Below are 57,671 nucleotides of genomic sequence, written 5' to 3'. Positions count from 1 at the left end.
CTGATCGAGAAGTCCTCCAGCCTGGGCGCCGGCCTGGACTGGAAGACGAGCCTCCAGGAACTCACCGCGACCGAAGGTCTCGGCGTCCCGGAATACCTGGTCACCGAGACCGGCCCGGACCACGAGAAGACCTTTACTGCTGCTGCCCGCGTCGGTGGTGTCTCGTACGGCACCGGCACCGGCCGCAGCAAGAAGGAAGCCGAGCAGCAGGCGGCGGAGTCCGCGTGGCGTGCGATCCGCGCCGCGGCGGACGAGGCGGCCAAGGCGGCGGCTTCCGGCGACGAGGAGTCGCCCGCACCCGGTGACCGCACCGATTCCACCGGAGCGGCCACCGCCGCGCAGCCCGACTCGGCTCCGGCCGCCGGCGACAGCCCGTCGTCGGCACACTGAAACCCCGCTTCTGACCCCTTCCGGGCGGCCCCGCGCCGCTCCGGACGGGGTCAGAGGTCTTTGTCGCCGCCACCGTTCCCGAGGAGCCCTCCGTGCCCGAGCTGCCCGAGGTCGAGGTCGTACGCCGCGGACTGGAGCGCTGGGTCAGCGGACGCACGATCGACACCGTCGAGGTACGCCATCCGCGAGCGATCCGCCGGCACACCGCCGGTGCGGCCGACTTCGCGGCCCGGCTGACGGGGCTGCGCGTCGGCGCCGCCCGCCGTCGCGGCAAGTACCTCTGGCTCCCGGTGACCGGCGGCGGCCCGGCCGCCCAGACCGCCGCCGAGGGCCTCACCCCGAGGGTCACCCCGTCCGTCACCCACGGGCTGGCGATCCTCGCCCACCTCGGCATGAGCGGTCAGCTGCTGGTCCAGCCGGCAGGCGCCCCCGACGAGAAGCATCTGCGGATCCGGCTGGGCTTCGCCGACGCCCTGGGCACCGAACTCCGCTTCGTCGACCAGCGCACCTTCGGCGGCCTCTCGCTGCATGACACCGTCCCCGGCGACCCCGACCTGCTTCCCGACGTGATCGCGCACATCGCCCGCGACCCGCTGGACCCCGCCTTCGACGACGCGGCCTTCCACGCCGCGCTGCGCCGCCGCCGGACCACCATCAAGCGGGCGCTGCTCGACCAGACGCTGATCAGCGGCGTCGGCAACATCTACGCCGACGAGGCGCTGTGGCGCAGCAGGCTCCACTACGAGCGGCCGACCGCCACCTTCACCCGTCCGCGCACCGCCGAACTGCTCGGCCACGTCCGGGACGTGATGAACGCCGCGCTCGCCGTCGGCGGCACCAGCTTCGACAGCCTCTACGTCAACGTCAACGGCGACTCCGGCTACTTCGACCGCTCCCTGGACGCCTACGGCCGGGAGGACGAACCCTGCGGCCGCTGCGGCACGCCCATCCGCCGCCGTCCCTGGATGAACCGCTCCAGCTACTTCTGCCCCCGCTGCCAGCGGCCGCCCCGGGCCTGAGCGCGGGGCGCGGGCCGGCGGGTCAGCCCGCGGTGTGCCGGGCGTCGTAGCGCTCCCGGGCCTGGAGCACCTGCGGCATCCGGTCCTCCACCAGGTCGATCAGCAGCCGTAGTTGACGGGCGACCTGGTTCCCCAGGGGCGTCAGCGCGTAATCCACCCTGGGCGGATTGGACTGCTGCGCCTCGCGGTGCACCAACCCGTCCCGCTCCAGCGCGTGCAGGGTCTGCGCCAGCATCTTCTCGCTGACCCCTTCGACCCGGCGCCGCAGCTCGTTGAAGCGGAAGGTCCCGTCGAGCAGCGCGCCCAGCGTCAGGCTGCCCCACCGGTCGGTGATGTGCTTGAGCGCCTCACGCGAGGGGCACTCGCGCGCGAACACGTCATAGGCCAGGTCGTCCGCACAGCCGGGGGCGGGCTCCCCGGCCGTTGCGGCACTGCTCTCGATCGCCATGGGGACACCCTACTCCCGCGCAGCGCTAACTAATGGGTTGCGCTTTCTAAAAGTTAGTGCTTCTCTTTTCCTCGTTGCAGCCGACGCTCCCGGGCACCGACCGCCCCGGGATGCCGTGATCTGGAGGAGAACACCGTGACCACCCCTGCCCTGCCCGCCCCCGTTGTCTCCATCGCCCACCACTCCGGCTTCGGCCACACCGCCGTACTGGCCGAGGCGGTACGGGCCGCGGCCACCGCGGCGGGCGCCACCGTCCACCTGATCAAGGTCGACGAGATCACCGAGGCGCAGTGGGAGCAGCTCGACGCCTCCGACGCGATCGTCTTCGGCTCGCCGACCTACATGGGTACGGCCTCCGGCGCCTTCCACACCTTCGCCGAGGCGACCGCCAAGCGCTGGGCCACCCGCGCCTGGCAGGACAAGCTCGCGGCGGGCTTCACCAACTCCGCCTCCAAGAGCGGCGACAAGCTGCACACCCTGCAGTTCTTCACCGTGCTCGCCGCCCAGCACGGGATGAGCTGGGTCAGCCTCAACCTGCTGCCCGGCTGGAACTCCTCCACCGGCTCCGAGAACGACCTGAACCGCCTGGGCTTCTTCCTGGGAGCCGGCGCCCAGTCGCCCAACGACCAGGGGGCCGAGGGGGTCCACAAGGCGGACATCGCCACCGCCGAGCACCTCGGACGCCGGATCGCCGAGCAGGCACGGATCTTCGCCGCCGGCCGGGCCGCCCTCGCCGCCTGACCGCCACCGCCGAACCGGCTCCCCACCGGCCGGTACACACAGGACGCCCGCCCCGCGCCGTGACGGATCACGGCGCGGGGCGGGCGTCTCCCGGCGGCCGGCCCGCGCTCGCCGGTCCGTGCCCTCCTAGAACCCGAAGTCCTGCGTCCACCACGGGCCGCCCGGCCCGAAGTGGGCGCCGACGCCCAGGGTCTTGTACTCGCAGTTGAGGATGTTGGCGCGGTGGCCGGGGCTCTTCATCCAGGAATCCATGACGGCCCGGGCGTCGGCCTGACCGCGGGCGATGTTCTCGCCACCCAGGTCGGAGATGCCCGCGGCCCGGGCGCGGTCCCAGGGGGTGTCGCCGTCCGGGTCGGTGTGGCCGAAGAAGCCGCGCCGGGCCATGTCGTCGCTGAACTGCTGCGCCAGACCGGCCAGTTGCCGGTCCGCCGTCACCGGCGAGCAGCCGGCCCGGTCGCGCTCCTGGTTGACCAGGGACAGGACCTGGGCCTCGGCGGCGGACCCCGCACCGGGCGTCTTCGACGGCGTCGCGGAGCGCTCGGGCGCGGCGGCGGACGACGGCCCGGCGGGCCGGGAGGGCCGGTGCGACCCGGCCTTGCCGGTGGGGGAGGTGGACGGCTGGTGCGGCGCGGGGGACGTCGGAGCGGTGGTGGGGGAGGAGGGGCGGCCGGTGCCGGGGGCCGCGGGGCGGGAGCCGCCGCGGCTCGCCTCGTGCGTGGCCCGGTCGCCCGGGTTCGCGGAGCTGCCGCCCAGTGGCGCGGTGGCCTCCGGCAGCGCGTCGGCCCGGGCTCGCTCGCCCTGATCGTCGCCGGTGCCCCCGTCGAACTGGCCGTGGCCGGGAATCAGTCCGGAGGCGGCCGCCACGGCTCCCATCGCCACCGCGGCGGAGACGCCGAGCAGTCCGGCGCGGACGGAGGCCGTACCGCGGCCGCGCCCCGCGCGATGTCCGCGCTGCCGGACACCGGCCGGCGCGCCGGTCCGCACAGCCGTCGGTGCGTCACCATGCCCCGCACGGGGGGCTTCAGGGGCTGGGGGAGCAGAGCGTCGATGGCGGCCCATCCGCGTTCGTCCTTCCGTCCTCAGCGTCAACCCGACTCACCCGAAAGAGTGAGCCTCGCTGTCGGGGGACTGTACGGGATGCCCTCCGGGGCTGAGGTGACCGCTGAGCAATTGGCCGGTTAACGTGCACACATGAACGAAGCAGTCCGTGTGACCGCGTGGGTGCGAGGTCAGGTCCAGGGCGTCGGATTCCGCTGGTTCACCCGGGCCAACGCCCTTCGCATCGGGGAACTTGCCGGATTCGCGGTCAATCTCGGTGACGGCCGGGTCCAGGTCGTCGCCGAGGGGCCGAGGGATCACTGCGACGCGTTGCTGGAGTGGCTCCGGACCGGAGACACGCCCGGGCGGGTCGACGGAGTCACTGAGATATGGGACACGCCCCGCGGCGGTTACGACGGCTTCGAGATCCGCTGAGGGGCCCCGCCGAAACCGGCTGTACGACCGTCAGAGGCGATCTTGGGGACGCGTCCTTGTCCGCAGCTCATGGGAGATAACGCCTGGTGGTTGCCAACTCGGCCGACCCGTGCAAGGCTGCCGCTGTACGGATGATCTCCACGCCCCCGCGGGACCTTTCTGGGGAGTCGGCGCAGCGCCCTCGCGGCCGCGCACTCTCAGGTGCCCGAGGATACGGGGTGTGATCGTGTTGACCGTCAAACCGTTTGGTGAGACTCTGGAATCCCCGCGCACCTTAGCTGTTTGGCATTGAGTACACCAGGAATGACAAGCACCGCGGGTGCGAATCCCTCACGACCCAACCGCTTCGGTCGGTCACTCATTGTGGAGGACCATCCATCATGGCAAAGGCGCTTCTCGGTTACGTCGGCGGCTCCGACCCCCGAGTCCTCTCCGAGATGCGACGGCTTCAGCAGCGCGTCCAAGACCTGGAATCCGAACTGATTCGGATGCAGGCCGAAAACGACATGCTGTCCGCTGCCGCACGTCGCGACGACTCGATGCTCGACATCGACGTACCCCAGGCGGAGCCCGCGCTCACCTGACCCCGCCCCCAGGGCCGGCAGGGCTGCTCGCCAGCCGCTTGAGGCACCGTTCTCTTCAAGATCTTCAAGGGACGCTTCGGCGTCCCTTCGTCGTTTCCCGGTTCTTGGTCCGACGGCCATTCGTGCGGACCCTGCGGTCCATTCGGCCGTGCCCGCCCCTCTCTTACCGCATGATGTGCCCTGCACTTTCCGCCATGAAACCGAAAAGGAACGGCGCGGTGTACGGGGGGTGATGCGGGGCCGGTGACCGGCGCCGGAATGTTGGGGCCGCCCGTCCGGGAGCGGCCGGTAGAGTCCAACGGCGTGCACCTCAAGAGTCTGACCCTGCGAGGCTTCAAGTCCTTCGCCTCCGCCACGACGCTCCGGTTCGAACCGGGCATCACCTGCGTCGTGGGCCCCAACGGATCCGGCAAGTCCAATGTCGTGGATGCGCTGTCCTGGGTCATGGGCGAGCAGGGTGCCAAGTCGCTGCGCGGCGGGAAGATGGAGGACGTCATCTTCGCCGGGACGACCGGGCGGCCGCCGCTCGGCCGGGCCGAGGTCGCGCTCACCATCGACAACTCCGACGGCGCACTGCCGATCGAGTACGCCGAAGTCACCCTCACCCGGATCATGTTCCGCAACGGCGGCAGCGAGTACCAGATCAACGGGGACACCTGCCGGCTGCTCGACATCCAGGAACTGCTCTCCGATTCCGGTATCGGCCGGGAGATGCATGTCATCGTCGGCCAGGGCCAGCTCGACTCCGTGCTGCACGCCGACCCGATGGGCCGCCGGGCGTTCATCGAGGAGGCGGCCGGCGTCCTCAAGCACCGCAAGCGCAAGGAGAAGGCGCTGCGGAAGCTGGAGGCGATGAAGGCCAATCTCGCCCGGGTCCAGGATCTGACCGACGAGCTGCGCCGCCAGCTCAAGCCGCTGGGGCGGCAGGCCGCGGTCGCCCGGCGCGCCGCCGTCATCCAGGCCGACCTGCGCGACGCCCGGCTGCGGCTGCTCGCCGACGATCTCGTCACCCTGCGCCGGGCACTGCGCGCCGAGATCGAGGACGAGGCGGCACTCAAGGAACGCAAGCAGGCCGCCGAGGCCCGGCTGCGCACCGCCCAGCAGCAGGAGGCGGCGCTGGAGGAGGAGGTCCGCACGCTCACCCCGCGGCTGCAGCGTGCGCAGCAGACCTGGTACGAGCTGTCCCGGCTCGCGGAGCGGGTGCGCGGCACGATCTCGCTGGCCGAGGCCCGGGTCAAGAGCGCCTCGGCGGCTCCGCCGGACGAGCGGCAGGGGCGCGACCCGCAGGAGATGGAGCGCGAGGCGGCCCGGATCCGTGAGCAGGAGGCGGAGTTGACGGCGGCGCTGGAGGCGGCGAGCCGGGCGCTGGAGGACACCGTCGAACACCGTGCCGGGCTGGAGCGGCAGTTGGCGGACGAGGAGCGGCGGCTGCGGGACGTGGCCCGGGCCATCGCCGACCGCCGCGAGGGCCTGGCCCGGCTGAGCGGGCAGGTCACCGCCGCCCGTGGCCGGGCCGCCTCGGCGCAGGCGGAGATCGGCCGGCTCGTCGAGGCCCGGGACGCCGCACACAGCCGGGCGAGCGCAGCGCAGGAGGAGTACGAACAGCTCAAGGCCGAGGTCGACGGCCTGGACGCGGACGACGACGCGCTCGGGGAGCGGCATGCGGCGGCCCGCCGGGAGCTGGCGGCGGCGGAGACCGCGCTGACCGCCGCGCGCGAGGCGCTGACCGCGGCCGAGCGCAGCCGGGCCGCGACCGCCGCCCGGCACGACGCGCTGGCGCTGGGGCTGCGGCGCAAGGACGGCAGCGGTGCGCTGCTGGCCGCCGCGGACCGGCTCAGCGGGCTGCTCGGGCCGGCGGCGGAACTGCTCACCGTCACCCCCGGCTTCGAGATCCCGGTGGCCGCGGCCCTCGGTGCGGCCGCGGACGCCCTCGCCGTCACCGGCCCGGGCACCGCTGCCGAGGCCATCCGGCTGCTGCGTGCCCAGGACGCGGGGCGGGCGGCGATGGTGGTGGGGGGAAGTGGGAGTGAAACCGGCAGCGGTAGCGGGCGGGTGCCCGGGCCCGCGCGGGCCGTGGACGTCCCCGTGACCGTGGAGGCCGTGGAGGCCGTGGGTGCCACCGAGGCTCCGGGCGGGGCTCTGCCGGGCGGGCCCGAGGGGGTGCGCGGGGCGCCGGATACCCGTGGGACGGCCGTGCACCGGGTCCCCGGTCCGCGCTCCGCGCCCGTACCGGCGGACGAGCTGGTGAGGGGGCCCGCGCAGTTGTCGGCCGCCGTGGCCCGTCTGCTGCGGGACGTCGTGGTGGTCGGCACGCTGGAGGACGCCGAGGAGCTGGTGGCCGCGCGGCCGGAGCTGACGGCCGTGACCGGCGAGGGCGATCTGCTCGGGGCGCATTTCGCGCAGGGCGGCTCCGCCGGGGCGCCGAGTCTGCTGGAAGTACAGGCGTCCGTGGACGAGGCGGCGGCCGAGCTTCAGGAGTTGGCGGGACGCTGCGAGGAGCTGGCCGGGGCGCAGCGGGACGCGGCGGAGCGCCGTACGGAGTGTGCCGCGCTGGTCGAGGAGCTGGCCGAGCGGCGGCGGGCGGCGGACCGGGAGAAGTCGAAGGTCGCGGGCGATCTGGGCCGGCTCGGCGGCCAGGCCCGGGCGGCCGCGGGCGAGGCCGAGCGGTCCGGTGCGGCCGCCGCCCGGGCCGAGGAGGCGCTGGCGCGGGCCACCGAGGAGGCCGAGGAGCTGGCCGAGCGGCTCGCGGTGGCCCAGGAGGACCCGGGCGCCGGGGACGAGGAGCCCGATACGTCCGTGCGGGACCGGCTGGCCGCGGACGGTGCCAACGCGCGGCAGACCGAGATGGAGGCCCGGCTCCAGGCGCGCACGCACGAGGAGCGGGTCAAGGCGCTCGCCGGGCGGGCGGACGCGCTGGACCGCGGAGCACGGGCCGAGCGCGAGGCACGGGCCCGGGCCGAGCGCCGGCGGGCCCGGCTGCGGCACGAGGCGGAGGTGGCCGGCGCGGTCGCCTCGGGCGCCCGGCAGCTGCTGGCGCATGCCGAGGTGTCGGCCGTACGGGCCGAGGAGGAGCGCGCCGCCGCCGAGCGGGCCAAGGACGCGCGGGAACAGGCACTGGTGGCCGCGCGTCACCAGGGCCGGGAGCTGAAGTCCGAGCTGGACAAGCTGACCGACTCGATGCACCGCGGGGAGGTGCTCGGCGCGGAGAAGCGGCTGCGGATCGAGCAGCTGGAGAGCAGGGCGCTGGAGGAGCTGGGGGTGGAGCCGGCCGGGCTGATCTCCGAGTACGGTCCCGAGCAGCCCGTTCCCCCGTCGCCGGCCGCCGAGGGCGAGGTGCTCCCGGACGACCCGGAGGATCCGCGCAACCAGCCGGTCCCCTATGTACGGGCCGAGCAGGAGAAGCGGCTCAAGGCGGCCGAGCGGGCGTATCAGCAACTCGGGAAGGTGAATCCGCTGGCGCTGGAGGAATTCGCCGCGCTGGAGGAGCGGCACCAGTTCCTGAGCGAGCAGCTCGAAGACCTGAAGAAGACCCGGGCCGACCTGATGCAGGTGGTCAGGGAGGTCGACGAGCGGGTGGAGCAGGTCTTCACCGAGGCGTACCACGACACCGCCCGCGAGTTCGAGGGCGTCTTCTCGCGGCTCTTCCCGGGTGGCGAGGGGCGGCTGGTGCTGACCGACCCGGGCGACATGCTGGCGACCGGGGTGGACGTGGAGGCACGTCCGCCGGGCAAGAAGGTCAAGCGGCTCTCGCTGCTCTCGGGCGGGGAGCGGTCGCTGACCGCGGTGGCCCTGCTGGTGTCGATCTTCAAGGCGCGGCCCAGTCCGTTCTACGTGATGGACGAGGTGGAGGCCGCGCTCGACGACACCAATCTGCAGCGGCTGATCGGGCTCATGGAAGAGCTGCAGGAGAGTTCGCAGCTGATTGTGATCACTCATCAGAAGCGGACAATGGAGGTCGCGGACGCGCTCTACGGGGTGTCGATGCAGGGCGACGGAGTCTCCAAGGTCATCAGTCAGCGTCTGCGGTGATCGCGCGGAGTGCCCGACGACCCATCAGTTCATAACTTGAATGAATGACCACCCGGACGGTGGCGAAACAAATTCATCACGGCCTATTGACTTCGAAACTTGAAGGCATAGTCTCTGCAACGTTGCTTTTACCTTCAAGTGGTGGGTTCCCCCAACCATCTGCGCCACTGAAGGGCCAGCCCCCGATGCCCGGCAGCGCAGCCGGGCCCCTGGAGTTCACGTTGACCAGCACCGCGCAGCCGACGGTCCCGGAAGGCCGTAAGGCCCACCCCGAACACCTCGGCCATGTCATCTTCATAACCGCGGCTGCCGCGATGGGCGGCTTCCTCTTCGGCTATGACAGCTCCGTCATCAACGGTGCCGTCGAGGCGATCCGCAGCCGCTATGACGTAGGGTCCGCCGTCCTCGCCCAGGTGATCGCCGTGGCGCTGATCGGCTGTGCCATCGGCGCCGCCACCGCCGGCCGGGTCGCGGACCGCATCGGCCGCATCCGGGTGATGCAGATCGCCGCCGTGCTGTTCACCGTCAGCGCCGTCGGGTCCGCTCTGCCGTTCGCCCTGTGGGACCTCGCCTTCTGGCGGGTCATCGGCGGCTTCGCGATCGGTATGGCCTCGGTCATCGGCCCGGCCTACATCGCCGAGGTCTCGCCGTCCGCCTACCGCGGCCGTCTCGGCTCGTTCCAGCAGGCCGCGATCGTCGTCGGCATCGCCATCTCCCAGCTCGTGAACTGGGGCATCCTCAACCTCGCCGACGGCCAGCAGCGCGGCAAGATCGCCGGCCTGGAGGCCTGGCAGTGGATGCTCGGCGTGATGGTCGTCCCGGCCGTGCTCTACGGTCTGCTGTCCTTCGTGATCCCCGAGTCGCCGCGTTACCTGATCTCCGTCGGCAAGGTCTCCCGCGCCAAGGAGGTGCTGGCCGAGGTCGAGGGCCGCTCGGTGAACCTCGACACCCGGGTCGGCGAGATCCAGGACGCGATGCGCCGCGAGCACAAGTCGTCGTTCAAGGACCTGCTCGGCAGCAAGATGGGCTTCCTGCCGATCGTCTGGGTCGGTATCGGGCTCTCGGTCTTCCAGCAGCTGGTCGGCATCAACGTCGCGTTCTACTACTCCTCGGCGCTGTGGCAGTCCGTCGGGATCGACCCGAGCGCCTCGTTCTTCTACAGCTTCACCACGTCGATCATCAACATCATCGGCACCGTGATCGCGATGATCTTCGTCGACAAGATCGGCCGCCGTCCGCTGGCGCTGATCGGCTCGGTGGGTATGGCCCTCGCGCTCGGCCTGGAGGCATGGGCGTTCTCCGCCAAGACCGCGGCCGGCACCCTGCCGACCACCGAAGGCACCGTGGCCCTGATCGCCGCCCACGGATTCGTGCTCTTCTTCGCGCTCTCCTGGGGCGTCGTGGTCTGGGTCTTCCTGGGCGAGATGTTCCCGAACAAGATCCGTGCCGCCGCGCTGGGCGTCGCCGCCTCCGCGCAGTGGATCGCCAACTGGGCCATCACGGCCAGCTTCCCGAGCCTGTCGGACTGGAACCTCTCGGGTACCTACGTCATCTACATGGTCTTCGCCCTGCTCTCGATCCCCTTCGTGCTGAGGTACGTCAAGGAGACCAAGGGCAAGGCGTTGGAGGAGATGGGCTAACCCCCCGCCAGCCCTTCTCCTCAGTACTGGGTACTGCCCCGGGTCAACAGGGACCCCGGGCAGTACCCGTTTTTTTGTGCCCGGGATCCCTGCCGGCCGGGGGCGCCGGGTGCCGAAGACCTCGGCGGCGCAGCCGAGTTCGAAGGTCGACCGGGGCGGGCGCACCAGCGCCACCACGGGGTGAAGGGAGTCCTGCCGCCGACCGCACCCGGTCAAAGAGCTGTTCCCGGGCATCCGCAGCCGGCCGCTGTGGACCGGCGGCAACGGGGCGAAGGCCCAGGTGCTGGAGATGGACCCGGGCAGCTGCCGGGAAGGCCTCGATGTCCACGCGCCGGGGCCCGAGGAGGTCTTCGTGGTCTCGGGCACCTTCCACGACGGTGACCGGGCCCATCCGGCCGGCACCTTCCTCCACGCCCCGGCCGGCTCCAGGTACGTACCGCAGTCCGAGAACGGCTGCACCTTGTTCGTCTTCTCCCCCGAGGGCTGAACCCGCCGCCGGCCGTCCGCCGTCAGACCGTCAGCCGCGGCAGCACCCGCTCGGCGAACAGATGCAGCGAGCGCCAGCCCTCGTCGACCGGCATCCCGCCGCACAGCGGATGCAGGATCAGCGAGCCGCGGCCGCCCTCCTGCCGGGCGAGGCGCAGGCACTCGTCGGGGGTGACGACGCGGTAGACGCCCTCCTGGCGCAGCGCGGCGACGTCCCGGGCGGACGAGCGCACCGCGGAGCGGCTGCCGGCGGACTGCCAGGAGGCGTACGTCATCGCCTCGTGCAGCAGATGACCGCCGTACTCGGCCCAGGTGCGGTCCGGGTCCTCGGCGACATGGAGCAGCGAGGTCCGCTCGGGCGGCTGCCACACCCAGCCTTCGGTGCCGCAGTGCGCCCGCCGCTCGTGGTAGTAGGCCTCCAGCGCGGGGAGGCGGGCGCTGGGGAAGAACGGGAGCCCCAGGCGGGCGGCGCGCCAGGCCGCGGCCCGTGAGCTGCCGCCGATCAGCAGCAGCGGGTGCGGCCGGGTGCAGGGGCGCGGGGTGACCTGGACGGTTCGCCCCCGGTAGGTGAACGGTTCGCCGGTCCAGGCCGAGAGCAGGGCCGTCAGTACCTCGTCCTGGAGGGCGCCGCGCTGCCGCCAGTCCTTGCCGTGCGCCGCGTACTCCTCGGGCCGGTAGCCGAGGCCGGCGACGGTGGTCAGCCGGCCGCCGCTGAGCAGGTCGAGCGAGGCGATGTCCTCGGCCAGCCGCAGTGGGTCGTGCAGCGGGGTGATCAGGGCGGAGACGGTGACGCCGATACGGCGGGTGGCGCCGAAGACGGCGCCCGCGAAGGTGAGCGGGGAGGGGATCCAGCCGTTGGTGGTGGCGTGGTGCTCCTCGGTCTGGACCATGGTGAAGCCGCGGTCGTCGGCGAACGCCGCCATCTCGACGGCCGCGCGGTAGCGGGCGGACAGCGTGGCGGGCGTGGGCGCGGGATCGACCAGGTTGCAGCGCAGGACCGTCACGGGCGGGGCGGGCAGGGCAGTCACGTCAGTCACAGCAGACGTCCCCTTCGCCGGCGGTGGGCGAAGGGGACGTTAGCTGACGGAGTGTCAGGTTGCCAGGGGAAGGGTCCGGCCGGACGGGAACGGGCGGTCTCAGCTCACCTCGGCCAGGCGGCGGTCCGCCGCCGACGGCTCGTCCGCGGACGCCGGGGCGCTCTCCCCAGTGCTCGGGGCGGTCTCCCTGGCCGCGGGCAGCACGGCGAAGATCACCGCGGCGATGACGATCGTGGCCGCCCAGCCCAGGCCGTTCTCGCCGATCCAGGTGGTGGCCAGCGGGCCGGTGAACCACTGGACCTTGGTGAAGCACAGGCCCGCGACGAGGGCCACGGCCCAGGCGGTCATGGCCTGCCAGCAGTAGCCGCCGGTGTACCAGTAGCGGCTGGTGCGGCCGGTGTTCATCAGGCTCGCGGCGTCATAGCGCACCGCCAGCTTGCGCCGCCGGGCCATGTCGACGCCGTAGACGCCGATCCAGGCGGAGAAGGAGACCGCCAGCAGCGTCAGGAAGGCGATGAACTGGCCGATGAAGTCCTTGGCCACCAGCATCATGAACAGGCCGCCCACCAGGCTGATGACGGCATTGATGCTGACCGCGAGGGCGCGCGGCAGCTTGACACCCATGGTCTGGGCGGTGAAGCCCGCGGAGTACATCGACAGGCTGTTGATCAGCACCATGCCGACCAGCGCGGTGATCAGGTACGGCACCGCGAGCCAGGACGGCAGGATGGTGCCGAGGAACGACATCGGGTCGGTGTTCCGGCCGGCCAGCCCCGGGTTGGAGACCGCCATCACGCCGCCCATCAGCACCATCGGCAGCAGCACCAGCGCGGCACCGGAGACCGTCGCGCCGACGATCTTCCGGCCGGACGCGGAGTGCGGGAGGTAGCGCGCGAAGTCGGGGCCGGTGGGCACCCAGCTGATCCCGCCGGCCGCGATGGTGCCGACGCCCGCGATCACCATCGCGGTGGTGCCGGCCTTCTTGGCGAAGACGGCGTCCCAGTCCATCGTGGCGATCAGGTAGACCAGCACCATGATGCTGAACAGGCCGAACAGGTACGTCGAGTACTTGTTGCAGACGTTCAGCGCCTTGCGGCCCATGCCGCTCACCACGTAGGTGACGGCCACGAAGCCGAGCAGGGTGACGACCACGAGGACGTTGTTGCTCTCGATGCCGAAGAGCAGATGCAGCACCGTCAGCACCGCATAGGCGCCGGTGACCGCGTTGATCGTCTCCCAGCCGAAGCGGGCGACCCACAGGATCGAACCGGGGAAGTAGTTGCCGCGCACGCCGAAGGCGGCCCGCGAGAGCATCGCGCCGGGCGCGCCGCCCCACTTGCCGGAGACCGACAGCACGCCCACCATGCCGAAGGCGACGGCGGCGGCGATCGCGGCCACCAGCAGGACCTGCCAGAAATTCAGCCCGTTGCTCACCACGAGCGCGGCGCCCATGGTGAGCAGCAGCACGCTGATGTTGGCGGCGACCCAGGTGGGGAAGAGCTCACGGACCCGGCCCCGGCGTTCGTGGTCGGGAACCGGCTCGATGCCGCGGGTCTCAACGGCGCCTTCGGGCGCGGGAGCGGAAGTGGACGGCGTGGTGCCCATGGGCGCTGGACTCTCCGTGCGGGGATCTGGGGGGCACCCCCGGACAGGAGGTGCAGGCAGCGGCTGTGGTGCCTGGCCAGAAATGGTTGCCAGGACTCTACGCGCGTTGCGCGGCCGCCCGCCATCGTACTTTGATCCAACTTCCGCCGCTTTGCATCGTTGGACCCCACGACGACGACGAGTGTCACCCAGGTTCGTCGAAGAGGCCAGCCGGACCGTCCCGACCAGGCGGAACGCGAGAGGGGCCGGGCGCCGCGCACCCCGGGAGCCGCCGGCCGTCACGGCCCCTCCGAGGCGCCGGCCGCCGGCGGGATCCACGTCGCGTCGCCCTCGGCGCGTCCGCCTCCGGATGTGCCGCGCGGTGCCGGCAGGCCGGCCCCAAGGGCTGAATCCGGCCACACCGCACCGGCGGAGGAGGTCCGGGGCGGGGCCCGTGCGGATTCGGCGCGTGCAGTCCCCGGGGCCGGGGCGTGGCTGATACTGGAGGGGTTATGGAAACCGTCATCCTTGCCGTCATCATCGCCGTGGTCGTGCTCGGCACGATCAGCGGGCTCGTCGTCAGCGGCCGCAAGAAGAAGAAGCTGCCGCCGCCCCCGCCGGCCGCCCCCCAGCCCTCCGTCACCGCGCCCCCCGCCGAACCGCAGGTCGGCGAGGAGGCCGAAGCCCCCCGCGACGAAGAGCGTCGCACCATCGAAGAAGTCACGCTGCCCACCGCCGAGGCCCCCGTGGCCGAGGCACCGGCCGCCGAGCCGGAGGCGCCCGTCGCCCCCGCGGTCGAGGTCCCCGAGCCCACCGCGGGCCGACTGGTCCGGCTGCGCTCCCGGCTCTCCCGTTCCCAGAACACCCTGGGCAAGGGCCTGCTCACCCTGCTGTCCCGCGAACACCTCGACGAGGACACCTGGGAGGAGATCGAGGACACCCTGCTGACCGCCGATGTCGGCGTCGCCCCCACCCAGGAGCTGGTCGAGCGGCTGCGGGAGCGGGTCAAGGTCCTCGGTACCCGCACCCCCGAGGGCCTGCGCGCGCTGCTGCGTGAGGAGCTCCTCACCCTCATCGGCACGGACGCCGACCGCTCCGTGCACACCGCCAACGGCATCGGCAACGGCGGCGACGAGATCCCCGGCGTCGTGATGGTCGTCGGCGTCAACGGCACCGGCAAGACCACCACCACCGGCAAGCTCGCCCGTGTCCTGGTCGCCGACGGCAGGTCCGTGGTCCTCGGCGCCGCCGACACCTTCCGCGCCGCCGCCGCCGACCAGCTGCAGACGTGGGGCGAGCGGGTCGGTGCCCGCACGGTCCGCGGACCCGAGGGCGGCGACCCCGCCTCGATCGCCTTCGACGCGGTGAAGGAGGGCATCGCCGAGTCCGCCGATGTCGTCCTCATCGACACCGCCGGCCGGCTGCACACCAAGACCGGCCTGATGGACGAGCTCGGCAAGGTCAAGCGGGTCCTCGAGAAGCACGGGCCGGTCGGCGAGGTGCTGCTCGTCCTGGACGCCACCACCGGCCAGAACGGCCTGGTCCAGGCCCGCGTCTTCGCCGAGGTCGTGGACATCACCGGTGTGGTGCTCACCAAGCTCGACGGCACCGCCAAGGGCGGCATCATCGTCGCCGTCCAGCGCGAACTGGGCGTGCCGGTGAAGCTGATCGGCCTGGGCGAGGGAGCGGACGACCTCGCGCCGTTCGAGCCCGAGGCATTCGTGGACGCCCTGATCGACTGACGCCGCCGCGAGGAGGCCACGCCCCGGCAGCCCGGCCCCCGGCACCCGCACACGGCGGGTACCGGGGGCCGGGGCCGTTTCCGGCCCGGAGTCCCCGGGAGGGCGGGGCCGATGACGGCCGTGCGGTGGATGCCGGGCGTGCCGGGGCGTACCCGCCGCGCTCGCCCGCGGAGCCGCTGCGGCCGGCGCTCAGGCCGCCGAGCGGTGGCAGACGTACGCCAGGATGCCCACCATCAGCCGGGCCCGCGGGGGCCGGTCCGCGGTGTCCAGGGTGGGCGGGCGCAGCCAGCGCACCGGACCGTGGCCGCCGAGGTCGGAGGGCGGTGCGGTGAGGTGATCGCCGGGGCCCAGGGAGCGCAGATCGAGCGCGGCGTCGTCCCAGCCCATGCGGTAGAGCAGATCGGGGAGCTGCCCGGCCGCGCCGGGGGCGACGAAGAACTGCGCGCGCCCCGTCGGAGTCAGCGCGACCGGGCCCAGCGGCAGACCCATGCGCTCCAGCCGCGCCAGCGCGTGCCGCCCCGCGGCCTCCGGCACGTCGAGGATGTCGAAGGAGCGACCCACCGGCAGCAGGATCGCGGCGCCCGGTGTCTCCGCCCACGCCACGCCGGCCTTCTCCCAGGTGGCCCCGGCCGGCAGTTCCTCGCCGAAGGCCAGCGGGTGGGCGCCGGGGGAGGGGCAGTCGGCGGCGCCGCACGAACAGTCCGTGCGGCCGCTGCCCGCGCGCACCGCCCGGGCGCCGGGGGCGACGTCCCAGCCCCACAGTCCGGTGTACTCCGCCACCGCCGAGATCTCCGACGAGCGGGCGCGGCGCCGGGAGCCGGAACGAATCTCTCGGATGCCGCCGATCGTGAAGCCCATACCCCCTCCAACGGGTGGTGCGTGCCAGTGGTTACGAGTCGGTGGGTTGACGTCGTGGCGCCGTTCACGCTCCGTTGACTGTCCGCGGTGCCGGTGGTGTGACGTGGTGGGCCGGGTGGTGCGGAGCACCGTGTGAGCCCTTGCGCGCTCCGCTCCGCCCGGCCGCGTTCGACCTGTGTCAAGTCAATCGCGAGAGCCGGGTGGGGAGTTCATTCGAAGGGGTGGCGAATGGTGGCGTTTCCCCGATCGCCCTCGCGGCGGGCGTGATCGTAGGATTACTTTCGGTGCACGAACCCCGCGAGGCACTCTTCGCACGGGTATGCCGATGGCAACGCACGGGTCGAGCCCAGGCCAAAAGGTGTGCCCGGAATCCGTGATCGGGTAGAGGTACCCCGGACACGCGCCGCAACGGGCGGCGGTCCGTGGGTGGTTCGCCGCGGCCAGCGGGCAGGCAACGGCACCAACGCAGCGATTCGGGATGGGGGCTCCAGTGGGCGGCAACGGCGGCACGGGCGGCACCGACGCCGTCAAACAACCCAACGCACAGCTGGGTTCGTGGTTCATGCGCAGCGGCTGGTCCAAGGGCGAGCTGGCGCGCCAGGTCAACCGCCGGGCACGCCAGCTGGGCGCCCATCACATCAGCACCGACACCTCACGGGTGCGCCGCTGGCTCGACGGCGAGCAGCCGCGCGAGCCCATTCCGCGGATCCTGTCCGAGCTGTTCTCCGAGCGCTTCGGCTGTGTGGTCGGCATCGAGGAGCTGGGGCTGCGCTCCGCGCACCAGTCCCCGTCCGTCTCCGGGGTGGACCTGCCCTGGGCGGGCGCCCAAACGGTCGGCCTCATCAGCGAGTTCTCCCGCAGCGACCTGATGCTGGCGCGCCGCGGCTTCCTCGGCACCTCGCTCGCCCTCGCCGCCGGACCCGGCCTCATCGAGCCGATGCAGCGCTGGCTGGTCCCGGTGCCCGCGAGCCAGGGCGGCGCGGAGGAGCCCGACCGTCTGCGCCGGCCCGCCCGGCTGTCCAAACCGGAGCTGGACCTGCTGGAGTCGACGACCGCGATGTTCCGCCAGTGGGACGCGCAGTGCGGCGGCGGGCTGCGGCGCAAGGCCGTGGTCGGCCAGCTGCACGAGGTCACCGATCTCCTCCAGGAGCCCCAGCCGGCGCCGGTGGCCAAGCGGCTGTTCAAGGTCGCCGCCGAGCTCGCCGAGCTCGCCGGCTGGATGAGTTACGACATCGGCCTGCAGCCCACCGCGCAGAAGTATTTCGTGCTGGCGCTGCACGCCTCCAAGGAGGCCGGCGACCGGCCCCTGGGCTCGTACATCCTCTCCAGCATGAGCCGGCAGATGATCCACCTCGGCCGGCCCGACGACGCGCTGGAGCTGATCCACCTCGCCCAGTACGGCAGCCGGGAGACGGCCACCCCCCGCACCCAGGCGATGTTGTATGCGATGGAGGCCCGCGCCTACGCCGGCATGGGCCAGCCCAGCAAGGTCAAGCGGGCCGTTCGGATGGCCGAGGACACCTTTTCGGACGCCCTGCCCGGCGAGCCCGAGCCGGACTGGATCCGCTTCTTCTCCGAGGCCGAGCTGAACGCGGAGAACGCCCACTCCTACCGCGACCTCGCCTATGTCGCCGGCCGCAGCCCCACCTACGCCTCGCTCGCCGAGCCCGTCATGGCGCGCGCGGTGGAGCTGTTCGGCAAGGACACCGAGCACCAGCGTTCGTATGCGCTCAACCTCATCGGGATGGCCACCGTGCATCTGCTGCAGAAGGAGCCGGAGGCCTGCGCGGCCATGGCGCAGCAGGCGATCCCGTTCGCCCGGCAGGTCCGCTCGGAGCGGGTGAACACCCGGCTGCGCAAGACCGTGGACACCGCGGCGCGGGAATTCGGCGAGGTCGCCGAGGTGATCCGGCTCAGCGACGAGCTCACCCGCCAGTTGCCCGAATCCGCGGAGGCCGTCTGACGACGCGCCTCCCCACAGACACCGGCCGCGGCCGCCGCCCCGTACAGCCCGACTCGGCTCCCCCATGCCAGGTCACGCGGGCGGCAGCCGCGGCCGGGCCTGCTTTTGCGCCTGAGCCGGCGCCGCTCTCGCGGGTGTGGCCGGTCGCCGTGGGGGTTGCTCAATTGGTGGTTTCGGTGGGTTGAACGGGTGAATGTGGGGCTGATCCCGCAGTTCACGGGGGCGTAACACGAAGGCGTCCTTCGTCACGGCGGTGAAACACCCGCAAGGTTTGGCCGAAACCGTGCTGCGACAACCTCAACGCGAAGTCGGCCCACCAGAAACATGCCCGCACGGGCCGCATCGACGACGAGGAGACGCCGATGCCCCCAGGCATCCTGACGCTCGCAGCAGACAAGGTGACACTCAGCCCGGCCAACACCGGATTCATGCTGATCTGCTCCGCACTGGTGATGGTCATGACCCCCGCCCTCGCCTTCTTCTACGGAGGGATGGTCCGGGTCAAGAGCGTGCTCAACATGCTGATGATGAGCTTCATCAGCCTGGGCATCGTCACCATCCTGTGGGTCCTGTACGGCTTCGGACTCGCCTTCGGCACCGACAACGGCGGCTTCATCGGCTGGAACGGCGACTTCGCCGGCCTGAGCGGGATCGGCCTGACCCAGCTGTGGGGCGCCAGCACCGTCCCGATCTATGTCTTCGCCGTCTTCCAGCTGATGTTCGCGGTCATCACGCCCGCGCTGATCAGCGGTGCGCTCGCCGACCGGGTGAAGTTCACCGCCTGGGCGGTGTTCATCGCACTGTGGGTCACCGTCGTCTACTTCCCGGTCGCCCACTGGGTGTGGGCCGACGGCGGCTGGCTCTTCAAGCTGGGCGTCATCGACTTCGCCGGCGGTACGGCCGTCCACATCAACGCCGGTGCCGCGGCGCTCGGCGTGCTCCTCGTCGTCGGCAAGCGCATCGGCTTCAAGAAGGACCCGATGCGGCCGCACAGCCTGCCGCTGGTCATGCTCGGCGCCGGACTGCTGTGGTTCGGCTGGTTCGGCTTCAACGCCGGTTCCTGGCTCGGCAACGACGACGGCGTCGGCGCCGTCGCCTTCGTCAACACCCAGGTCGCCACCGCCGCCGCGATGCTCGGCTGGCTGGCCTACGAAAAGCTCCGGCACGGCTCGTTCACCACGCTCGGCGCGGCCTCCGGCGCGGTCGCCGGACTCGTCGCGATCACCCCGGCCTGCGGCGCGGTCAGCCCGCTGGGTGCCATCGCGGTCGGCGCGATCGCCGGTGTGCTGTGCGCCATGGCGGTCAATCTGAAGTACAAGCTCGGCTACGACGACTCCCTGGACGTCATCGGCGTCCACCTCGTCGGCGGTGTCGTCGGCTCGCTGCTGATCGGCCTCTTCGCCACCGGCGGGGTGCAGAGCAAGGCCAAGGGCCTGTTCTACGGCGGCGGCTTCGAACAGCTCGGCCGGCAGGCCGTCGGTGTGGTCTGTGTGCTGCTCTACTCGCTGGTCGTCTCGTATGTCCTTGCCAAGGTCATCGACCTGGTGATGGGCTTCCGGGTCGACGAGGACGAGGAGGTCGCCGGCATCGACCAGGCCGCGCACGCGGAGACCGCGTACGACTTCACCGGCGCGGGCGGTGGCACGGTCGGCCGCAGGGGACCGGGACTCGGCGAGTCCCTGACAAAGAAGGTGGACGCGTGAAGCTCATCACGGCAGTAATCAAGCCGCACCGGCTCGACGAGGTGAAGGACGCCCTCCAGGCATTCGGTGTGCACGGACTGACCCTCACCGAGGCCAGCGGATACGGCAGACAGCGCGGGCACACCGAGGTGTACCGCGGCGCCGAGTACACCGTCGATCTGGTGCCGAAGATCCGCATCGAGGTGCTGGTCGAGGACGCCGACGCCGAGGAGCTGGTCGACGTCATCGTCAAGGCGGCCCGCACCGGCAAGATCGGCGACGGAAAGGTGTGGAGCGTCCCCGTCGACGACGCGGTACGGGTGCGGACCGGCGAGCGGGGGCCGGACGCGCTGTGACGGCGCCACGGCCGTGGCCCGCGGCCCCCGGAGACACCCGCTGCCTCCGGGGCCGCACGCCGCGGCCGGCCCGCCCCGGCAGCGGTGGCCGCACACCCCGCACCGGCACAGACTGGGACAGCGTGCGGAAACGGCCGGCCGGTGCGGGAACGGCGGCACGGGGGCGAGGGTGACGGCCGGGACGACGGGGACCACACGAGCGAGGAGCACGCGGTGACGGAGAGCGTCGAGGAAACGGCGGGGCCGGCCGGAACGCCGGGCAAGGGCGGCGAGCCCGCGCCCGCCCCGGAAGGGGGCTACCCCGCGGCCCGGCTGCGGCTCCTCCAGGACGACTCACCCGCCGGACCCGACCGCCGCGCCGCCCTCGCCCGGCTGACCGACGACTGGCTGGCCGGTCTGCTGCACCGGCACGCCACCGCCGCCGGCCTGACCGGCACCGCCCTGGTCGCCGTCGGCGGCTACGGCCGCGGCGAACTCTCCCCGCGCAGCGACCTCGATCTGCTCCTGCTGCACGACGGCCGCGCCGACACCGGCGCCCTGGCCGCGCTCGCCGACCACCTCTGGTACCCCGTCTGGGACCTCGGCCTCGACCTCGATCACTCCGTACGCACCCCCGCCGAGGCCCGCAAGGCCGCCCGCGACGACCTGAAGGTGCAGCTCGGCCTGCTCGACGCCCGCCACCTGGCCGGCGACGCGGAACTCACCGCCGCGCTGCGGAGCACCGCCTACGCCGACTGGCGCGCGAGCGCCCCCAAGCGGCTCCCGGAACTCCACGACCTGTGCCAGGAGCGCGCCGAGCGGCACGGGGAACTGCAATTCCTCCTCGAACCCGACCTCAAGGAGGCCAGGGGCGGGCTGCGGGACGCCACCGCGCTGCGGGCGGTCGCCGCCTCCTGGCTCGCCGACGCCCCGCGCGGTGGCCTGGAAGCCGCCCGCACCCGGCTGCTCGACACCCGCGACGCCCTCCATCTGGCCACCGGCCGCGCCACCGACCGGCTCTCCCTCCAGGAACACACCCAGGTCGCCGAGTCCCTGGGCATGCTGGACGCGGATGCCCTGCTGCGGCAGACCTACGAATCCGCCCGCACCATCTCCTACGCGGCCGACGTCACCTGGCGCGAGGTCGGCCGGGTGCTGCGCGCCCGCTCCGTCAAGCCCGTGCTGCGGGGGCTGCTGCACGGCCGCACCGCGGGCAAGGGGGAGCGCTCGCCGCTCGCCGAGGGCGTCGTCGAACTCGACGGGGAGGCGGTGCTGGCCCGCAGCGCACGGCCCGAACGCGACCCGGTGCTGGTGCTGCGCGCCGCGGCCGCCGCCGCCCAGGCCGGACTGCCGCTGGCCACCCACTCGATCCGCCGCTGCGCCACGGCCGCCACCACCCGTCCGCTGCCCGTGCCGTGGCCCGCCGAGGCCCGTGAGCAGCTGATCACCCTCCTCGGCGCCGGCATCCACACCGTGCCCGTATGGGAGGCCCTGGAGGCCGAGGGCCTCGTCACCCGGCTGCTGCCCGACTGGGAGCGCGTGCGCTGCCGCCCTCAGCGCAACCCCGTCCACACCTGGACCGTGGACCGCCATCTGATCGAGACCGCCGTACGGGCGTCCGCGCTCACCCGCCGGGTGCACCGCCCCGACCTGCTGCTGATCGCCGCCCTGCTGCACGACATCGGCAAGGGCTGGCCCGGCGACCACTCGGTGGCCGGCGAGACCATCGCCCGCGATGTGGCGAACCGGCTCGGCTTCGGCGCCCGCGACACCGCGGTGATCGCCACCCTCGTCCGCCATCACCTGCTGCTCATCGAGACCGCCACCCGGCGCGACCTGGACGACCCGGCGACCGTCGGCGCGGTCGCCGAGGCGGTCGGCCACACCGGAACCCTGGAGCTGCTGCACGCCCTCACCGAGGCCGACGCCCTGGCCACCGGGCCCGCCGCCTGGAGCGCCTGGCGCGGCGGACTCGTCGCCGACCTGGTCAAACGGGTCGCCGCCCGGATCGCCGGGGAGCCCGAGGAGGAGGCGCGCCCGGTGGACGAGCCGACCGCCGAACAGCGGCGGCTGGCCGCCGAGGCCCGGCGCACGAACGGCCCGGTCCTCGCGCTGCACGCCCGCGCCGAACCCGCCACCGAACCCGCCACCGAGCCCGACGACGGTTCCGGGGCCGACGAGCGCGCCCGGCAGCCGGTCGGCGTGGAACTGCTCATGGCCGTCCCCGCCCACCCGTCGCGCGGCCACCGCCCCTCGGCCAACCCCATGGGCCCCCCTTCGACGGGTGTGCTGCCCGCGGCGGCCGGGGTGCTGGCCCTGCACCGGCTCACCGTCCGCGCCGCCGATCTGCTCGTCCTCGAACCCGGCGCCGAGCACGAGGACGGGGCCGGGGCCGGGGCCGGGGCCGGGGACGGGGACCCGATCCTGCTGATCGGCTGGCGGGTGGCCGCCGAGTACGGCTCGCTGCCGGACGCCGACCGGCTGCGCGTCGACCTGGTCCGCGCGCTGGACGGCTCCCTCGACATCCCCACCCGTCTCGCCGAGCGCGAACGCGCCTACGCCCGCCGGGCCCGTGCCGTGCTCGCCCCGCCGCCCCGGGTCACCGCCGTCACCGGCAGCTCCCGCACCGCGACCGTCATCGAGGTCCGTGCCCAGGACGCCCACGGCCTGCTGCACGGCATCGGCCGTGCCCTGGAGACGGCCGGCGTCACCGTCCGCAGCGCCCACATCAGCACCCTGGGGGCGAACGCGGTGGATGCGTTCTATGTCACCGGGCCGGACGGGGCGCCGCTCACGGACGCCGCAGCCCATGAACTGGCGGCGGCCGTGGAGCGCGCCCTCGGGTAGCCGTACGGCGCCTGTCGCGGCACGGACCCGTCCACAGGGCAGGAACGCGTCCCTTGCGGAGCCGGATACCCTAGAAGCCGACTGCACCCCGCCCCCGACCCCGAGGATCGACGACCGCCGTGTTCGATACGCTTTCCGACCGCTTGGCGAGTACTTTCAAAAACCTCCGGGGCAAGGGCCGCCTGAGCGAGGCGGACATCGACGCCACGGCGCGCGAGATCCGTATCGCGCTGCTCGAAGCGGATGTCGCCCTCCCCGTCGTCCGGGCCTTCATCAAGCAGGTCAAGGAGCGCGCCACCGGCTCCGAGGTCTCCCAGGCGCTGAACCCCGCCCAGCAGGTCATCAAGATCGTCAACGAGGAGCTCATCGGCATCCTCGGCGGCGAGACCCGGCGGCTGCGGTTCGCCAAGAACCCGCCGACCGTGATCATGCTGGCGGGTCTGCAGGGTGCCGGTAAGACCACCCTCGCCGGAAAGCTCGGCCGCTGGCTGAAGGGCCAGGGCCACGCCCCGCTGCTGGTCGCCTGTGACCTCCAGCGCCCCAACGCCGTCAACCAGCTCCAGGTCGTCTCGGAGCGCGCGGAGGTCGCCTTCTACGGCCCCCAGCCGGGCAACGGCGTCGGCGACCCGGTCCAGGTGGCCAAGGACTCCATCGAGTTCGCGCGGACCAAGCAGCACGACGTCGTCATCGTCGACACCGCCGGCCGCCTGGGCATCGACCAGGAGCTGATGCAGCAGGCCGCGGACATCCGTGACGCGGTCAGCCCCGACGAGGTCCTCTTCGTCGTCGACGCGATGATCGGTCAGGACGCGGTCAACACCGCCGAGGCCTTCCGCGACGGCGTCGGCTTCGACGGCGTGGTGCTCTCCAAGCTCGACGGTGACGCCCGCGGTGGTGCGGCGCTGTCCGTCGCCCATGTCACGGGCAAGCAGGTCATGTTCGCCTCCAACGGCGAGAAGCTGGACGACTTCGACGCGTTCCACCCGGACCGCATGGCGTCCCGCATCCTCGGCATGGGCGACATGCTCAGCCTGATCGAGAAGGCCGAGCAGACCTTCAGCCAGGCCGAGGCCGAGAAGATGGCGGCCAAGCTGGCGAAGGGCCCCAAGGAGTTCACCCTCGACGACTTCCTGGCCCAGATGGAGCAGGTCCGCAAGATGGGCTCCATCTCCAAGCTGCTCGGCATGCTGCCCGGCATGGGGCAGATGAAGGACCAGATCAACAACCTCGACGAGCGCGAGGTCGACCGCACCGCCGCCATCATCAAGTCGATGACCCCGGCCGAGCGCCACGAGCCGACGCTCATCAACGGCTCGCGCCGGGCCCGTATCGCCAAGGGTTCGGGTGTCGACGTCAGCCAGGTCAAGAGCCTGGTCGAGCGGTTCTTCGAGGCCCGCAAGATGATGTCGAAGATGGCCCAGGGCGGCGGCATGCCCGGGATGCCCGGCATGCCGGGGATGCCTGGCATGGGGGGCGGCGCCCGCAAGAAGAAGCAGGTCAAGCAGGCCAAGGGCAAGCGCAAGAGCGGCAACCCGATGAAGCGCAAGGCCGAGGAGGAGGCCGCGGCCGCGCGCCGCGAGGCCGCCCAGTCCGGCAACCCGCTGGGCCTGCCGCAGGGCGGCCAGGACCCGCAGGACTTCGAACTCCCCGAGGAGTTCAAGAAGTTCATGGGCTGAGCCCCCGACAGCTCACCCCTCCGCTTTCGCGAGCCCCGGCCGGCAGTACGCGGCCGGGGCTCGTTGCGGCCGCACGCGCGGCGCGCGGGACCGTCCGCCGGGCGACCGCCGGCGGCCGGAGCCGGTCCCTCCGCACCCTCAGTCCGGTCCGCCCACGTCCGCCCCGGTGAGGAACCGCAGCGGATTGCGCCGCGTCAGCCCGTCGATCATCTCCTCGTCCACCCCTGCCGCCCGCAGCCGCGGCAGGAAGGACCGGAACAGATGCCCGTAGCCCATGCCGCCCTCGCTCACCAGATAGCCGTGCCGGGAGACATCGCAGCTCAGCAGCACCCGGTCGGCGAACCCGGACTCCAGCAGCGCCAGCAGCAGCCGCAGCCGCACCCGGTCGCTCTGATAGCTCTCCTTGCCGACGGTGTCGAACGCGAGGTAGGCACCGGACGCCGCCAGTTCCCGGTGCACGGCCGGATCGTCGAGCAGGTCCTGATGGCCGATGCTGATGCGGTGCGGCGGCAGACCGGCCGCCGTCAGCAGCTCCAGCTGGGCGAGGCCGCCGCGGCCGAACTGCGCATGGGTGGCCACCGACAGCCCGGTCGCCGTGGCGGCCAGCGCCGCCGCCCGCAGCGTCCGCTCCTCCGGCTCGCTGGGCAGCTCACCGTGGCTGCCGACCTCACCGATCACCCCCGGACGGATCCCGGAGCCGCCGCAGCCGCGCTCGATCTCCCCGACCAGCGTCCGGGCCAGCTGCTCGGAGCTGGTGCGGCTCAGCTCCGCCGGGCGGAACGGCTCGTAGTACCAGCCGGTCGCGGCGACGACCGCGACCGACGAATCCGCGGCGATCCGGGCCATCGCGGCCACATCGCGCCCCATGCCCCGGCAGGTGAGCTCGACGACCAGCGAAAGCCCGAACTCGTCGCGCAGCGCCACCAGTTCCTCGGTGATCGCGGCCCGGTGCCCCGGCGTCAGGGTCGCCGCGCTGTCGGCACCCCGGGTCAGATCCAGCGCCAGATGCTCATGGGCGAGCACCGGCCCCCGCACGGCGGAGACGGGCAGCGGGCCCGCAACGGTCTGCAGCGGCGCGCTCATCGAGGCGACCGGGCCGGCGCCATCGGCGGATGACCGGCCGGCAGCTGCGCATCCATGGGCGGCCGTCCTTCCCTCGCAGGCCACGGCAGGACCGGCGGCTACCGCGTCCGCGCGATCAGATAGCGGAACACATTCGGCATCCACACCGTCCCGTCCGCTCGCTGGTACGGATGCAGCGCCTCCGCGAGCTCCTTCTCCACCTGACGCTCGTCCGTCACCTCCAGCGCCGCGTCGAACAGCCCCGTCGACAGCAGCCCGCGCACCGCGCTCGCCGGATCCGCGTACCCGAACGGGCAGGCCACCCGGCCCGAACCGTCGGGCCGCAGCCCCGCACGGTCCGCCAGCTCCTCCAGATCGTCCCGGCCGCTGGGCCACCGGCCGGCGCCGACGGCGCATTCGCCCCGCGGATCGGCCAGCCGCTGCGCGACCCGCAGCACACCGGCCGTGGCACAGCGCTCCACCGGGCCCCAGCCGCCCAGCACCACCGCGCTGCCGCGCTCCGCCAGCCCGGCCGCCGCGGTGAGCGAGGCCGTCAGCCCCTCGACCGTGCTCACGCAGCCCACCGGGTGGAAGGCCGTGACCACGTTGAAGGCGGCATCCCCGGGCGCCGCGGCCTCCAGGCCGCCACTGACCAGCCGGGTGTGCTCCGGCATGCCCTCCGGCGTGAGCCGCTCACGCGCCAGCTCCAGCCGGGACTCGTCCGCGTCCACCCCGCTGACCTGCGCGCCGCGCCCGGCCGCCAGCAGCAGCGCCAGCCCGGAGCCACAGCCGAGCCCCAGCAGACGGGTGCCGGTGCCGATACCCAGGCGGTCGTACGCGGCTTCGTACAGCGGTATCAGCATCCGCTCCTGGATCTCGGCCCAGTCACGGGTACGCCGTGACCGGACCGGAGCGGGCGGATCGTCGCAGCGTATGGATCCGGAGTGCGGAAGCTGGTGCCGCACGAGCGTCGGTGACATCGATAGCGCCCCTATTCGCCGAGAACCCGAAGCTGTTCCGTACCGATCGCCCCCGTGTTCGCGTGGTGCGCCCCCCGCGAACCAGACAACTGCGCATTCGTCCGGGCGTCCAGGGGATGCGCCGGGGTTGTCTCCCGCGCGCCCCTCCATGCGCCGGGCCCGCTCCCTGGAGCGCCGTTTCAGCCTGCCCCGGCCGGCGCCGTTCCGCCACGGCAACGACGGCCGCCGGGCTCCCGGGCGCCCTCCGGTTCACCCCCGTCCGCCGGCGCCGTGCGGGCATACGGGCCGGTGTCGGCGGGCACAGGTATGCCCCGTACCATCGCCGCGGTGATCCTCACGCCGCATACGACCGGCTACGCCATGCGGCGTACGCGGTGATACGTACCGGCTTGCGGCCCGGTGAGTGGCTTCTGCGCAGATCGGCGCACCCGCCCTCGGCACGACTCATGACCGGAAACTGACTGGTACGTGCAAATTATTTGAGATGCCCCGGAATCGGAACACTCGGCGGCCCCGGCTCGTTGTTACGACGTGAGCACGACACCGCCTGTCCTCGCCGCCGAGCTGGCACTCGCCTGGGCCGATATTCAACGGCACCACCCCGAGCTGCCGGACCTGGCCGCGCCCGAGTCCCTGATCGGAGAGTCCTCGTCCGCCTGCGGCGCCGAACTCTCCTTCGAACGGCTGCTCCATGAGGCAGTCCACGGCATCGCCGCCGCCCGCGGCGTCCGTGACACCTCCCGCGCCGGCCGCTACCACAACCGCCGGTTCCTGGCGATCGCCGAGGAACTGGGCCTGGACCACGTCGACGAACCGCATCCCAGCAGCGGCTTCTCCCTGGTCACGCTCAATCCCGAAGCCAGAAGGCGCTACCGCCCCACCATCGAACGGCTCGCCAGAGCCCTCAAGGCGCACACCGCCGCCACCGCCACCGACACCTCCCGCAGCTTCCGGGGCCCCGCCGCCCGGCACGGCTCCTCCGGGGGCGGCGTCCGGGTCAAGGCCGTCTGCGACTGCGGGCGCAATGTCCGGGTCGTCCCGTCCGTGCTCGCCCAGGCGCCGATCGTCTGCGGCGGCTGCGGGAAGCCCTTCCGCATCCCCGAGGTGGCCGCGGTCGGCTGAGCCGAGCGGGTGTGGCAGAATGGCTGGCTGTACTCGACAGTCGCATAGGACCCCTCTCTCCTCCGGCTGACGCGTCCATCGGGCACCCCGAGTACCGCAACCCCACGTGGCATCCCGTTGTGCCCCACCACGTCAAGACCAGGAGACACCACTCCCGTGGCAGTCAAAATCAAGCTGAAGCGTCTGGGCAAGATCCGCGCGCCTCACTACCGCATCGTCATCGCCGACTCCCGTACCCGCCGTGACGGCCGGGCCATCGAGGAGATCGGCCTGTACCACCCGGTGCAGAACCCCTCGCGCATCGAGGTCGACTCCGAGCGTGTCCAGTACTGGCTCGGTGTCGGCGCGCAGCCGACCGAGCCCGTCATGGCCATCCTCAAGGTCACCGGCGACTGGCAGAAGTTCAAGGGCCTGCCCGCCCCGGCGCCGATGAAGGTCGCCGAGCCGAAGGCCGACAAGCGCGCCCTCTTCGAGGCCGCCGCCAAGGCGTCCGGCGATGAGCCGAAGGGTGAGGCCATCACCCCGAAGGCGAAGAAGGCTGACAAGAAGGCGGACGAGGCTGCGGCCGAGTCCACCTCCGAGTCGACCGAGGCCTGAGCATGCTCGAGGAAGCCCTCGAGCACCTCGTCAAGGGCATCGTCGACAACCCCGATGACGTGCAGGTGGCCTCGCGCGACCTGCGCCGCGGGCGCGTGCTCGAGGTCCGGGTCCACCCCGACGACCTCGGCAAGGTGATCGGCCGCAACGGCCGTACCGCCCGCGCGCTGCGGACCGTCGTGGGCGCCATCGGCGGACGGGGCATCCGCGTCGACCTCGTCGACGTGGACCAGGTCCGCTGACAAGTTGAACACCGGCTCGGGCCGGGGAGGGCCGCCGGCCCGCCCCGGCCCGTAGTCGTCCACGGACACCGAACAGTGCCGTGGGCACTGGCAAGGGAGAGAACAGCGTGCAGTTGGTAGTGGCACGGATCGGCCGCGCCCACGGCATCAAGGGCGAGGTCACGGTAGAGGTACGGACCGACGAGCCCGAGCTGCGGCTCGGCCCCGGCGCCGTCTTCGCCACCGAACCGTCCTCCGTCGGACCGCTGACCATCACGGCCGGACGGGTGCACAGCGGCCGGCTGCTGCTGCGCTTCGAGGGCGTCGCGGACCGCACGGCCGCCGAGGCGCTGCGCAACACCCTGCTGATCGCGGAGGTCGACCCCGAGGAAGTCCCCGAGGACCCCGAGGAGTTCTACGACCACCAGTTGATCGACCTCGATGTCGTCACCCGCGCCGGCACCGCCGTCGGCCGGATCTCCGAGATCTCCCACCTGCCCTACCAGGACCTGCTGGTCGTCCAGCGGCCCGACGGCAGCGAGGTCCTGATCCCGTTCGTCTCCGAGATCGTCCCGGAGATCGACCTGGAGGAGCAGCGCGCGGTCGTCGACCCGCCGCCCGGCCTCCTCGACGACAGCCAGGCCGAGATCGCCTCCGGCCGCGAGGACAGCTGATGCGGCTCGACATCGTCACGATCTTCCCCGAGTACCTCGAACCGCTGAACGTCTCCCTCGTGGGCAAGGCCCGCGCGCGCGGACAGCTCGATGTGCGCATCCACGACCTGCGGGAATGGGCCCACGACAAGCACCACACCGTCGACGACACCCCCTACGGCGGTGGCCCGGGGATGGTCATGAAGCCCGAGCCGTGGGGCGAGGCGCTCGACGAGATCCTCGCGTCCGGCGAGGGCGAACCGGTGATCGTCGTCCCCACCCCGAGCGGCGTCCCCTTCACCCAGCAGCTCGCCGTCGAACTCTCCGCCAAGCCCTGGCTGGTGTTCACCCCGGCCCGCTACGAAGGCATCGACCGCCGGGTCATCGAGGAGTACGGCGACCGCGTCGACGTGCGCGAGGTCTCCATCGGCGACTACGTCCTGGCCGGCGGCGAGGCACCGGTCCTGGTCATGGTCGAGGCGGTGGCCCGGCTGCTGCCCGGCGTCCTCGGCAACGCCGCCTCCCACCAGGACGACTCCTTCGCCCCCGGGGCGATGGCCGACCTCCTGGAGGGGCCCGTCTACACCAAGCCCCCCGAGTGGCGCGGCCGCGGCATCCCCGAGGTGCTGCTCAGCGGGCATCACGGCAAGATCGCCCGCTGGCGGCGGGACGAGGCGTTCCGCCGCACCGACCGCAACCGCCCCGACCTGATCGAGCGCGCCGACCCCGCCGCGTTCAACAAGCACGACCGCGCGATGCTCGACGCTCTCGGCTGGTCGGCGGGCGTCGACGGCCGATTTGGGCGGACGGCCGAGGACGTGGAAGAATAGGCCGCTGCTGTGTGCGTCCGGCGCGCGCCCCTGCCACAGGGGGAACGACGCCCGCCCGACGGAACGGCATCCGAAACATCCTTCCCATATCCCGTTGATGACCTGTGGCATCAGCGAAGAAAGCAGTAGGTCATGCACCTTCTCGACTCCGTCGACGCCGCGTCGAAGCGCACCGACGTCCCGGCCTTCCGCCCGGGTGACACCGTCAACGTCCACGTCCGCGTCATCGAGGGCAACCGCTCCCGTGTGCAGCAGTTCAAGGGCGTTGTCATCCGCCGTCAGGGCGCCGGCGTGCGCGAGACCTTCACGGTCCGCAAGGTCAGCTTCTCCGTCGGCGTCGAGCGCACCTTCCCGGTGCACACCCCGATCGTCGAGAAGATCGAGGTCGTGACCCGCGGTGACGTCCGTCGCGCCAAGCTGTACTTCCTCCGTGAGCTCCGCGGCAAGGCCGCGAAGATCAAGGAGAAGCGCGACAACTGAGCCGGGCCGCCCGGGGCGCGATTTTTTGCGCCGTGGCAACGCAAACCGACGCTCGCGTACGGCGTTCGGATCCGGCCGGATAGGCTCAGGGCCCGATGAACACCGACGCACAGCTCACGGAGCGCGATCCCTCTCCCACCCCCGACCAGGGGCCGGAGCAGGGGTCGCGCTTCGCGCGTTGTCCCGGGTGGGTCGCCGCCCTGTGCCGCCGGCCGGCCACCCTGCTCGCGCTCTGCCTGGCCTTTGTACTGCTGCTCAGCGCGTTCATCGCCCAGCCCTTTCTGATCCCGTCCTCCTCCATGGAGAACACCCTGCAGATCGGGGACCGGGTGCTGGTCAACAAGCTGGCGTACCGATTCGGCGGCTCTCCCGCACGGGGCGACGTGGTGGTGTTCGACGGCACGGGATCGTTCGTTCACAGGGAGCAGGGGGAGAATCCCGTCACGGGACTGCTGCGCGGCGCCGGTGCGGCGCTGGGGCTGGCCCCGTCCGCCGGGACCGACTACGTCAAGCGCGTGATCGGCATCGGCGGTGACCACGTGACCTGCTGCGACAAACGGGGACGGATCAAAGTGAACGGTGAGCCCGTGAGCGAGGCGTATCTCCACCCCGGGGACGCGCCGTCCTCGGTGGATTTCGACATCGTGGTGCCCCAGGGCCGGTTGTGGGTCATGGGCGACCACCGCGCCAGATCCAGCGACTCCCGCGACCACCTCGGCGACCCCGGTGGCGGGACGGTTCCGGTCGGCAAGGTCATCGGCCGCGCGGATCTGATCACCTGGCCGGTGGGCCGCTGGCGCACCCTCGGCGCACCGGGCGCCGCCGACCGGATACCCGCCGCGGCAGGCCCACGTGGGTAGCCGCGGACGCCCCCGCCACGGGAGCAAGGACACCGCCGGGCGAGGGCGGGCAGCCGCCCCGCCGCAGCCGGACGCGGACAGCGCGTACGGCGACTCCGGCGGGTACGGCGCCCCCCAGGAGCCCGGCAGTGGCCCCGGGCCGCGGGCCGGACGGTCCGCGAACCGTGGGCGGGCGGGCCGGCCCGCGACCGGCGGGCGGGCCGAGCGCAGGCGCCTGGCCCGGCGCATCAAGCGCCGCCGGCAACGCTCCTACCTCAAGGAAATCCCCATCCTCGTCGGCGTGGCACTGGCCATCGCCCTCGTCCTGAAGACGTTCCTCGTCCAGGCCTTCGTCATCCCGTCCGGCTCCATGGAGCAGACGATCAGGATCGGCGACCGGGTGCTGGTCGACAAGCTCACGCCGTGGTTCGGGTCGAAGCCCGAGCGCGGCGACGTCGTCGTCTTCAAGGACCCCGGAGGCTGGCTCAAGGGCGAGCAGACCAAGCCCACCGACGACGGGGGAGCCTTCAAGCCGGTCAAGGACGCCATGACCTTCATCGGCCTGCTGCCGTCGGCCAATGAACAGGACCTGATCAAGCGGGTCGTGGCGGTCGGCGGGGACACCGTCAAATGCTGCGACAAGCAGGGCAAGGTCACCGTCAACGGCACCCCGCTGACCGAACCGTACGTTCATCCGGGGAATCCGCCCTCCACGCTGAAGTTCACGGTCACCGTCCCCACCGGCCGGATCTTCGTCATGGGCGATCACCGCTCCAACTCCGCGGATTCGCGCTTTCACCTGGACGAGCCGTACCGTGGCACGGTCTCTGAGGACAATGTGGTGGGCCGGGCCGTGGTGATCGCCTGGCCGTTCAAGCACTGGCGGCGCCTTGAAGAGCCGGACACCTTTACGACCGTGCACGACGCGCCGGGCGCCAAGGCGTCCGCAGCGGGTGTGCCGCATAGGGTGTCATCCGAGAGTTTGACCGTACTCCCGACCCCTGCGGAACTCCCGCTCGTTATGGGAGTGGTGGGCCTGCGCCGGTTGACGCGCGGGCGAGTGCGTGGAGTGAGGAGCAGATGTGGGGGACTTGGCGGTCGGCGCGCGGTCCGGAACCGAAGAGCCCGAAGAGCCGGCACGGCGCGGTGAGACCCCGCAGCCGGCGGCGAGTTCCGTGCATCAGACTCAGTCATCATCAGGAGCGCGGGCCCAGGCGCCGCATGCTGCCGGGGCGGACGAGTCGGATACGTGGGGCGCGTCGGCGAATGGCGAGGTGAGCGGCAGCATGAAGAAGGCCAAGAAGCCGCGTGCCTTCTGGAAAGAGCTGCCGATTCTCATCGGTATCGCCCTTCTCCTCGCGCTGCTGATCAAAACCTTCCTGGTGCAGGCGTTCTCGATCCCGTCCGACTCGATGCAGGACACCCTGCAGCGCGGGGACCGGGTCCTGGTCGACAAGCTGACGCCGTGGTTCGGCTCCAAGCCGCAGCGCGGCGAGGTCGTCGTCTTCCACGACCCGGGCGGCTGGCTGAACGAGACGCCGACCCCCGAGCCCAACCCGGTTCAGAAGGTCCTCAGCTTCATCGGTCTGATGCCCTCGGCCGAGGAGAAGGACCTGATCAAGCGGGTCATCGCGGTCGGCGGCGACACCGTCGAGTGCCATGGCACCGGCCCGGTCAAGGTCAACGGCAAGGCGCTCAAGGAAGACTCCTACATCTTCCCCGGGGCCACCCCGTGCGGTGACCGTGCGTTCGGCCCGATCCACGTCCCCAAGGGCCGGATCTGGGTGATGGGCGACCACCGCGACGACTCCCTCGACTCCCGCTACCACCAGACCCTCAAGGGCAACGGCACGGTCTCGGAGGACGAGGTCGTCGGCCGGGCGTTCACCATCGCCTGGCCCATCAACCGCTGGGCGACCCTGCCCGTACCGGACACCTTCGACCAGCCCGGGATCAACAAGGCAATGGGGGTCGCACCGGCCGCCCTGGGCCTGGTCGGCGCGGCGCCGATCGTGATCTGGCGTCGCCGGAGGCTGACCGGAACGCGTAACCCCAGGTAAGGTGCCGTCCCGGATCTTCGACGCGGGCCCGGCCCGCGGGGTGGGAGCGCTGGGATGAGCAGCACAACGGAACACAGGACCGACGGCCGCGGCCGGACCCTGGGCAGTGCGCTGTCCGGTCTGGCCGTGGCCCTCGGCTGTGTGGCGTTCCTGGGCGGCTTCGTATGGGCGGCGCTGTCGTACCGCCCCTATACGGTGCCGACCGATTCGATGTCGCCGACCATCGCCGCCGGGTCGCGGGTCCTGGCCCAGAAGGTGGAGGGCTCCGAGATACGCCGCGGTGACGTCGTCGTCTTCAAGGACTCCGTGTGGGGCGACGTGCCGATGGTCAAGCGGGTGGTCGGCGTCGGCGGTGACAAGGTCGCCTGCTGCACCAAGCAGGGCCGGCTGACCGTCAACGGAGACCCCGTCGAAGAACCGTATCTGCAGGGCAGCGGCCCCGCCTCGCCCGTCGGCTTCAAGGCGAAGGTCCCCGCCGGGCAGCTGTTCCTGCTCGGCGATCACCGCAGCGACTCCATGGACTCGCGGGTCCACCTCACCGACGGCGACCACGGCTCCGTCCCCCGCAGCGCCGTCCAGGCCCGGGTCGACGCCCGCGCCTGGCCGCTCGGCAGCGTCGGCGTGATGCGGCGCCCGGCCGCCTTCTCCGCGTTCCCCGGCGGCACCTCGCAGCCCGGACCGATCGAGCCCATCACCTTCGCCGTGGTCGCCGGCGCGGTCCTCATCCTGGGCGGCGCTGCCTACGGGCCGATCGCCCGGCGCAAGGCGCGCGGGCGTGCCTGAGGGGCCGGACGCAGACGGGCGGGCCGGCCGCCCCGGGGCGGAGGCCGCTCCGGACGAGGCGGCGGAGGCCGCGGTGCGCCAGGTCTCCCGCATCGTGCTGCTCGACCCCGACGACCGGATCCTGCTGCTCCACGGCTTCGAACCGGCCCGCCCCGCCGAGACCTGGTGGTTCACCCCCGGCGGCGGCCTGGAGGGCACGGAGAGCCACGAGGAGGCGGCCCGTCGTGAGCTCGCCGAGGAGACCGGTATCACCGACGCCGTCCTCGGTCCCGTCCTGTGGAAGCGCCGCTGTGCCTTCCCGTTCGACGGGCGCCGCTGGGAGCAGGACGAGTGGTACTACCTGGGCCGGACCGACCGGACTGCCACCCACAGCGGTGGGCAGACTGACCTGGAACGACGCAGCGTCTCGGGGCTGAGGTGGTGGACTTCGGAGGAACTGTCGGCCTCACATGAGACGGTGTACCCGACCAGACTCGCCGAGCTGCTGCGCACGCTGCTCGTCGATGGGCCCCCTAGTGCGCCGGTGCTCCTGGAGACCGAGAGGGTCTGACGCACAATAGGGGGACGCACGGCTGAAGGGGATCTGCCATGAGCGCCGAGGACCTCGAGAAGTACGAGACCGAGATGGAGCTGAAGCTCTACCGGGAGTACCGCGACGTCGTCGGGCTGTTCAAATTCGTGATCGAGACCGAGCGACGTTTCTACCTCACCAATGACTACGAGATGCAGGTGCACTCGGTGCAGGGAGAGGTCTTTTTCGAGGTGTCGATGGCCGACGCCTGGGTCTGGGACATGTACCGCCCGGCTCGCTTCGTCAAGCAGGTGCGGGTACTCACGTTCAAGGACGTGAACATCGAGGAGCTCAACAAGAGCGATCTGGATCTTCCGGGGAGCTGAGCCCGGCCGGCGGCGGAGCGGCCCTGCCCAGCCGTCGTCGGGCCGGCCGTCACCCGGACGGGTGAGCAAGTTGTCCACAGGCGGCTCGTTGTCCACCAAGATCCAACAGCTCTGCGCGGGGGCGTCACAGTCGGTGCCGGAGGTGGTACCGCATGAACGCCATGCAAGCCGGCCGCAGGGCCGCACAGGACACCCAGCCTGATCGCCGGACCCGGAAGCCGCGGTCGAACAGCGCACGGGACGCGCGGCGGGCCCGACCGGGGCCGCCCGCAGCGGCGACGCGCAGGAGGGGCACCGCACCGTCCGCCGGCGGAAGGCCCGCCCCGCGCCGCAGGGGCGGGGTGCTGCCCGCCGGACCGACACCACCCGCGGGCCCGCGGACGGCCGGCGGCCCGGCGGCCGTCCCGCCCGGGAGCTCTGATCCCGGGGCCCGGCTGACCGCCGCCCAGCCACCGGACACCGGCCCAGTGTCAGCGGCCTCGACCGGCCACCGGCGACGCGCTCTGGGCCGCTACGGCGAAGATCTGGCCGCCCGGCGGCTCACCGAGGCCGGCATGCGGATCCTGGACCGCAACTGGCGCTGCCGCGACGGAGAGATCGACATCGTCGCCGCCGACGGAGACGCCCTGGTGGTCTGCGAGGTCAAGACCCGCCGCGCCGGCTGGTACGAACACCCCATGGCGGCCGTACGCCCCGAGAAGACCGCCCGGCTGCGGCTGCTGGCGGAACGCTGGCTGGAACGGCACGGCGGCCCGCCACCCGGCGGCGTACGGATCGATGTCATCGGCATCCTGCTGCCGGCCCGCGGCGCCCCCGTCGTCCAGCACGCACGGGGGGTGGCCTGATGGGATTCGCCCGGACCTGCTCCGTCGCCCTCGTGGGTGTCGAAGGAGTCGTCGTCGAGGTCCAGGCCGACCTGGAACCGGGCGTCGCCGCCTTCACCCTCGTCGGCCTGCCCGACAAGAGCCTCATCGAATCCAGGGAACGCGTCCGCGCCGCCGTCGTGAACTCCGGCGCCGAATGGCCGCAGAAAAAGCTCACCGTCGGTCTCAGCCCGGCCTCCGTACCCAAAGGCGGCAGCGGCTTCGACCTCGCCGTGGCCTGCGCGGTCCTCGGCGCCGCCGAGCGCCTGGACCCCCGCGAACTCACCGACCTGATGATGATCGGCGAACTGGGCCTGGACGGCCGCGTCCGCCCCGTACGCGGCGTCCTGCCCGCCGTCCTGGCGGCCGCGGACGCCGGATACCGCCAGGTCGTCGTCCCCGAACAGACCGCCGCCGAAGCCTCACTCGTCCCCGGCATCTCCGTCCTCGGCGTCCGGAGCCTGCGCCAGCTCATCGGCGTCCTCGCCGACGAACCGGTACCCCACGAGGAACCCCTCGACGAAAGCCGCCCCGACCCGCTGCTCGCCGGGCTCGCCGTGTCCGGTACCTGCGCCGGAGCGGGCCTGCCGTCCGGGGGCCACACCCCCGACCTCGCGGACGTCGCAGGCCAGCACGGCGCCCGCCGCGCCCTGGAAGCAGCCGCCGCCGGACGCCACCACATCTTCCTCAAAGGCCCGCCCGGCGCCGGCAAGACCATGCTCGCCGAACGCCTCCCGGGGCTCCTCCCACCGCTGTCCCCCAAGGAATCCCTGGAGGTCACGGCCGTCCACTCGGTGGCCGGCACCCTCCCGCCGGGGCAGCCACTCGTCGACCGGCCGCCTTACTGCGCACCGCACCACTCCGCGACCATGGCCTCCCTCGTCGGCGGCGGCACCGGCCTGCCCCGCCCCGGCGCCGTCTCCCTCGCCCACCATGGCGTGCTGTTCATGGACGAGGCAGCGGAATGCAGCCCACGCGTCCTGGACGCCCTCCGCCAGCCCCTGGAATCCGGCCACATCATCGTCGCCCGCGCCGGCGGCATGATGCGCATGCCCGCCCGCATCCTCCTCGCGCTCGCCGCCAACCCCTGCCCCTGCGGACGCCACGGCACGACGGGCGGCGGCTGCGAATGCCGCCCGTCCTCCATCCGGCGCTACCGCTCACGGCTCTCCGGACCCCTGATGGACCGGGTCGACCTGCGGATCGCCGTGGAACCGGTCGCCCGCTCCGAACTGCTCGCGCTGGGCCGCGGCGCCGAATCCACCGCCGTCGTGGCCGCACGCGTACACGCCGCCCGTGAACGCGCCGCCGCCCGCCTGGCCGGCACACCCTGGAACACCAACAGCGAGGTCCCCGGCCATGAGCTGCGCACCCGCTGGCAGGTCCACCCCGGCGCCCTGGCCCAGGCCGAACGCGACCTCGAATGCGGCCTGCTCACCGCCCGCGGACTCGACCGGGTCCTGCGCGTCGCCTGGACAGCCGCCGACCTCGCCGGCCGTGACCGTCCCACCGGCGAAGACGTCAACTGGGCCCTGGAACTCCGCACCGGCGTACGCCGCGGCGCCCTGACCCCGGCAGGCGCGGACGGGAACGAGACCACCGCCACCCGGCCCCGCGCACACGGGGACAAGCGATGAACGGAGTAGACGCATGGGGCTTCGCCACGGACCGGCCCGGCACCGCCCAGGACGGCCCGCCCCGCACACCCGGGACAGCCGCGGAGCGGGGGCACGCCCCGCCCACCACCACCGCACCCCACACCGCCCGGCGCGCGACCACCCGCCCGTGGCCCGCGCCCGACGGCACGGACCGCGATCCCCAGCGCACGGCCCGCGCAGCCCTCACCCGCATCCTCGAACCGGGCGATGAAACCGCCGGCCGCTGGGTCCGCGAGATGGGCCCGGTGGCGCTGTGGCGCGCGTTGTCAGGCCAGGACGCGCGGCCGCCCCGGGGCGCGAGCCCGGCCAAGACCGAGGGCCTGCGCCTGCGCGCCGCCCGGGCCCGCCCCGCCGCGGATCTCGAAGCCGTCGCCGCGCTCGGCGGCCGGTTCATCTGCCCGGGGGACGACGAATGGCCCGGCCAGCTCGACGACCTCGGCGACGCCCGCCCCCTCGGACTGTGGGTACGCGGCACGGCCAACCTCAGACTCTGGGCGCTGCGCTCGGTCGCCGTCGTCGGCGCCCGGGCCTGCACCGACTACGGCGCGCACCTCGCCACCACCCTCAGCGCGGACCTCGCCGACCGCGGCTGGACCATCGTCTCCGGAGCCGCCTACGGCGTCGATGGCGCCGCCCACCGCGGCGCACTGGCCGCAACCGGCACGACCATCGCCGTCATGGCCTCCGGCGTCGACTACGCCTACCCGCGCGGCCACACCGAACTCCTCGGCCGGATCGCCGAACAGGGCCTGGTGGTCGCCGAGTTACCACCCGGCGACCACCCCACCCGCAGCCGGTTCATTCAGCGCAACCGCGTCATCGCCGCGCTCACCCGGGGCACCGTCGTCGTGGAGGCCGAGCTGCGCAGCGGCTCACTGGTCACCGCCCGGCGGGCCCTGTCCCTCGGACGCTTCACGATGGGCATGCCGGGCCCGGTCACCAGCAGCCTGTCGGCCGGTGTGCATCAACTCCTGCGCGACGAGGCCGCGGTGGTCACCGACGCCGATGAGGTCATCGAGCTCGTCGGCAGCATCGGCGATCTCGCCCCCGGCCGACCGGGACCCACCCTCACCCGCGACCTCCTCGACGCCGTCGCCACCCGCGTACTGGAGGCGCTGCCCGCGCAGGGCGGCGCGGACACCGGCCGCCTGGCAGAGGAGGCCGGCACGCCCCGTGAGGTGACCCAGGGCAAGCTCTTCGAGCTCCTGTCCCTCGGATTCGTTCAAAGGTGCGGCGATCACTGGGAGTTGACGCGACGCGCCGAGGTGACCGACGCCTCCCGGCGAGGCGGTGCTTGACCTCGGGCGAACGGGTGAAAGGGTGAGGGGAATGACCGCAGAATCCAGGTTTGCCACGCTTCGGTGCACGCGACCGCCGCACGAGGAACCAGCGAGGGGGCGTGGGGGCGCACGGCGTCCCGCACGCCGCGTCGCCGCGTCCGTCCGCACGGTCCGCTGCAGGGCCGCGACCGGCCCCTTGTCCGGATGTCGCCACGCCGTACGAGGTAACCCCGGGGTGCGGGCAGCGGAACGTATCTGCGCCCCCTGAACCTGCCGTCATCGCACACCGCAACGCTGCGGTCACGCTACGCTCACAGGCAAATTCAACCCACATGCATCCATCCACCCGCGTCTCGGCAGAACGGCTCAAGGCGACGAATGCCCCAGCACACCTCCGGGTCTGACCGTGCGGCGGTACCACCCGCCGCACGCGGCAGCGTGCGCCCCGCTCCGCCCACCTCGCTCGATGAGTTGTGGCGCTCCTACAAGGCGTCAGGCGATGGGCGGCTGCGGGAACAGCTGATCCTGCACTACTCGCCACTGGTCAAATACGTCGCCGGCCGTGTCAGCGTCGGCCTGCCTCCCAACGTCGAACAGGCCGACTTCGTGTCCTCCGGAGTCTTCGGACTGATCGACGCCATCGAGAAATTCGAACCCGAACGCTCCATCAAATTCGAGACCTACGCCATCACCCGCATCCGTGGCGCCATGATCGACGAACTGCGCGCACTCGACTGGATCCCACGCTCCGTACGGCAGAAGGCCCGCGCTGTCGAACGGGCCTACGCCACCCTCGAAGCGCAACTGCGCCGCACCCCCTCCGAGGCGGAGGTCGCCGCGGAGATGGGCATCGGGCTGGAGGAACTCCACAGCGTCTTCAGCCAGCTGTCGCTGGCGAACGTGGTCGCCCTGGAGGAACTGCTGCACGTCGGCGGCGAGGGGGGCGAACGGCTGAGCCTGATGGACACCCTCGAGGACACGGCCGCTGAGAACCCCGTGGAGATCGCCGAGGACCGCGAGCTGCGGCGGCTGCTCGCGCGTGCCATCAACACCCTCCCCGAGCGCGAGAAGACCGTGGTCACGCTCTACTACTACGAAGGCCTCACGCTTGCCGAGATCGGCAACGTCCTCGGCGTCACCGAGAGCAGGGTCAGCCAGATCCACACCAAATCCGTCCTCCAACTACGGGCGAAACTCGCCGACGTCGGACGCTGATCACGTCGCCCGCGCCGGGCCTTCCCACGCCATGTCGCCATACGGAGTGCCGCGGCCGGTGCGCCATCCGTAGAGTGGTGGCGTGCCAAGGATTCGAGCGGCCTCCGTGGCCGAGCACCGGACGATGCAGCGCGGCGCCCTTCTGGACGCCGCCCGCACCCTGCTGTCCGAAGGCGGAACGGAAGCACTGACCTTCCCCGCCCTCGCCGAGCGCACGGGCCTCGCGCGCTCCTCCGTGTACGAGTACTTCCGTTCGCGCGCCGCCGTGGTCGAGGAGCTGTGCGCCGTCGACTTCCCGGTATGGGCCGCCGAGGTAGAAGCGGCGATGGAGCGGGCCGACACGCCCGAGGCGAAGATCGAGGCGTATGTGCGCCGGCAACTCGCGCTGGTCGGCGACCGCCGCCACCGCGCCGTCGTCGCCATTTCGGCCGGCGAGCTGGACGCCGGTGCCCGCGAGAAGATCCGCGCGGCACACGGCGGCCTCATCGCCATGATCGTCGAAGCGCTCGCCGCCCTAGGCCACGAACAGCCCCGACTCGCGGCGATGCTCCTCCAAGGCATCGTCGATGCCGCGGTCCGCCGTATCGAACTCGGTGCCGCGGAGGACCCGGGGGAGATCACGGAGGCGGCGGTGGCGATGGTCCTCCGGGGGGTCCGCGGCTGACCTGGGGCCTCCCCCCCCCCCCCCCGCCCCCCCCCCCCCCCCCCCCCCCCGCCCCACCTCTCCCGACCCCCACTCGTGTGCCCGGCCACGGGCAACGGGCAGCACGCAGTCCGCAGCACGCAGTCCGCAGTCCGCCCGACGTGACGGGTGTGTTGCCTCGTCGGCCCCTGACCTGGCTGGTCTGTGGTCTCACCGTGGTGGACTCACTGAGGGCCACCCCGCAGCGGGTCCACCACGGTGGGTTCACCAGGCAGCGGCTCGACCGCGGTGGCCGGCCCCACCCGCCTCTGGCCCCGCTGTGACGGCCTCACCGGCCGGAGACCCCACCGCTCGGTCGCCTGGTCAGCCCGGTGGCGCCCCGCTCGGTGATCCGACGCCCGGCCCCGAGGCCACGTCCCTCGGCCGTCCTCCCCACTACGGGTGTCTGCGCCCGCCTGCCCCCACCGTCCCCGTTACCGGCGCCTGCCCCACGCCCGCACGCCCCCTACCCCTACCCCTGCCGCCCCTGCTCGCTGACCGTGTCGAAGGGAGCCGTCCAAGTGCCCAGAGTGCGGCGGCCGCGAGCCCGAGGGTGCCCAGGAGGGCGGCTGTGGTCGGTGCCGCGCTCCGGGCGTGAGCTGCTGGTTCGCGTGGTTCCGGAGGTTCGGGGTTCGTGCCGTCGTCCTCGGGTACGGGGACCCCGAAGATCGGCAGCAGGCGTGAGGGGCCGCCCAGGAGCATGCTCCGGGGGAGAAGCGACAGCGGGTTCAGGTAGGTCTTGCCGCGCCGTAGGCCCCAGTGGAGGCACGGTGCCCGGCAGTGGAACGGGCCGCGTTGCAGCACGGCGACCTTCTGGCCAGCCGTGACGTGCTGCCCCTTCCGGGTCGTGGGGTCCACCGGTTCGTAGGTGGTGCGTAAGGGTGGGCGGCCCGAGTGGGACACCTCGATGGTCAGGACGCCACGGCCGGCCACCGTCCCCGCGTACGCCACCCGGCCAGGCGCTGCGGCCCGCACCTCCGCACCGGTGGATGAGGCCAGGTCAACGCCACGGTGCCCGGCCGCCCAGGGAGATGGAGGGGGGTCCCAGCCGCGCAGCACGGTGGGCCGGATCCCCGCCGGTCCCGTCACAGGCCAGGCCCGCTCCTCGGCAGAGGTCTCGGCGCGGGGATCGGCGGACGTCTTGGCGCCGCCGATGATCCGCCCAGCCACTGATGGCGCCCCGCGTTCCAGCGCCGTGCCCACCAGCGGTGTGGCGGCAGCATTCGTGAGACCCGGCCCCAGGACGGCTAGTACCGCAGCCGCGGCAGGGGCCAGCAGCATCTCCACGGCGCGGGCCGGGAAGAAGCAGCTCGGGCCGTGAGTGCCCGGCTGCTCGGGTAGGGCCGGAGGCAGGGAGCCCGGCCCCCAGGACCCCCGCGCCCGGACCCCCGGGGCGAAGCCGCCCAAGGCAGAAAGGCTGCTGGCTGCCCCGAATCGGGGCAGTGGATTCCGTTGGGTGTGTCGTCGCATGGTTCGACGGTGGCGCAGGGCGCCGAGGCGTGGGGATCTTGGTCCGGAGCTGTGGAGGGGCGGGCGGTTGTGGACAACGGTGTCACCCGGTCGGGGCTCGAAAAGATGCGTGTCGCCCGGTGCATCGCCCGTCCCGTACACTTCTGGTGGCGATCCGGGTCACCGGGTCGACTTCGCACGCCCCGCCGTCAGTGCACCAGTCCCGTTCGGGCAGCACGACGGCCGCGCTCCTCGGTCCTCGGACGGCTCCGCAAGGTGCCTTCCCGGCAGGCGCGTCGGGGCGTCAGGCACCGCGGCCGCCCGGCCGCAGTGAAACCGAGAGCAACAAGGAGTACGGCCATGGCCGTCGTCACGATGCGGGAGCTGCTGGAGAGCGGCGTCCACTTCGGGCACCAGACCCGCCGCTGGAACCCGAAGATGAAGCGCTTCATCTTCACCGAGCGCAACGGCATCTACATCATCGACCTGCTCCAGTCGCTGTCGTACATCGACCGCGCCTACGAGTTCGTCAAGGAGACCGTCGCCCACGGCGGCTCGGTCATGTTCGTCGGCACGAAGAAGCAGGCCCAGGAGGCCATTGCCGAGCAGGCGACCCGCGTGGGCATGCCCTACGTGAACCAGCGCTGGCTCGGCGGCATGCTGACCAACTTCTCGACCGTCTACAAGCGCCTGCAGCGCCTGAAGGAGCTCGAGCAGATCGACTTCGAGGATGTGGCCGCCTCCGGCCTCACCAAGAAGGAGCTCCTGGTCCTCTCCCGCGAGAAGGCCAAGCTGGAGAAGACCCTCGGCGGTATCCGCGAGATGCAGAAGGTGCCCAGCGCCGTCTGGATCGTGGACACCAAGAAGGAGCACATCGCCGTCGGCGAGGCGCGCAAGCTCAACATCCCGGTCGTCGCGATCCTCGACACCAACTGCGACCCGGACGAGGTCGACTACAAGATCCCGGGCAACGACGACGCGATCCGCTCCGTCACCCTGCTCACCCGCGTGATTGCCGACGCCGTCGCCGAGGGCCTCATCGCCCGCTCCGGTGCCGCCACCGGCGACCAGAAGCCCGGCGAGAAGGCCGCTGCCGCCGAGCCGCTGGCCGAGTGGGAGCGCGACCTGCTCGAGGGCGAGAAGAAGGCTGACGACGAGGCCCCCAAGGCCGAGGAGAAGCCCGCCGAGGCCCCGGTCGCCGAGGCCCCCGCCGCCGAGGCCGAGGCTGACAAGCCGGCCGACGCCGAGGCCGAGAAGCCGGCCGACGCCGAGAAGCCGGCCGAGCAGGCCTGACCCGCAGTAACCGGCTGATGACGGCGGGGGAGGGCGCTACAGGCGCCGCCCCCGCCGTCCACCCGTAGATCTTTCGACTTCGAGATTTCGAGAAGAGATTCACAGACCATGGCGAACTACACCGCCGCTGACGTCAAGAAGCTCCGCGAGCTCACCGGCGCCGGCATGATGGACTGCAAGAAGGCCCTGGACGAGGCCGACGGCAACGTCGACAAGGCCGTGGAGATCGTGCGCGTCAAGGGCCAGAAGGGCGTCGCCAAGCGCGAGAGCCGCACGGCCGAGAACGGTGCCGTCGTCTCCCTGATCGCCGACGACGAGTCCGCCGGCGTGCTGCTCGAGCTGAAGTGCGAGACGGACTTCGTCGCCAAGGGTGACAAGTTCCAGGCCGTCGCCAACGCGCTCGTCGCGCACGTCGCCGCCACCAAGCCCGCCGACCTGGAGAGCCTGCTCGCCTCTGAGATCGAGGCCGGCAAGACCGTCCAGGCGTACGTGGACGAGGCCAACGCCAACCTCGGCGAGAAGATCGTCCTGGACCGCTTCGCCCAGTTCTCCGACGGTTTCGTCGCGGCGTACATGCACCGCACCATGCCCGACCTCCCGCCGCAGGTCGGCGTCCTGGTCGAGCTGGACAAGGAGAACGCCGAGGTCGCCAAGGACATCGCGCAGCACATCGCCGCGTTCGCGCCGAAGTTCCTCTCCAAGGACGACATTCCGGCCGATGTGGTCGAGAACGAGCGTCGTGTCGCCGAGGCCACCGCGAAGGAGGAGGGCAAGCCCGAGGCCGCCCTCCCGAAGATCGTCGAGGGTCGCGTCAACGGCTTCTTCAAGGAGAACACGCTGCTCGCGCAGCCGTTCGCCAAGGACAACAAGAAGACCGTCCAGAAGGTTCTGGACGAGGCCGGTGTCACGCTGAAGCGCTTCGCGCGCATCCGCGTCGGCGCCTGAGCCTGTCGCGAAGGCAGCGAATGACCTGCGACCCCGCTAGGGTCGTACGCAGTCGGCCGCTCAACGGCCGGCCGCAGATGTGACGAGGAGGCCATTGCCGCAGAGGGATCTGGACCAGACCCACGGCAATGGCCTTCTTCGTATGTGCACGAGGAGAGCTCAATGATTCACGGTGCCGACGGCGCGCACACAGACCATGCCGGTCACGGCGGCAGGCAACGCTTCCTGCTGAAGCTGTCGGGCGAAGCGTTCGCCGGCGGCGGCGGACTGGGCGTCGACCCCGATGTCGTGCACGCGATGGCCCGCGAGATCGCCGCCGTGGTGCGCGACGGCTACGAGATCGCCGTCGTGATCGGCGGCGGCAACTTCTTCCGCGGCGCGGAACTGCAGCAGCGCGGTATGGACCGGGCACGCTCCGACTACATGGGCATGCTCGGCACCGTCATGAACTGTCTGGCACTCCAGGACTTCCTGGAGAAGGAAGGCATCGACTCCCGCGTCCAGACGGCCATCACCATGGGCCAGGTCGCCGAGCCGTACATCCCGCTGCGCGCGGTGCGCCATCTGGAGAAGGGCCGGGTCGTCATCTTCGGCGCCGGCATGGGCATGCCGTACTTCTCCACGGACACCACCGCCGCCCAGCGTGCCCTGGAGATCGACGCCGAGGCCATGCTGATGGGCAAGAACGGCGTGGACGGGGTCTACGACTCCGACCCCAAGAAGAACCCGGACGCGGTCAAGTTCGACGCGCTCGAATACGGCGAGGTCATCACCCGCGATCTGAAGATCGCCGACGCCACCGCCATCACCCTGTGCCGGGACAACAAGCTCCCGATCCTCGTGTTCGAACTGCTCGCCGAGGGCAACATCGCGCGTGCGGTGAAGGGTGAGAAGATCGGCACGCTCGTCAGCGATCAGGGCACCCGGGCCTGACGGCCCCAACTGCCGTGGTTCCGTACGGGCATCGGCCTGTACGGGCGGCAACCTCCGTACCGGGGGCAGACCCCGGTACGGGGATGGACAACGGCCTGCCGGTCGGACACCGTGCAGGAGAAGACGTGCGGCAGGGGCGAGGCTCTGCTTCTTACCGAAAAGACCAGGAGCAAGTGGTGATCGAAGAGATCCTCCTCGAGGCCGAGGAGAAGATGGAGAAGGCCGTCGTGGTCGCCAAGGAGGACTTCGCCGCGATTCGCACCGGGCGTGCGCACCCGGCGATGTTCAACAAGATCGTGGCTGACTACTACGGCGCCATGACGCCGATCAACCAGCTGGCGTCGTTCTCGGTGCCCGAGCCGCGGATGGCCGTGGTGACCCCGTTCGACAAGAGCGCGCTGCGCAACATCGAGCAGGCGATCCGCGACTCCGACCTCGGCGTCAACCCGAGCAACGACGGCAACATCATCCGGGTGACCTTCCCGGAGCTGACCGAGGAGCGCCGCAAGGAGTTCATCAAGGTCGCCAAGAACAAGGGCGAGGACGCGAAGATCTCGATCCGCAGCGTCCGCCGCAAGGCCAAGGAAACCCTCGACAAGCTCGTCAAGGACAAGGAGTCCGGCGAGGACGAGGTGCGCCGCGCCGAGAAGGAGCTCGACGACACCACCGCGAAGTACGTCGCGCAGGTGGACGAGCTCCTCAAGCACAAGGAATCCGAGCTCCTCGAGGTCTGATGAACGAGTCTTCCTGGGGGGCCCCGCCCGGCGCCGGTCAATGGGGGCCGCCCGACCACGGACCGGCCTCCTCGCTTCGCGGGGTGGCGCCCCCCGTCCCGGCGGGTCCCGTGTACGACTGGGGCGACGCGGCGCAGACTCGGCCCATGCCCCTCGTGCCCGGGCCAGGCGGACACCAGGACGACGACCGGGAACATCGGGATATCCGGGAAAACCGGGATCACCTGGACGACCGGGGGGCTGCTCGCCTGAGCGGCCCCCTGTTCCGCGACGAAAAGCCGCAGGAGCCCATGCCCACCTCTCGTTCCGGGTCCGACAGCTCGCCGGACCCAGAGAAGCCGAAGAAGAAGAGCGCGGGCCGCAACCTCCGTGCCGCGATAGGGGTCGGCGTCGGCCTCGGCGTGATCATCGTTGCGTCGCTCTTCGTCTACAAGCCCGTCTTCATCGGCGTGATAGCGATCGCCGTGGTCGTGGGCCTGTGGGAGCTGACCTCGCGGCTGGCCGAGCGCAAGGACATCAAGGTGCCGCTGGTGCCGCTCGCGGTCGGCGGCACCGCCATGGTGGTCGCCGGGTACGTCCGCGGTGCAGAAGGCGCCTGGGTGGCGATGGCGCTCACCGCGCTCGCCGTCCTCGTCTGGCGGATGACCGAGGCACCCGAGAACTATCTGCGGGACGTCACCGCCGGGGTCTTCGCCGCGTTCTACGTGCCGTTCCTCGCGACGTTCGTGGCGCTGATGCTCGCGGCCGGGGCCGACGGGCCGCAGCGGGTGCTGACCTTCCTGCTGTTGACGGTCGTGAGCGACACCGGTGCGTACGCGGTCGGCTGGCGCTTCGGCAAGCACAAGCTCGCCCCGCGCATCAGCCCCGGTAAGACCCGCGAGGGCCTGGTCGGTGCGGTGCTCTTCGCCATGGTGGCCGGCGCGCTGTGCATGGAGTTCCTGATCGAGCACGGTGCCTGGTGGCAGGGCCTGCTGCTCGGCCTCGCGGTCGCGGCCAGCGCGACCCTCGGCGACCTCGGCGAATCCATGATCAAGCGGGACCTCGGCATCAAGGACATGGGCACCTTGCTGCCCGGTCACGGCGGCATCATGGACCGTCTCGACTCCCTGCTGCCGACCGCGCCCGTGGTCTGGCTGCTGTTCGTGATCTTCGTGGGGTCCGGCTGACGGCAGGGACGGTGTGGCGGGGGCGGGGCCGGGTTTGCGGCTCCGCCCCCGCTTTGCTGTGCGCCGGCGCGGGGCGGACGGGCGCCCGGCGATGGCCGTGAGGGGCTCCTGCATCAAGCGGGGGCCCTCCTCGTATCTCTGCTGGGCCGCGGCATGAGGGCGGGGCTCGGTCGATTCGATTCGATTCGACCGACGGCCGGGCGGAGGCGCGGGGTGCCGGGTGGCCGGCCTGCGCGCAGGAAAAAGTAATACCGGACTCGGGGCACCACGGCATAAAGTGGACATCACTCTCCGAAGCCGCTCCGGCGGCCTTCGGCACCCCCATGACACGGACAAGGAGGTGGCGTGATCAAGAAGCGCTATGCCGCTGCAGGTGCTGCCTGACGGGGGACGGCGCCGACGTCAGTGAGGCTGGACCGACACCTACCGGCGGCACGTGGGGAGGCCCGCGTGACAGTGACCGGGACAAACCGACAAACCCGGTCGTGGTCCGGATTCAGGGATGCGAGCACGCCCTGATGAAGCTGGAGCCGGAAGTAATCGCCCGCCCGAGAAGCGGGCGGTGAACCGCGTCCCTCACCAGCCGAGCCTGAGACCCCTGCCCAGGGGGAGAGCCAACGGAACCCTGCGCCTCCGAGTTGAAGATCCCTTCGACTCGCCGAGGAGCAGCACCATCAGCAGAACCACCGAGAACACCGGTTTCACCTGCAGCAACTGCGGCACGGAGGTCGCGCCCCTGGTCAACGGGAGCTACCGCAACCACTGCCCGCGGTGCCTGCACTCACGGCACGTGGACGTCAGCCCCGGAGACCGTGCCGGCGACTGCCGGGCCCTGATGCGCCCGGAGGCCGTCGACCACCACTCCACCAAGGGCTACATGATCGTCCACCGCTGCACCGGCTGTGGCGTCCGCCGCCGCAACCGGATGGCCGACGATCCCCGTCAGGGCGACGACCTCGATCAGGTCCTCGCCGTGATGCGCACGGGGATCAGCCGTCACGAAGCGGGCCGGTCCGCCCGGTCCCGGAGGCTCGTCTGACGCCTCGCGGCCCCCGCCCCGGCGGGGGCCGCACTGCCTGCCGCCCGGGGCCGAAGTCCGGCCGCCTGGGTGAGCGCAGTCCCCGCGGAGGGGTCAGCCGGGCCCCCACCAGCGGTTTCCCCTCCCCGGGGCGCCCGTCGCGCCGCGTGGCCGTGGCCGTCCGCCGGCCGTACGCTGACGCATGTGACCCGCCTGATCGTGGCAGCAGGAGGAGGCGGCGACGCCGTTGCCGCAGCGATGCTGGATGCCGCCCTCCACGGGGGCGAATCCCCGGCGACGGTGCTCACCTACGCATGGGACCGCCTCCTGCCCGACCCCGTTCCGGGCCCCAAAGGGCCGGCCCATTTCACCGGCCTTCGCCCCCTCACCCGCAGTGTGCAGACCGTTCCCGCCGACGCGGCCCCGATCGCTCCCGCCCGCTCCACGCTCCCCGGGCTGGCCACGGAACTCCCGCAGACCTTCGCGCTCACCGACCCGCGCCACGGCACCGAGGGCATCATCCGCCAACTCGAAGAGCTCGTACGGCACATGGAGCCGGACTCGGTCGACCTCCTGGACGTGGGCGGCGACATCCTCGCCCGGGGCGACGAGCCCACACTCCGCAGCCCGCTCGCCGACGCCCTCACCCTCGCGGCATGCTGCGAACTCAACTACCCCGTACGCCTCCTGGTCGCCGGCCCCGGCCTCGACGGTGAACTCCCCGCCGACGCCCTGCGTGAACGCTTGGGTCCCGTTGCCCTGACACTCACGGCCGAGCACGTCACACCCGTGAGCTCGGTACTGGAGTGGCACCCCTCCGAGGCCACGGCCATGCTCGCCGCCACCGCACGAGGCGCCCGCGGCCTGTGCGAGGTGCGGGACGGCGGCCCACCGATCCCGCTCACCGACGAGGGCCCCGCCGTCCACGAGGCCGACCTCGACGAAGCCCTCCACCGGAACCAGCTCGCCCGCGCCCTCCTCGCCACGGAGAACCTGCACCAGGCAGAACAGCACAGCCGGGAGATCTGCGGCTCCTCCGAAATCGACCACGAGCGCGACAGGGCCGGTTGGCTGACCAGCCGGCCCGCCCAGAAGCTCGACCCGGAAGCCGTCCTCCACCAGCTCGACGAGTTCGAGACCGGCGCCCGGTCCCGCGGTGTCACCCACACCACGTTCCGCCGGCTCACCGAAGCCTTCGGACTCGGCGGCAATCAGCGCCAGGAGCTCAGAGCACTGCTGCTCAGCCGCCGCCCGGAGCAGTACGAGGCGCCGCTCTGGCACCTCCCCTCAAGAGCCTGAGCAGCAACTTCTCCACGAGTTCAAGGCTCGCCGCGCTCGCTGGGTGGCCCTGCGACGGAGGGCGGCTTTCGAGCACACCATGCTTGGCCACCTCCCCGGTTCGGGTCCCGCGTCGAGCCTCTGGTGCGGAACCGCGGTCCACAGGGCACCGCAGCACCGCCGGCGGACGTCACCCAAGGCAGGAATTCCAGAGCCGTCGGCAGGTGCCCCACCGCATGGGCATCTAACGGGTGAATCGGGTCATTCGGTGCGTGGCGGTCGGTGGGACAACGGGAAGGCCCTCTGCACACCGGACATGCGATGGGCAGGGAGCGTCCCGATGCCGAAGTTTCTGATCCAGGCCACCTATACGTCTGAGGGCACCAAGGGGCTGCTCAAGGGAGGCGGGAGTGCGCGCCGTGCTGCCGTCGACGAGGTCGTCACGGCCCTCGGCGGGAAGGTCGAGGCCATGTACTTCGCCTTCGGTGAGAACGACACCGTGATCATCGTCGACCTCCCCGACCCGGTCTCCATGGCCGCCATCAGCCTCACCGTCAAGGCCAGCGGCGCCCTGCACACCCGGGCCACGCCCCTCCTCACCGTCGAGGAGATCGACGAGGCCGCCCGCCGGCAAGTCCCCTTCCGCGCCCCCGGCATGTAGGGAGAGGGTGGGGATTCGTTCCGTCGCCGCTCGATGAAGTGCTCGAAGGCCGGCTGCACCTCGCCCTGCACGAGATCGACCCCGCAGGTGTGCGGCCCGGGGTGGTCGACGGCAGCTGGAAATCCCGCAGGGCGTCTGTGAATCGGCACACCATGCCCGGCCCGGTCGCGGAGTCGATGACCGGCACGCGGCCGTGCGGAGCGACGGGTGTCCGGCGGGCCCGGTCCGCTACGTCGTTGTCACCGGGTGAGGTGCTGGGCCGTCTCCGGGTCGCGCGCGGCCGGCCGCCGGCGAAAGAGGGCCACAGCGAGTGACCGTCCTCTCACCCGCTCCCCACCTGGGCCTCCCCGGACGATCTGCCACACTGGACCCACCATGCCTGCACCCGGAGAACTTACTTTTGTCGCGCCGCGCGGGGCCAAGAAGCCGCCGCGGCACCTTGCTGATCTCAGTCCTGTGGAGCGTCGCGAAGCGGTGGCTGCGGTCGGGGAGAAGCCGTTTCGTGCCAAGCAGCTTTCGCAGCACTATTTTGCCCGTTATGCGCATGATCCGGCGCAGTGGACCGACATCCCGGCGGCGGCGCGGGAGAAGCTGGCGGGCGCGCTGCTGCCCGAGCTGATGACCGTCGTGCGGCACATCTCGTGCGATGACGACACCACGCGCAAGACGCTGTGGAAGCTGCATGACGGGACGCTCGTCGAGTCGGTGCTGATGCGGTATCCGGACCGGGTCACGATGTGCATCTCCTCGCAGGCCGGCTGCGGGATGAACTGTCCGTTCTGTGCGACGGGGCAGGCGGGTCTGGACCGCAATCTGTCGACCGCCGAGATCGTCCACCAGATCGTCGACGGGATGCGTGCGCTGCGCGACGGCGAGGTGCCGGGCGGGCCGGCGCGCCTGTCCAACATCGTCTTCATGGGGATGGGGGAGCCGCTCGCCAACTACAAGCGGGTGGTCGGGTCGATCCGGCGGCTGACCGACCCCGAGCCCGACGGGCTGGGGCTGTCGCAGCGGGGCATCACCGTCTCGACGGTCGGGCTGGTGCCGGCGATGCTGCGGTTCGCCGACGAGGGCTTCAAGTGCCGGCTGGCCGTGTCGCTGCACGCGCCCGATGACGAGCTGCGCGACACCCTGGTGCCCGTCAACACGCGCTGGAAGGTGCGTGAGGTGCTGGACGCGGCGTGGGAGTACGCGGAGAAGTCCGGGCGGCGGATCTCGATCGAGTACGCCCTGATCCGGGACATCAACGACCAGGCGTGGCGCGGTGACCTGCTGGGACGGCTGCTGAAGGGCAAGCGCGTCCATGTGAACCTCATTCCGCTGAACCCGACGCCCGGCTCGAAGTGGACCGCGTCGCGGCCCGAGGACGAGCGGGCGTTCGTCCAGGCCATCGAGGCGCACGGGGTGCCGGTGACCGTCCGCGACACCCGCGGGCAGGAGATCGACGGGGCCTGCGGGCAGCTGGCGGCCTCGGAACGCTGACCGCCCCGCTGGTACTGTGTGATCGAACAAATGCACATTCCGACAGGGGAGCGCCACAGCGCTGAGAGTGCGGAAGCGCCGTAGTCCTACGGTGCCCGCAGACCCTTGAACCTCGCCCGGGTCATTCCGGGTAGGAAGCTCGGTCGTCACTCATGCTGTTGTGCCCTGCCCGCAGTCCGCTCCGTGCGTCCTCGCACGTCACGAGCCGTGGACTGCCGGCAGGGCAGCGTCTCGTCCTGGCCAGCCAGGAGGACATCCAGTGAGCACCACCAGCAGAATCACCGCGGCGGCCGTCGCCGCCGCCCTCGGCACGACCGCGCTGACCGCCTGCGGCACCCCGGGGGGTGCGGATGCCAAAACCGTCACGCTGGTCAGCCATGACTCGTTCAGCGTGTCCAAGCCCGTGCTGGCCGCCTTCGAGAAGCAGAGCGGCTACAAGGTCCGCGTCCTCAAGGGCGGGGACGCCGGCAAGGCCGTCAACCAGGCGATCCTGTCCAAGGACAATCCGCAGGGCGATGTCTTCTTCGGCATCGACAACACCCTGCTCTCGCGCGGTCTGGACGAGGGCCTCTTCAGCCCGTACGAGGCCAAGGGGCTGGGGCACGTCCCGGCCGGGCTGCAGCTGGACAAGTCCCGGCACCGCGTCACCCCGCTCGACTACGGCGACATCTGCGTCAACTACGACCGCGGCTACTTCGCCCGGCACAAGATCGCGCCGCCGAAGACCTTCGACGACCTGATCAAGCCCCGGTACAAGGGGCTGCTCGTCACGGAGAACTCGGCGACCTCCTCGCCGGGGCTCGCCTTCCAGCTCGCCACCGTCGCCGCCTACGGCAAGGACAACTGGCAGGGCTACTGGAAGAAGCTCAAGGCCAACGGCGTCGAGGTCGTCGACAGCTGGGAGCAGGCCTACAACCAGCGCTTCTCGGGCTCCGCGGCGAGCAAGGGCAAGGGGGACAAGCCGCTGGTGGTCTCCTACGCCTCCAGCCCGCCGGCCGAGGTGCTCGGCACGAAGCCGGCGCCCCGCCAGGCACCGACCGGGGTCGCGACCGGCACCTGCTTCCGGCAGATCGAATTCGGCGGTCTGCTCAAGGGCGCGAAGAACGAGAAGGGCGGCAAGGCGCTGCTGGACTTCCTGCTGAGCAAGCAGTTCCAGGAGGACGAGCCGCTGCAGATGTTTGTCCACCCGGCCCGCAAGGACGCCAAGGTGCCGGAGGTGTTCACCAAGTACGGCGCCACCATCGGCAAGCCGGCGACGCTGGCCCCGGAGACCATCACCCGCAACCGCGAACAGTGGATCAAGCAGTGGTCCTCGCTCGTTCTGAAGTAGCCCGCAGCCGCGGCCGCGGGCCCGCGAAGGGGACGGCGGTGCGGCTCGGTCTGATGGCCCTGCCGCTCGCCTTCTTCGCGCTGTTCTTCGCCTATCCGGTCGTGGCGATCGTCGGGCGCGGACTGAAGGACGGCGGCCACTGGCAGTTCGGCAGGTTCGGCGAAGTGCTGAGCGACCCGGACATCGCGCACGTGCTGTGGTTCACCGTCTGGCAGGCCGCCGCCTCGACCGCGCTGACGCTGCTGATCGCGCTGCCCGGCGCCTATGTCTTCGCCCGCTTCGACTTCCCCGGAAAACAGCTGCTGCGGGCGGTGGTGGCGGTGCCGTTCGTGCTGCCCACCGTCGTCGTCGGCACGGCCTTCCTCGCGCTCGTCGGGCGGGGCGGACTGCTGGACGAGCTGTGGGGGGTGCGCCTGGACACCTCGGTGTGGGCGATCCTGCTGGCGCACGTCTTCTTCAACTACGCCGTGGTCGTGCGCACCGTCGGCGGCCTGTGGGGGCAGCTCGATCCGCGGCAGGAGGAGGCGGCGCGGGTACTGGGGGCCGGGCGCCTCGCGGCCTGGCGGCGGGTGACGCTGCCCGCCCTGGGGCCGGCCGTCGCGGCCGCCGCCCTGATGGTCTTTCTCTTCACCTTCACCTCCTTCGGCGTGGTGCAGATCCTGGGCGGGCCCACCTTCTCGACGCTGGAGGTGGAGATCTACCGGCAGACCGCGGACTTCCTGGATCTGCCGACCGCCGCGGTGCTCACGCTGGTCCAGTTCGCCGCGGTCCTGGGCGTGCTGGCGCTGCACGCCTGGACCGTGCGCCGCCGGGAATCCGCGCTGCGGCTGGTGGACGCCTCGCAGACCGCCCGCCGGCCGCGGGGCGGCGGCCAGTGGGCGCTGCTGTGGGGGACGCTCGCCGTGATCACCGTCCTGTTGCTGGCGCCGCTGGTGGTGCTGGTCGAGCGGTCGTTCGCCGGGCCGGACGGCTACGCAACGGTCTTCTACACCTCGCTGCGGTCCGCCGCGAGCGCCGACAGCACGTTCGCCGTCGCCCCCCTGGACGCCCTGTGGAACTCCCTCGCCTACGGGGCCGCGGCCACGGTGATCGCCGTGGTGGTGGGCGGGCTGGCGGCCGCCGTACTGACGCTGCCCCGGCTGCGCCGCGGCCCGTCCGGACGGACGCCTGCGATCAGCCGGTTCGTGCGCGGCTTCGACGCGCTGCTGATGCTGCCGCTCGGGGTCTCCGCGGTGACCGTCGGCTTCGGGTTCCTGATCAGCCTCGACACCCCGCCGCTCGATCTGCGCGCCTCCTGGTGGCTGGTGCCGCTCGCCCAGGCGCTGGTGGGCGTGCCGTTCGTGGTCCGCACGATGCTGCCGGTCCTGCGGGCGGTCGACGCGCGGCTGCGGGAGGCCGCCGCCGTGCTCGGCGCCTCGCCCTGGCGGGCCTGGCGCGAGGTCGACCTGCCGCTGGTGCGGCGGGCGCTGCTGATCGCCGCGGGCTTCGCCTTCGCGGTGTCGCTCGGCGAGTTCGGCGCGACGGTCTTCATCGCGCGGCCGGACCGGCCGACGCTGCCGGTCGCCGTGGCCCGCCTGCTGGGACGCGCGGGGGAGACCAACTACGGGCAGGCGATGGCGTTGTCGACCATCTTGATGGTGGTGTGTGCCGGCGCCCTGCTGGTACTGGAGCGCCTGCGTCCCGCCGACCACTCCGGGGAGTTCTAGATGACGGCAGGGGACGCCACCACACGGGCGCCGGAGCTGCTGCGGCTGGGCGGGGTGAGTGTCCGCTTCACCGCGGCCGGGTCCCCCGCGCTCGACGCGGTGGACCTGGACGTGGCCGCGCGGGAGATCGTGTGCGTGCTGGGGCCGAGCGGCAGCGGCAAGTCCACCCTGCTGAGGGTGGTCGCCGGTCTCCAGCACGCCGACGCCGGGCAGGTGTTGCTGGAGGGACGCGAGCAGCGGGGGGTGCCCGCGCACCGGCGTGGGGTCGGCCTGATGTTCCAGGACCACCAGCTCTTCCCGCAGCACGATGTCGAGGGCAATGTCGCCTTCGGGCTGCGGATGCGGGGGGCCCCGCGCGCCGAGCGGGAGCGGACGGTCGCCGAACTCCTGGACCTCGTGGGGCTGCCGGGCACCCAGCGCAGGGCCGTCGCCTCACTGTCCGGCGGGGAACAGCAGCGGGTCGCGCTGGCCCGCGCACTGGCCCCCCGTCCCCGGCTGCTGATGCTGGACGAGCCGCTGGGCCAGCTCGACCGCGGGCTGCGCGAACGGCTGGTCGTCGAACTCCGCGGACTCTTCCGGGAGTTGGGCACGACCGTGCTCGCCGTCACCCACGACCAGGGCGAGGCCTTCGCGCTCGCCGACCGGGTCGTGGTGATGCAGGACGGCCGGATCGCGCAGAGCGGCACCCCGCTGGAGGTCTGGCAGCGGCCCGCCACGGAATTCGTCGCCCGCTTCCTCGGCTTCGACAACGTGGTCGAAGCGACGGTGCAGGGCGGGGCGGCCGCCACCCCCTGGGGCCCGGTGCCGGTCCCGGACGGCACCGCGGACGGGCCCTGCCGGCTGCTCGTCCGCCCGGCCGGGGTCCGGCTGACGGCCGCCCCGGACGGCCTGCGTGCCACGGTCGAGTCCCGGACGTTCCGCGGCACCCATGTCTCGCTGCTGCTGCGGCCCGCCGGCGGACCGCGGCTGGAGGCGGCCTGCACGCTGCGGGACGCGCCCGAGGTGGGCGAGCGGGTGGGCCTCGCCTTCGCCGAGCGGGACGTGGTGGTGCTGGACGCCGGGGGCTCGGCGGACTGACCGCACGGGACCCCGTGGGGGCCGGACGGCCTCCGCGTCCGCAGGACGGGCGTACGGGCCCTCGGCAGCCGGGTGGCCTCAGCGCGCCGCCGTACCGGCGGGCACCTCACCGGCCGGTGCCGCGTCCGCCTCCGCCCCCGGCTCGGGCTCGCCGAACCAGGCGACCGCGACGGCCCCGGCCACGGCCACCACGAAGCCGAGCACGGCGACCCAGGCGAAGCCCGGCCGGGAGGAGTCGCCCAGCCACAGCACCCCGAGAATGCCGGGGACCACCGTCTCGCCCACCACCAGCGCCGCCGTGGCGCCGTTCACCGAGCCGAGCTGCAGGGCCACGGTGTGCAGATACATCCCGCCGAGACCGGCGACCAGAATCGCGTACAGCGCGGGGTCACCGAGCAGGGACGGCAGGTCGAAGGGGGCGACCCCGTTCAGCACCCGCACGCCGATACCGAGCGCGCCGAAGCCCAGACCGGAGAAGAGCCCCGCGAGGATCGCGGCCCGCGCGCCGAGCAGCCGCACGACCACCGTGCCGCCGCCGATGAGCACGACGGAGGCGGCGAGCAGCCACCAGTGGGCGGCGAGCGGGGTGTGGCCGCCGCCCTCCGGCCCGGCGGCCGTGGCCAGCAGCACCAGCGCCGAACAGACCACCGCGATGGAGGTCCACTCGGCGCGGGTGAGGCGCAGGCCGAGGAGCTTGACGCTCAGCACGGCGGTGATCACGAGGTTGGCGCTGATCACGGTCTGCGAAAGGAACAGCGGCAGCAGCCGGGCGGCCAGCGCGCCGAGCCCGAACCCCACGAAGTCCAGCACCGTGCCCAGCATGAACTCCCAGGTCACCGCCGCCTTCGCGGTGGACGCCAGACTGGGTCCGCCGTGCTGGGTGACACCGGCGGCGGAGGCCTTGGCGGCCTCCCGGCGGGCGGATTTGCGCGAGCCCAGCGCCTGCAGAACCGATCCCGTGCCGTAGCCGGCCGAGGCCGCCACGGCCGTCAGAAGACCGATGATCACCAAGAGCTCCGTTCGCCCGCTGTCCCCGCTGTCCGTTCACTGCCGGACTGGCAGACGTGCAATCGGGGACCGGAGTTGCCTGCGGCGGGCAAACACACTCGTCCGGCCGTCCCGCGGGAAGGGTGCCGGGCCCGGTGCGGGCGCACGGACGCCGCCCGCGGCCGGGTCAGGCGGGCTCCCCGGCACCGAGCCGGGCCAGGGTGTCCGGGACCTCGTCCACCGAGTCGACCAGCGCGATCCGGGCCGCCATCGGCCGCTCGGCCGCGAGCGCCCGCAGCAGCGGCCAGGCGGGGAGGTGCTCGGTCCAGTGCGCGCGGTCCACCAGCACCATGGGGGTCGGCTCGCCCCGCGATCCGTAGTAGTTGGGGGTCGCGTGGTCGAAGACCTCCTGGACGGTCCCGGCCGCGCCCGGCAGGAACACCACACCCGCCCGCGAGCGCGCCAGCAGGCCGTCCTCGCGCACCGCGTTGACGAAGTACTTCGCGATGCGGGAGGCGAAGGCGTTCGGCGGCTCGTGCCCGTAGAACCAGGTGGGGATGCCGACCGAGGCGCCGCCGTCCGGCCAGCTGCGCCGTATCTCGAAGGCGGCCCGCGCCCAGTCGGTGACCGACGGGGCGAAGTGCGGTGCCTTGGCGAGGAGTTCCAGCGCCGAGTCGAGCATGCCGTCCTCGAAGGGCGCGGCGTACGCGCCGAGGTTCGCCGCCTCCATCGCGCCCGGCCCGCCGCCGGTCGCCACGGTCAGGCCGCCGCGGGCCAGCCGGCGGCCGAGCCGGGCCGCGCCCGCGTAGGCCGCGGAGCCGCGCTCCAGGGCGTGGCCGCCCATGATGCCCACCAC

At 72.0% G+C, this 57,671-nt stretch carries 53 protein-coding genes (2 of these 53 only partly in view); 43 read left to right on the top strand and 10 right to left on the bottom strand.

Translation table 11 applies throughout. The features are described 5' to 3' along the window. A protein-coding gene (gene rnc, locus OIU81_RS10015) for a ribonuclease III (RefSeq protein WP_329145981.1) crosses the window boundary here: on the top strand, positions 1–390 show its 3' portion. Its footprint begins 522 nt before the window's first position; the window shows 390 of its 912 coding nt (coding positions 523–912); its start codon lies off the left edge, out of view; its stop codon occupies positions 388–390. A 92-nt stretch (positions 391–482) separates the two neighbouring features. Continuing rightward, positions 483–1,409 carry a bifunctional DNA-formamidopyrimidine glycosylase/DNA-(apurinic or apyrimidinic site) lyase gene (gene mutM / locus OIU81_RS10010; protein WP_329145979.1) on the top strand — a complete coding sequence of 309 codons (927 nt, stop codon included), beginning with the start codon at positions 483–485 and terminating at the stop codon, positions 1,407–1,409. Positions 1,410–1,431: 22 nt separating this feature from the next. On the opposite strand, the gene OIU81_RS10005 is transcribed toward mutM, so the two are convergent. Next, positions 1,432–1,857, bottom strand: coding sequence for a winged helix-turn-helix transcriptional regulator (locus OIU81_RS10005; RefSeq protein ID WP_329145978.1), 426 nt, complete (start codon positions 1,855–1,857; stop codon positions 1,432–1,434). Between the two features lie 135 nt (positions 1,858–1,992). Between OIU81_RS10005 and OIU81_RS10000 the strand changes: the two genes are divergently transcribed. Beyond that, positions 1,993–2,598, top strand: a complete 606-nt coding sequence (locus OIU81_RS10000) for a flavodoxin family protein (RefSeq protein WP_329331047.1) — start codon at positions 1,993–1,995, stop codon at positions 2,596–2,598. A gap of 126 nt (positions 2,599–2,724) precedes the next feature. On the opposite strand, the gene OIU81_RS09995 is transcribed toward OIU81_RS10000, so the two are convergent. Further along, complete coding sequence (locus OIU81_RS09995) at positions 2,725–3,657, bottom strand: CAP domain-containing protein (protein ID WP_443073959.1); 933 nt, start codon at positions 3,655–3,657, stop codon at positions 2,725–2,727. A 132-nt stretch (positions 3,658–3,789) separates the two neighbouring features. Here OIU81_RS09995 and OIU81_RS09990 point away from each other — a divergent pair, with 132 nt between their 5' ends. From OIU81_RS09990 to OIU81_RS09970, 5 genes are all read left to right on the top strand, one after another. Next, the gene (locus OIU81_RS09990) at positions 3,790–4,071 is read left to right on the top strand and encodes an acylphosphatase (RefSeq protein WP_329145972.1); all 282 of its coding nucleotides are present in this window, start codon (positions 3,790–3,792) and stop codon (positions 4,069–4,071) included. A gap of 380 nt (positions 4,072–4,451) precedes the next feature. Then, positions 4,452–4,655, top strand: a complete 204-nt coding sequence (locus OIU81_RS09985) for a hypothetical protein (protein WP_006602857.1) — start codon at positions 4,452–4,454, stop codon at positions 4,653–4,655. 303 nt (positions 4,656–4,958) lie between these two features. Next, positions 4,959–8,684 (top strand): AAA family ATPase, encoded by a 3,726-nt coding sequence (locus OIU81_RS09980; protein ID WP_329145970.1) that lies wholly within the window; start codon positions 4,959–4,961, stop codon positions 8,682–8,684. A 221-nt stretch (positions 8,685–8,905) separates the two neighbouring features. Beyond that, positions 8,906–10,324 (top strand): sugar porter family MFS transporter, encoded by a 1,419-nt coding sequence (locus OIU81_RS09975; protein WP_329155006.1) that lies wholly within the window; start codon positions 8,906–8,908, stop codon positions 10,322–10,324. 220 nt (positions 10,325–10,544) lie between these two features. Beyond that, positions 10,545–10,811, top strand: a complete 267-nt coding sequence (locus OIU81_RS09970) for a cupin domain-containing protein (protein WP_329155004.1) — start codon at positions 10,545–10,547, stop codon at positions 10,809–10,811. Positions 10,812–10,833: 22 nt separating this feature from the next. On the opposite strand, the gene OIU81_RS09965 is transcribed toward OIU81_RS09970, so the two are convergent. Then, positions 10,834–11,847: an LLM class flavin-dependent oxidoreductase gene (locus OIU81_RS09965; protein ID WP_329145968.1), complete on the bottom strand. Its 1,014-nt coding sequence runs from the start codon at positions 11,845–11,847 to the stop codon at positions 10,834–10,836. Positions 11,848–11,946: 99 nt separating this feature from the next. Then, a complete protein-coding gene (locus OIU81_RS09960) occupies positions 11,947–13,452 on the bottom strand; it encodes a purine-cytosine permease family protein (RefSeq protein WP_329145966.1) in 1,506 nt (501 codons plus the stop codon). A 491-nt stretch (positions 13,453–13,943) separates the two neighbouring features. On the opposite strand from OIU81_RS09960, the gene ftsY reads away from it, so the two are divergent. After that, positions 13,944–15,173: a signal recognition particle-docking protein FtsY gene (gene ftsY, locus OIU81_RS09955; protein WP_329145964.1), complete on the top strand. Its 1,230-nt coding sequence runs from the start codon at positions 13,944–13,946 to the stop codon at positions 15,171–15,173. A gap of 189 nt (positions 15,174–15,362) precedes the next feature. Here ftsY and OIU81_RS09950 read toward each other — a convergent pair whose 3' ends face one another. Beyond that, on the bottom strand, positions 15,363–16,031 hold the full coding sequence (locus OIU81_RS09950) for a bifunctional DNA primase/polymerase (RefSeq protein ID WP_329145962.1): 669 nt from the start codon (positions 16,029–16,031) through the stop codon (positions 15,363–15,365). Between the two features lie 478 nt (positions 16,032–16,509). Between OIU81_RS09950 and nsdA the strand changes: the two genes are divergently transcribed. The 5 genes from nsdA to ffh all read left to right on the top strand — a co-directional run bounded on the left by nsdA (position 16,510) and on the right by ffh (position 24,534). After that, positions 16,510–17,994 carry a transcriptional repressor NsdA gene (nsdA, locus tag OIU81_RS09945; RefSeq protein ID WP_329145960.1) on the top strand — a complete coding sequence of 495 codons (1,485 nt, stop codon included), beginning with the start codon at positions 16,510–16,512 and terminating at the stop codon, positions 17,992–17,994. Between the two features lie 362 nt (positions 17,995–18,356). Further along, positions 18,357–19,697 carry an ammonium transporter gene (locus OIU81_RS09940; protein WP_329145957.1) on the top strand — a complete coding sequence of 447 codons (1,341 nt, stop codon included), beginning with the start codon at positions 18,357–18,359 and terminating at the stop codon, positions 19,695–19,697. Then, on the top strand, positions 19,694–20,032 hold the full coding sequence (locus tag OIU81_RS09935) for a P-II family nitrogen regulator (RefSeq protein ID WP_329145955.1): 339 nt from the start codon (positions 19,694–19,696) through the stop codon (positions 20,030–20,032). The genes OIU81_RS09940 and OIU81_RS09935 overlap by 4 nt, the downstream gene beginning before the upstream one ends. 312 nt (positions 20,033–20,344) lie before the next feature. Next, complete coding sequence (locus OIU81_RS09930) at positions 20,345–22,858, top strand: [protein-PII] uridylyltransferase (RefSeq protein WP_443074130.1); 2,514 nt, start codon at positions 20,345–20,347, stop codon at positions 22,856–22,858. A 119-nt stretch (positions 22,859–22,977) separates the two neighbouring features. After that, entirely contained in the window at positions 22,978–24,534 is a 1,557-nt protein-coding gene (ffh, locus tag OIU81_RS09925) for a signal recognition particle protein (protein WP_329145951.1), read from the top strand. Positions 24,535–24,672: 138 nt separating this feature from the next. Here the strand turns inward: ffh and OIU81_RS09920 are convergent, their stop codons facing one another. Together OIU81_RS09920 and OIU81_RS09915 are read right to left on the bottom strand one after the other, a co-directional pair. Next, complete coding sequence (locus OIU81_RS09920) at positions 24,673–25,617, bottom strand: phosphotriesterase family protein (RefSeq protein WP_329145949.1); 945 nt, start codon at positions 25,615–25,617, stop codon at positions 24,673–24,675. Positions 25,618–25,715: 98 nt separating this feature from the next. Next, entirely contained in the window at positions 25,716–26,576 is an 861-nt protein-coding gene (locus tag OIU81_RS09915; RefSeq protein WP_329145947.1) for a class I SAM-dependent methyltransferase, read from the bottom strand. 531 nt (positions 26,577–27,107) lie between these two features. Here OIU81_RS09915 and OIU81_RS09910 point away from each other — a divergent pair. From OIU81_RS09910 to OIU81_RS09830, 17 genes are all read left to right on the top strand, one after another. Next, positions 27,108–27,698, top strand: coding sequence for a hypothetical protein (locus OIU81_RS09910; RefSeq protein WP_329145944.1), 591 nt, complete (start codon positions 27,108–27,110; stop codon positions 27,696–27,698). 156 nt (positions 27,699–27,854) lie between these two features. Beyond that, the gene (gene rpsP / locus OIU81_RS09905; protein ID WP_006602842.1) at positions 27,855–28,295 is read left to right on the top strand and encodes a 30S ribosomal protein S16; all 441 of its coding nucleotides are present in this window, start codon (positions 27,855–27,857) and stop codon (positions 28,293–28,295) included. Positions 28,296–28,297: 2 nt separating this feature from the next. After that, the gene (locus OIU81_RS09900) at positions 28,298–28,537 is read left to right on the top strand and encodes an RNA-binding protein (protein WP_014153811.1); all 240 of its coding nucleotides are present in this window, start codon (positions 28,298–28,300) and stop codon (positions 28,535–28,537) included. Between the two features lie 107 nt (positions 28,538–28,644). Then, entirely contained in the window at positions 28,645–29,190 is a 546-nt protein-coding gene (gene rimM, locus OIU81_RS09895) for a ribosome maturation factor RimM (protein WP_329145941.1), read from the top strand. Then, positions 29,190–29,999, top strand: coding sequence for a tRNA (guanosine(37)-N1)-methyltransferase TrmD (gene trmD, locus OIU81_RS09890; protein ID WP_329145939.1), 810 nt, complete (start codon positions 29,190–29,192; stop codon positions 29,997–29,999). The genes rimM and trmD overlap by 1 nt, the downstream gene beginning before the upstream one ends. A 132-nt stretch (positions 30,000–30,131) precedes the next feature. After that, entirely contained in the window at positions 30,132–30,479 is a 348-nt protein-coding gene (gene rplS / locus OIU81_RS09885) for a 50S ribosomal protein L19 (protein WP_329145937.1), read from the top strand. 95 nt (positions 30,480–30,574) lie between these two features. Beyond that, positions 30,575–31,339, top strand: coding sequence for a signal peptidase I (gene lepB, locus OIU81_RS09880; RefSeq protein ID WP_329145935.1), 765 nt, complete (start codon positions 30,575–30,577; stop codon positions 31,337–31,339). After that, positions 31,332–32,468, top strand: coding sequence for a signal peptidase I (gene lepB / locus OIU81_RS09875; RefSeq protein WP_329145933.1), 1,137 nt, complete (start codon positions 31,332–31,334; stop codon positions 32,466–32,468). The genes lepB (OIU81_RS09880) and lepB (OIU81_RS09875) overlap by 8 nt, the downstream gene beginning before the upstream one ends. Continuing rightward, positions 32,410–33,378 (top strand): signal peptidase I, encoded by a 969-nt coding sequence (gene lepB / locus OIU81_RS09870; RefSeq protein WP_329155003.1) that lies wholly within the window; start codon positions 32,410–32,412, stop codon positions 33,376–33,378. The genes lepB (OIU81_RS09875) and lepB (OIU81_RS09870) overlap by 59 nt, the downstream gene beginning before the upstream one ends. Positions 33,379–33,432: 54 nt before the next feature. Further along, complete coding sequence (gene lepB / locus OIU81_RS09865; RefSeq protein WP_329145931.1) at positions 33,433–34,161, top strand: signal peptidase I; 729 nt, start codon at positions 33,433–33,435, stop codon at positions 34,159–34,161. Then, complete coding sequence (locus OIU81_RS09860; RefSeq protein ID WP_443073958.1) at positions 34,154–34,711, top strand: NUDIX hydrolase; 558 nt, start codon at positions 34,154–34,156, stop codon at positions 34,709–34,711. The genes lepB (OIU81_RS09865) and OIU81_RS09860 overlap by 8 nt, the downstream gene beginning before the upstream one ends. A 38-nt stretch (positions 34,712–34,749) precedes the next feature. Beyond that, positions 34,750–35,058, top strand: a complete 309-nt coding sequence (locus OIU81_RS09855) for a DUF2469 domain-containing protein (protein ID WP_329145929.1) — start codon at positions 34,750–34,752, stop codon at positions 35,056–35,058. A gap of 467 nt (positions 35,059–35,525) precedes the next feature. Then, a complete protein-coding gene (locus OIU81_RS09850; protein ID WP_329145928.1) occupies positions 35,526–35,903 on the top strand; it encodes a YraN family protein in 378 nt (125 codons plus the stop codon). Beyond that, positions 35,903–37,558: a YifB family Mg chelatase-like AAA ATPase gene (locus OIU81_RS09845; RefSeq protein WP_329145926.1), complete on the top strand. Its 1,656-nt coding sequence runs from the start codon at positions 35,903–35,905 to the stop codon at positions 37,556–37,558. Before OIU81_RS09850 ends, OIU81_RS09845 begins: the two co-directional genes overlap by 1 nt. Then, positions 37,555–38,877, top strand: coding sequence for a DNA-processing protein DprA (dprA, locus tag OIU81_RS09840; RefSeq protein ID WP_329145924.1), 1,323 nt, complete (start codon positions 37,555–37,557; stop codon positions 38,875–38,877). The genes OIU81_RS09845 and dprA overlap by 4 nt, the downstream gene beginning before the upstream one ends. A 360-nt stretch (positions 38,878–39,237) precedes the next feature. Continuing rightward, positions 39,238–40,074: an RNA polymerase sigma factor WhiG gene (gene whiG, locus OIU81_RS09835; RefSeq protein WP_329145922.1), complete on the top strand. Its 837-nt coding sequence runs from the start codon at positions 39,238–39,240 to the stop codon at positions 40,072–40,074. A gap of 124 nt (positions 40,075–40,198) precedes the next feature. Next, complete coding sequence (locus tag OIU81_RS09830) at positions 40,199–40,738, top strand: TetR/AcrR family transcriptional regulator (RefSeq protein WP_329155000.1); 540 nt, start codon at positions 40,199–40,201, stop codon at positions 40,736–40,738. 414 nt (positions 40,739–41,152) lie between these two features. On the opposite strand, the gene OIU81_RS09825 is transcribed toward OIU81_RS09830, so the two are convergent. Beyond that, entirely contained in the window at positions 41,153–42,037 is an 885-nt protein-coding gene (locus tag OIU81_RS09825; protein ID WP_329145920.1) for a murein hydrolase activator EnvC family protein, read from the bottom strand. A 528-nt stretch (positions 42,038–42,565) separates the two neighbouring features. Here OIU81_RS09825 and rpsB point away from each other — a divergent pair. The 12 genes from rpsB (at position 42,566) to OIU81_RS09765 (ending at position 55,828) form a co-directional block, all read left to right on the top strand. Then, complete coding sequence (gene rpsB / locus OIU81_RS09820; RefSeq protein WP_329145918.1) at positions 42,566–43,498, top strand: 30S ribosomal protein S2; 933 nt, start codon at positions 42,566–42,568, stop codon at positions 43,496–43,498. 108 nt (positions 43,499–43,606) lie between these two features. Beyond that, positions 43,607–44,443 carry a translation elongation factor Ts gene (gene tsf / locus OIU81_RS09815; RefSeq protein ID WP_329145916.1) on the top strand — a complete coding sequence of 279 codons (837 nt, stop codon included), beginning with the start codon at positions 43,607–43,609 and terminating at the stop codon, positions 44,441–44,443. A gap of 162 nt (positions 44,444–44,605) precedes the next feature. After that, a complete protein-coding gene (pyrH, locus tag OIU81_RS09810) occupies positions 44,606–45,376 on the top strand; it encodes a UMP kinase (RefSeq protein WP_329145914.1) in 771 nt (256 codons plus the stop codon). 176 nt (positions 45,377–45,552) lie between these two features. After that, positions 45,553–46,110, top strand: coding sequence for a ribosome recycling factor (gene frr / locus OIU81_RS09805; protein WP_006602824.1), 558 nt, complete (start codon positions 45,553–45,555; stop codon positions 46,108–46,110). Further along, positions 46,110–47,276: a phosphatidate cytidylyltransferase gene (locus OIU81_RS09800; RefSeq protein ID WP_329145911.1), complete on the top strand. Its 1,167-nt coding sequence runs from the start codon at positions 46,110–46,112 to the stop codon at positions 47,274–47,276. Before frr ends, OIU81_RS09800 begins: the two co-directional genes overlap by 1 nt. 502 nt (positions 47,277–47,778) lie before the next feature. After that, complete coding sequence (locus OIU81_RS09795) at positions 47,779–48,315, top strand: RNHCP domain-containing protein (RefSeq protein ID WP_329145909.1); 537 nt, start codon at positions 47,779–47,781, stop codon at positions 48,313–48,315. A 183-nt stretch (positions 48,316–48,498) separates the two neighbouring features. Further along, positions 48,499–49,593: a DUF1152 domain-containing protein gene (locus OIU81_RS09790; protein WP_443073957.1), complete on the top strand. Its 1,095-nt coding sequence runs from the start codon at positions 48,499–48,501 to the stop codon at positions 49,591–49,593. A gap of 319 nt (positions 49,594–49,912) precedes the next feature. Beyond that, entirely contained in the window at positions 49,913–50,233 is a 321-nt protein-coding gene (locus tag OIU81_RS09785) for a GYD domain-containing protein (RefSeq protein WP_329145907.1), read from the top strand. A 375-nt stretch (positions 50,234–50,608) separates the two neighbouring features. After that, entirely contained in the window at positions 50,609–51,715 is a 1,107-nt protein-coding gene (gene rlmN / locus OIU81_RS09780; RefSeq protein WP_329145905.1) for a 23S rRNA (adenine(2503)-C(2))-methyltransferase RlmN, read from the top strand. A 259-nt stretch (positions 51,716–51,974) separates the two neighbouring features. Continuing rightward, complete coding sequence (locus OIU81_RS09775) at positions 51,975–53,045, top strand: thiamine ABC transporter substrate-binding protein (RefSeq protein WP_329145903.1); 1,071 nt, start codon at positions 51,975–51,977, stop codon at positions 53,043–53,045. Next, positions 53,021–54,751, top strand: a complete 1,731-nt coding sequence (locus tag OIU81_RS09770; RefSeq protein WP_443073956.1) for an ABC transporter permease — start codon at positions 53,021–53,023, stop codon at positions 54,749–54,751. The genes OIU81_RS09775 and OIU81_RS09770 overlap by 25 nt, the downstream gene beginning before the upstream one ends. Next, a complete protein-coding gene (locus OIU81_RS09765) occupies positions 54,752–55,828 on the top strand; it encodes an ABC transporter ATP-binding protein (RefSeq protein ID WP_329145901.1) in 1,077 nt (358 codons plus the stop codon). It begins immediately after the preceding gene. Positions 55,829–55,906: 78 nt separating this feature from the next. On the opposite strand, the gene OIU81_RS09760 is transcribed toward OIU81_RS09765, so the two are convergent. Both OIU81_RS09760 and OIU81_RS09755 read right to left on the bottom strand, forming a co-directional pair. Then, complete coding sequence (locus tag OIU81_RS09760) at positions 55,907–56,836, bottom strand: hypothetical protein (protein ID WP_329145899.1); 930 nt, start codon at positions 56,834–56,836, stop codon at positions 55,907–55,909. 166 nt (positions 56,837–57,002) lie between these two features. Then, positions 57,003–57,671, bottom strand: the 3' portion of a protein-coding gene (locus OIU81_RS09755; RefSeq protein WP_443073955.1) for an LOG family protein. The gene runs 507 nt beyond the window's last position; 669 of the gene's 1,176 nt are visible here — the last part of the coding sequence; its start codon lies off the right edge, out of view; the stop codon is at positions 57,003–57,005.

The sequence above is a fragment of the Streptomyces sp. NBC_01454 genome (genome assembly GCF_036227565.1).
Lineage (GTDB): Bacteria > Actinomycetota > Actinomycetes > Streptomycetales > Streptomycetaceae > Streptomyces.
This window is presented reverse-complemented; position numbering and strand designations above follow the sequence as displayed.

Bases quoted from the DNA above. Each gene is read 5' to 3' on its own strand.
- OIU81_RS10005 (WP_329145978.1), bottom strand. From the start codon at position 1,857: ATGGCGATCGAGAGCAGTGCCGCAACGGCCGGGGAGCCCGCCCCCGGC.
- OIU81_RS09995 (WP_443073959.1), bottom strand. From the start codon at position 3,657: ATGGGCCGCCATCGACGCTCTGCTCCCCCAGCCCCTGAAGCCCCCCGT.
- OIU81_RS09990 (WP_329145972.1), top strand. From the start codon at position 3,790: ATGAACGAAGCAGTCCGTGTGACCGCGTGGGTGCGAGGTCAGGTCCAG.
- OIU81_RS09985 (WP_006602857.1), top strand. From the start codon at position 4,452: ATGGCAAAGGCGCTTCTCGGTTACGTCGGCGGCTCCGACCCCCGAGTC.
- OIU81_RS09960 (WP_329145966.1), bottom strand. From the start codon at position 13,452: ATGGGCACCACGCCGTCCACTTCCGCTCCCGCGCCCGAAGGCGCCGTT.
- ftsY (WP_329145964.1), top strand. From the start codon at position 13,944: ATGGAAACCGTCATCCTTGCCGTCATCATCGCCGTGGTCGTGCTCGGC.
- OIU81_RS09950 (WP_329145962.1), bottom strand. From the start codon at position 16,031: ATGGGCTTCACGATCGGCGGCATCCGAGAGATTCGTTCCGGCTCCCGG.
- nsdA (WP_329145960.1), top strand. From the start codon at position 16,510: ATGGGGGCTCCAGTGGGCGGCAACGGCGGCACGGGCGGCACCGACGCC.
- OIU81_RS09940 (WP_329145957.1), top strand. From the start codon at position 18,357: ATGCCCCCAGGCATCCTGACGCTCGCAGCAGACAAGGTGACACTCAGC.
- OIU81_RS09920 (WP_329145949.1), bottom strand. From the start codon at position 25,617: ATGAGCGCGCCGCTGCAGACCGTTGCGGGCCCGCTGCCCGTCTCCGCC.
- OIU81_RS09915 (WP_329145947.1), bottom strand. From the start codon at position 26,576: ATGTCACCGACGCTCGTGCGGCACCAGCTTCCGCACTCCGGATCCATA.
- OIU81_RS09900 (WP_014153811.1), top strand. From the start codon at position 28,298: ATGCTCGAGGAAGCCCTCGAGCACCTCGTCAAGGGCATCGTCGACAAC.
- trmD (WP_329145939.1), top strand. From the start codon at position 29,190: ATGCGGCTCGACATCGTCACGATCTTCCCCGAGTACCTCGAACCGCTG.
- rplS (WP_329145937.1), top strand. From the start codon at position 30,132: ATGCACCTTCTCGACTCCGTCGACGCCGCGTCGAAGCGCACCGACGTC.
- lepB (WP_329145935.1), top strand. From the start codon at position 30,575: ATGAACACCGACGCACAGCTCACGGAGCGCGATCCCTCTCCCACCCCC.
- lepB (WP_329145931.1), top strand. From the start codon at position 33,433: ATGAGCAGCACAACGGAACACAGGACCGACGGCCGCGGCCGGACCCTG.
- OIU81_RS09855 (WP_329145929.1), top strand. From the start codon at position 34,750: ATGAGCGCCGAGGACCTCGAGAAGTACGAGACCGAGATGGAGCTGAAG.
- OIU81_RS09845 (WP_329145926.1), top strand. From the start codon at position 35,903: ATGGGATTCGCCCGGACCTGCTCCGTCGCCCTCGTGGGTGTCGAAGGA.
- dprA (WP_329145924.1), top strand. From the start codon at position 37,555: ATGAACGGAGTAGACGCATGGGGCTTCGCCACGGACCGGCCCGGCACC.
- whiG (WP_329145922.1), top strand. From the start codon at position 39,238: ATGCCCCAGCACACCTCCGGGTCTGACCGTGCGGCGGTACCACCCGCC.
- OIU81_RS09830 (WP_329155000.1), top strand. From the start codon at position 40,199: ATGCAGCGCGGCGCCCTTCTGGACGCCGCCCGCACCCTGCTGTCCGAA.
- OIU81_RS09825 (WP_329145920.1), bottom strand. From the start codon at position 42,037: ATGCTGCTGGCCCCTGCCGCGGCTGCGGTACTAGCCGTCCTGGGGCCG.
- rpsB (WP_329145918.1), top strand. From the start codon at position 42,566: ATGGCCGTCGTCACGATGCGGGAGCTGCTGGAGAGCGGCGTCCACTTC.
- tsf (WP_329145916.1), top strand. From the start codon at position 43,607: ATGGCGAACTACACCGCCGCTGACGTCAAGAAGCTCCGCGAGCTCACC.
- pyrH (WP_329145914.1), top strand. From the start codon at position 44,606: ATGATTCACGGTGCCGACGGCGCGCACACAGACCATGCCGGTCACGGC.
- OIU81_RS09800 (WP_329145911.1), top strand. From the start codon at position 46,110: ATGAACGAGTCTTCCTGGGGGGCCCCGCCCGGCGCCGGTCAATGGGGG.
- OIU81_RS09795 (WP_329145909.1), top strand. From the start codon at position 47,779: ATGCGAGCACGCCCTGATGAAGCTGGAGCCGGAAGTAATCGCCCGCCC.
- OIU81_RS09785 (WP_329145907.1), top strand. From the start codon at position 49,913: ATGCCGAAGTTTCTGATCCAGGCCACCTATACGTCTGAGGGCACCAAG.
- rlmN (WP_329145905.1), top strand. From the start codon at position 50,609: ATGCCTGCACCCGGAGAACTTACTTTTGTCGCGCCGCGCGGGGCCAAG.
- OIU81_RS09765 (WP_329145901.1), top strand. From the start codon at position 54,752: ATGACGGCAGGGGACGCCACCACACGGGCGCCGGAGCTGCTGCGGCTG.